This is a genomic window from Mesorhizobium norvegicum (genome assembly GCF_004919685.1).
Taxonomy (GTDB): Bacteria; Pseudomonadota; Alphaproteobacteria; order Rhizobiales; family Rhizobiaceae; genus Mesorhizobium; species Mesorhizobium norvegicum.
The window spans coordinates 1-53,920 of record NZ_SMYZ01000039.1 but is presented as its reverse complement, the minus strand read 5'-3'; the positions used below and the strand labels follow the sequence as shown (position 1 = coordinate 53,920).

The following is a 53,920-nucleotide window of genomic DNA, read 5'->3' as shown; positions in this document are numbered from 1 at the left end:
GTCGGAACGCGGACAACTCGAACTGTTCCGTGCGCGCGGCAGCGATCTCGCACCCCGAGACACGCAGGATCTCATGGCCTATCCTTTCTTCAGCCTCTCCAAAACCCATCAGATACAGCCCATCGACTTCTCCGCCGGGGACGTTGTCATCCGCGTCGAAGCCGTGCCCGAACATGGTATGGCGACCATATGGGACGCGGATATCCTGATCTGGGCCGCAAGCCAGATCGTCGAGGCGCGCGACGCCGGACTGCGCACGTCGCGCCTCATGGCGGCCACGCCCTACGAAATTCTCACCTTCATCGGACGCGGCGTCGGCGCTCGCGACTACCAGCGCCTGAAGGCGGCGCTCGATCGCCTCCAATCGACAACGGTGGCGACGACGATCCGCCAGCCCGCGCAGGGTCGTCGGCACCGCTTCTCCTGGATCAACGAGTGGGTCGAGCGCACGGATCAGCGCGGGCGTCCCGCCGGCATCGAGTTGATCGTCCCCGACTGGTTCTATCAGGCGGTCCTCGACGAGGCCCTCGTGCTCACCATCGACCGCGACTACTTTTCGCTGACGGGCGGGCTTGACCGCTGGCTCTATCGGCTCGTGCGCAAGCATGGCGGCCGACAGCGCGCCGGCTGGCGCTTCGACTTCCGCCATCTCTACCTGAAGTCCGGTAGCCGCTCACCCTTCAAGCGGTTTGCCTTCGAGCTGCGCGACATCGTCAGACGCCAGCCGCTGCCCGGGTACACTCTGTTCATCGAGGTCGAAATCAGCGGTCGGGTGCTGCTCTCCTTTGAGCCGTCTCCTCAAAGAAGACCTGTGGACGGCCTCGTGCTATCGGGAACCCGCACTATCGTGCCATCGGGAACCCGAGGCTCGTGCTATCGGGAACCCAAACCGGGGTTAACCGACTGCACGGCAAGCGAAAATCGCGCCCTTAACTTAGACTCTAACACAGAATCTAACTCTTATAGCGCGCGCGGCTTCGTCGAAAGCTCTGCAGACGGCGGCAATCGCGACGAAACACAGACGCTTCAGCCCCCGATCCCCCCGCATACGTCTTTCAGCAAATCCGGCGTTCCGACACCTGAACTTCCCCTCGAACCGAAGCCGCGAGGGGCAAAATGATCGTAGCGCTCCTCAATCAGAAAGGCGGCGTCGGCAAGACGACGCTGGCGCTGCATCTCGCCGGGCAATGGGCCAGGACGGGAAAGCGCATCACGCTGATCGATGCCGACCCGCAGGGCTCGGCTCTCGATTGGTCGCAGCAGCGCGCCCGGGAACGTCTGCCACGGCTGTTCGGGGTTGTCGGCCTGGCGCGCGATACACTGCATCGCGAGGCGCCCGAACTGGCCCGTGGTGCCGATCATATCGTCATCGATGGGCCGCCCCGTGTCGCCGCGCTGATGCGCTCGGCGCTGCTCGCGGCCGATCTTGCGCTTGTCCCGGTTCAGCCGTCTCCCTTCGATGGCTGGGCGTCGGCCGAGATGCTGGCACTAATCCGAGAGGCGCGGATCTACCGCCCCCAACTTGTCGCTCGGTTCGTACTCAATCGTTGCGCCACACGTACCGTCATCGCCCGCGAAACGGCCGAGACCCTGGCCGATCACGATCCGCCGGTGCTCGCCGCGACCATCGGCCAGCGCGTAGCCTTTGCCGATGCCGCGCAATCGGGTCGCCTCGTCTTTGAGACAGACGAGGTTAGCCGGGCTTCACGCGAGATTGCGGCCTTCGCCGCCGAAGTTGGAAGGATCGCGCCATGAATGGGCGATCCCCGAAGCGCGGCTTCATCGCCCGTCCCGGCACCGCCGAGGACTGGATCAAGGAATCCGGGATAGCGCCGGGTCGAAGCAATGACGGCTCCGCTTTCACCGCCCGGCTGACGATCGACGTCACACCCGAGCTGCGCGGTCGCATCAAGATCGTCGCCTTCCAGCGCGGCCAGACCGTCGCCGACATGCTGCGCGACCTGCTCGCCCGCGAATTTCCCGAGAGCCAAGGAGACGTTCCATGATCAGAAACCAGACGCCTCGTATGCGCGGCGGCCAACGGCCCGACGTCGCCACACCATCCACGACCCTCGTTGAGCTGACCTGGATCGAGAAGCGGATCGAGCACTGGATCAGGTTCGGCCACAAGGTCCACGAGCAGGTTCTCGACCAGCGCCACCGCGTCGTCGGGTTCGCGCCCAACACGACCTTCGCCTTCGTCCGCTGGGCGGCAAACGATTTCGGCACGATCATCTCGCGCATCGATGTCCTTCGCACGGTTCGTGACGGCGAACCGTTCCAGACGCTGCCCTTCGTCAGACCCGGTGGCGACATCCTGCTGAAAGTCGACCGCTGGCCGAAGGTCGAGCGCGTGCTGCAGGCCATCGACGCCATTGAAGCCCTCGGCATCGACCCCGCCGATGTCGCGCCCGACCATTGGCGCCATGTCCACAACCGTCTGAAGGCCGACCAAGAGCCACGCGCCTATACCCGCGAGCGCCATGACGCCTGGCTCCAGCGTCGCAGGGCCGAGCCATGACCCGGTTTGGCTACGTCATGACGACATATTTCGCGGTGCTCACGATCGGTGGGCTATCCCTCTTCCATGTCACTCCAAAGCTGATCTGGAACGCATCAGCCAGCACGCCGATCGGTCTCTACCGCATCCACCCTGCAGAGCGGCTCGAAGTCAACGATCTGGTCGCCGTCGATCCGCCGAAGTCGCTGACGAGCTTCCTTGCCGACAACGGTTACCTACCGCGCGGTGTGCCGCTGATGAAGCGCGTCGCCGGCCTTCCCGGACAGGAAGTCTGTCGCAATGGCCTCGCCATCACCGTCGATGGAATCGAGATTGGCAAGGCGCTCGAACACGATCGCCTCGGCCGCCCACTGCCGGCCTGGCAGGGCTGCCGGCGCATTGTCAGCGGCGAAGTCTTCCTCATGAATGCGCAAGTCCGCGACAGTCTCGATGGTCGCTACTTCGGGCCGATTGCAACCAGCTTGATCATCGGCCGCGCCACCCCGCTGTGGACCCAGCAGGGCAGGACTGGCGGCTACGAATGGCGCGCTCCAAGCCACTGATCGCGCCCGAACCTTCAAACTCCCATCGCAGAAAGGAACAAAGAAATGTCACAGATCGGAGAGTTCATTCGCACGAAGTCAGGATATTCCGGCCGCGCCCGCACGCTCACCCTCGACGTGCAACTCGCCCTCGTTCCAGCCGAGCCCTCGGACGCCGAAAAGGCGCCGGATTATCGAATCCATATGGGTGAGGATGGTGACGGACCAGAGGTCGGTGCAGGCTGGAAGCGAACCGGAGACAAGGCCGGCGAATACGTCTCGCTGCTGATCGACGATCCCGTCTTCGCGCAGCCGATTCGGGCAAACCTCTTCCGGTCCGATGCCGACAATGCGTCATGGTCGCTGCACTGGAATCGCCCGCCCAAACGCAGCGAACGGGTGTGAGGCCATGCCGATCTCCCGCCATCGCTTTGCCAATGGACGTCTAGACATTCTCAGCCGCAGCGCATTCATTGTCCTTTCCGGCCTTATCTCGATCGTCGCTTTGTCGCCGGCCACAGTCGCCCAGGATACAGCGATCGATCGAAGGTCTGCCGGCGACCCATACGCCGCGATTGTTGCCGAGGCCTCGCAGCGCTTCGGCATTCCGAAGAGCTGGATCCGCGCCGTCATGCGCGCCGAAAGCACAGGTGACGCTCGAGCGATCTCCCCTGTGGGCGCCATCGGGCTGATGCAGATCATGCCCGGCACATGGGCTGATCTTCGCCTTCGCCACCGGCTCGGTAGCGATCCCTTCAGCCCACGCGACAACATTTTGGCGGGCGCTGCCTATTTGCGCGAGATGCATGACCGCTATGGCTCTCCGGGCTTCCTGGCCGCCTACAACGCTGGGCCCGGCCGCTACGAGGAATACCTCGCGGGCCGTCGGGCACTGCCAGCCGAAACGCGCGCCTACGTCGCCGCCCTCGCTCCAATTGTCGGAGGCGGAAAGATCGATCGCCCTTTCGTCGTAGCCGGGGCCGTCGAGCGCAATAACTGGACGCGCGCACCGCTGTTCGCCGCCCAGTCCGAGCACACGCCGGCAGTCGATCCTGCACCGCGCGATGGCCAGCCCGGTGACGCCCCGGCGGCAACTCCCGTTCACGATCTCTCCGCCATCTCGCCCGTTTCCGATGGCCTGTTCATCGCCCGTCCCGGCTCTGGCGGCCCACGATGACGAGTTTCGCGGGATCGCGCTGCCCGGCGTGGAGAGGCGAAGGAAGGACGGCATTGCGGGAGTGGCAGGGAAACACGACCTTAGGACGGCAAGATAAAAGGCCGCGAGGTGCGGCGTCGATCGGTTGTGTTGTTTCAAGAGGTTATGTGGCATTTCCGCGAGGTGCTAACAGGCGGTGCACCGCGCCAGAACTCCGATTTACCTGTGATTTCCGTGCCTTGGTACGATGTGCGGGGCCTTCGCGATGACCAGCGAGGATGGTTTCCGCATCCGGCTTGGCCGTATCCGATCGTCCGGCGCCCAGCGCGTCAGGCCCTTCATCGCGCAGGCGCTTGCCGCCGCCCAGAAGGCCGGCGCCTGCATCTCTAGCTCCGGCCGGATCAGTCAGGGCAATCGCTCCACGTTCGGGCGTGGCCGCTCGGCGAGCGTGCGCGCCAATCGTCTCCTCGCCGGCCGCTCGCGCACCGTGATCATCAATACAAGGCTGGTGCGCCATCACGTGCGCGCCGCGCCGCTTGCCGCCCATCTCACCTATCTGCGCCGCGAGGGCGTCACCCGTGACGGGGAGAAGGCAAGGCTGTTCGGGCCGGAGACCGGTGAGCTGGATGGCGGTGCTTTCGCCGAGCGGTGCGGCGGTGATCGGCACCACTTCCGCTTCATCGTCTCGCCTGAAGATGCCGTCGATATGGCGGACCTCAAATCCTTCGCCCGCGATCTGATGCGCCAGATGGAAAAGGATCTCGGGACGAAGCTCGATTGGGCGGGCGTCGATCACTGGAACACCGACAATCCGCACCTTCATATCATCCTGCGCGGCCACACTGATGACGGGCAGGATCTTGTGATCTCCCGCGATTACATCAAGGAGGGGATGCGCGCCCGCGCCGCCGATCTTGTTACCCAGGAGCTCGGCCCGCGCACCGATCTCGACATCCGCCGCAATCTGCAGCGCCAGGTCGAAGCCGAGCGCTGGACCCAGCTTGACCGGCAGCTTGTTCGCGATGGCCGCGACCGAGGCGTCATTGACCTTGCCTCCGCCCCGAACGCCCAGCCTGACGAGTATCACGCGCTGAAGGTCGGGCGGGTGCGCAAGCTCGAAACACTTGGCCTTGCCGAACAGGTCGGCCCGGGCCAATGGATGATCGACGACAAGGCCGAGGCGACGCTGCGCGAGCTTGGCGAACGCGGTGACATCATCAAGCGGATGCACCGCGCCCTGACAGAACAGGGCATCGAGCGCGGCTCGGCGAATTATGTGCTGGCGGCGGAGCGCCTCGACACGCCGATCGTCGGTCGGCTGGTCGACCGCGGTCTCGATGATGAGCTGAAGGGCACCGCCTACGCCTTGGTCGATGGCATCGACGGCCGCACACATCACATCAAGCTGTCCGACCTCGACGCCGCAGGCGACAGCGCTCCGGGTTCGATCGTCGAACTGCGCAAGTTCCATGACGCGCTGGGACATGGGCGCGTGGCGCTCGCTGTCCGTTCCGATCTCGATATTGAGCAGCAGGTTACCGCCGCCGGCGCGACCTGGCTTGACCGTCAAAACATCGCCCGCGAACCGTTTGCGTTGTCGCAAGGCGGCTTTGGCGCCGAGGTACGGCAAGCGATGCAGCACCGCGCCGACCATCTCGTCGAACAGGGCCTCGGCGAGCGGCATGGCCAACGCACAACCTTCACCCGCAACCTGATCGACACGCTGCGTCGCCGCGAGTTGGAGGCGCTCGGCGAAAAGCTCTCGGCCGAAACCGGCCAGCCCTTCAACCGCGCCCGCAGCGGCGAGTTCGTCGCCGGTTCTTACCGGCAACGTTTCCTGCTTGCCTCCGGCCGCTTCGCCATGATCGATGACGGCCTCGGTTTCCAACTGGTGCCTTGGACGCCGTCCCTGGAAAAACATCTTGGTCGCCACGTCTCTGGCGTCGCTCGCAATGACGACGGCATCGACTGGAGTTTTGGCCGCAAGCGAGGCCTCGGCCTCTAATCTCATGTTGAAGAAAGGACCGCTTCTATGTCCGCCACCAAGATACTCTGGGGCCAGATCCTCGCGGTCGTCGCGATCGTACTGTTCACGACCTGGGGCGCGACGGAGTGGGTGGCCTGGCGCCTGGCGTTCCAGCCCGAGCTCGGCAGGCCGTGGTTCCGTATCCTGGGCTTTCCATTTTACCTTCCGCCGTCCTTCTTCTGGTGGTGGTATGGCTTCGATGCCTACGCGCCGTCGATCTTCGTGGAGGGAGCCTTTATCGCGGCTTCCGGCGGTTTCGCCTGCGTCGCCGTCGCCATCGGCATGTCGGTCTGGCGGGCTCGCGAGGCCAAGAAGGTCGAGACCTACGGCTCCGCCCGCTGGGCCGACAAGCAGGAGGTCAAGGCAACTGGCCTTCTCGACCCCGATGGTGTGGTGCTTGGGCGATATGACAGCGCCTATCTGCGCCACGACGGGCCGGAGCATGTGCTGTGCTTTGCGCCCACGCGTTCGGGCAAGGGCGTCGGCCTTGTCGTCCCGTCGCTGCTCACCTGGCCGAGTTCAGCCGTCGTCCATGACATTAAGGGCGAAAACTGGCAGCTCACCGCAGGCTTCCGCGCCAGGCATGGCCGGGTCCTGCTCTTCGATCCCACCAATCCGAAATCCTCATCCTACAATCCACTGCTCGAGGTGCGCCGCGGCGAATGGGAAGTCCGCGACGTGCAAAACATCGCTGACATCCTGGTCGATCCCGAAGGCTCGCTCGAGCGGCGAAACCATTGGGAGAAAACCAGCCATGCCCTTCTGGTCGGCGCGATCTTGCATGTCCTCTACGCCGAGCAGGACAAGACGCTTGCCGGCGTCGCCGGTTTCCTCTCCGATCCAAAGCGTCCGATCGAATCGACGCTGTCCGCGATGATGAAAACAGCGCATCTGGGTGAGGGCGGTCCGCACCCGGTCATCGCCAGCGCCGCGCGGGAGCTCTTGAACAAATCCGACAACGAGCGCTCTGGCGTGCTCTCCACCGCCATGTCGTTCCTTGGCCTCTATCGCGATCCTGTCGTGGCCGAGGTCACGCGCCGCTGCGACTGGCGCATCACCGATCTTGTCGACGACAAGCATCCGACGACACTCTACCTCGTCGTGCCGCCGTCCGACATCAACCGGACCAAGCCGCTCATTCGCCTGATCCTTAATCAGATCGGTCGCCGCCTGACCGAAGATCTCCAGGTGAGGGCGAAAGGGCACCGGCTGCTTCTGATGCTTGACGAGTTCCCGGCGCTTGGCCGCCTCGACTTCTTCGAGTCGGCGCTCGCCTTCATGGCCGGATACGGGCTGAAAAGCTTCCTGATCGCTCAATCCCTCAATCAGATCGAGAGGGCGTACGGCGCAAACAACTCAATCCTCGACAACTGCCACGTCCGGGTAAGCTTTGCCACCAATGATGAGCGCACCGCCAAGCGCGTGTCCGACGCGCTGGGAACAGCGACTGAGATGAGGGCCATGAGGAACTATGCCGGCCACCGGCTGTCGCCGTGGCTCGGTCATCTCATGGTCTCCCGCTCCGAGACGGCTCGCCCGCTGCTCACGCCTGGTGAAGTGATGCAACTGCCGGCCACCGACGAGATTGTCATGGTCTCGGGTGCGCCGCCGATCCGCGCCAAAAAGGCGCGCTATCATGAGGATGCTCGCTTCCGGGAACGTATCCTGCCGCCTCCGGCGTTGGTGGCGGCAGTGGAGGGGAGACATGACGACTGGACCAGCCTGCCTCTGCCTTCCCGTCCCCGGATTGCCGAAGCCACGTCGTCGCCTGCGGCCGCGGATGAGGACCAAACTGATTCCGAACGTCGTAGGCAACCTGAGCTCAGTCGCGTCGAGTTGGCCGTGAAGCCGCCGACCGAGAACGAATTCGAGATCGATCACCAGGACGACGTGGAAGACAGTGTTGCCCGCAACCGTCGACTGACGCGCCTCATGCAAGGCATTGCGCGGCAGGCGTCGCTCGACCCCGGCGACGGTGTGGATATGTGAGGCTCCGATGGCAAAGGCACCGCGCAAAAAACGCCTGTCCGTCTATCTCGATCCGAGGGTGATGAGCAGGCTTGCCGAACATGCGGCGCGACGAGATCTTTCACGGTCGCTCGTCGCCGAGGCGGCCATCGAGTCGTTCCTCTCACCCGATGCCGCCGAGCGACAGGAGGCGGCGATCACCAAGCGGCTCGACCAGATCGATCGGCGCATGGCACGCCAGGAGCGCGATGTAGGAATTGCGGTGGAGACGCTCGCCGTTTTCGTACGCTTCTGGCTGGCGACAACACCAGCGTTGCCCGAGCCCGCGGCGCAGGCTGCCCATGCCAAGGCGGGCGAGCGCTATGATGGCTTCGTCACCGCGCTCGGTCGGCGCCTGGCGAAAGGTCCAAAGCTTCGGCAGGAAATCTCCGAGGACATCGATGGCGGCCTGGACACAGTGCAGCCCAGCAGGCCCGTGGGCTAAATGGCCTTAAGCGGTGTCAGGATTTTTCGTTGAAAATTATAGTCTGTATGCTATAAGGCAAGTGAGAATGAAAAACCAAAAGCCCGCAGTATGGATGGGATCGTCGAAGGGCGACCTGCGCGAGTTTCCGGTCGATGTTCGCCGATTGATGGGTGTCGCAATCAACGACGCCCAGAATGGTGAGGAGCACCCGGCTGTCAAAGCCCTGAAAGGCTTTGGGGGCCGCAGCATCCTCGAGGTGGTCGACGACTTCGACGGAGATACCTACCGGGCCGTCTATGCGGTGCGCTTTGCCGGGGTGATCTACGTGCTTCATTGCTTCCAGAAGAAGTCGAAGAAGGGCAGGGAGACACCCAAGCACGAAATCGATGTCGTGACAGTGCGATTGAAGGCAGCCGAGGCGCACTACCGCGAAAACTATGGGAAAGGAACAAAGTCATGACAGAAGACATCACCGCCGAAGTGAGCAGCGGCAACGTGTTTGCGGACCTCGGCTTTGACAATCCCGAAGAGGAATTGCTCAAGGCCAAGCTGGCCCGCGAGATCCGCGCCATTATCAAGCGCCGGCGCCTGACCCAGGCGAAGTCGGCTGAACTGCTCGGAATGAAACAGCCCGACGTCTCCGCGATCGCCACCGGGCGCACGGGTAAGTTTTCAATAGACAGGCTGGTTCGCTGTCTGGACCGGCTCGACTACAAGGTTGACGTGGTGGTTCGCCACAAGCCTCGACGGTCGACTCGTGCTGAAGCCGCTTGATCAGACGGCTTTGCCCACGAGCGCACAATTGACGGCGAGCGCCGCCCTTGCCTGAAGATCGCCGGCCTTGATTACAGGTCCGCACCGCCAATCTCCTGTATTTGCACGCTACGCCACTACGCCTCGATATAGGTGTTGAAACCACTCGAGATGCGGTTCTCTTAATCATCCCCGTCCAGGGGCCGCCCATGTTCCCCCCGGATCGAAACGGGGACAGGATGGCAGCTTCGCATCACAGTTCAGAAGGTCTGGCGCGCGGCGCACGTATGTTGCGCACAGCGCTCGGACCCGCGATCGCGAGCTATCTCGACGATGCGAGCATCGTCGAGGTGATGCTCAATCCCGATGGCCGTTTGTGGATTGACCGGTTGTCCGAGGGGTTGTCCGACACAGGAGAGCGTCTGTCGGCTGCGGACGGCGAACGCATCGTTCGCCTCGTCGCTCATCATGTCGGTGCCGAAGTCCATGCCGGCGCCCCACGCGTCTCGGCCGAACTGCCCGAGACGGGGGAGCGGTTTGAGGGGCTTCTTCCTCCCGTCGTCGCAGCACCCGCCTTCGCGATCCGCAAGCCTGCCGTCGCCATCTTCACCCTCGAAGATTATGTCGCGACCGGGATCATGTCGGCGCGCCAGGCGGAGACGCTGCGCCAGGGCGTTATCACCCGCGCCAATATTCTGGTCGCTGGCGGCACATCCACGGGCAAGACCACGCTGATCAACGCGCTGTTGGCCGAAGTGGCCAAAACCGCCGATCGCGTCGTCATCATCGAGGATACGCGCGAGCTGCAATGCGCCGCGCGCAATCTCGTTGCGATGCGAACGAAAGACGGCGTCGCGTCGCTCTCCGATCTCGTTCGTTCATCGCTGCGCCTGCGCCCCGACCGCATTCCGGTCGGCGAAGTGCGCGGAGCCGAGGCGCTCGAACTGCTCAAGGCCTGGGGCACCGGCCACCCCGGCGGCCTCGGCACGATCCACGCCGGCAGCGCCATTGGCGCGCTGCGACGGATGGAACAGCTCATCCAGGAAGCCGTCGTCACGGTTCCACGCGCGCTGATCGCCGAAACGATCGACCTGGTTGCCGTCCTTTCCGGCCGCGGCTCCGCGCGCCGGCTGTCCGAACTTGCCCGTGTCGATGGCCTTCGCCCGGACGGTGATTACCGCGTCGCGCCAGCCGTCATCGAGGGCGACGAAAGTTCGCCCCTGCTCATCCAAAGCCCTGAAGGAGAAAATCCGTGATCCAACGCCTGCGCCTCGCGCGCCATCGTCTCGCCATGACCGTTTCCGTTCCCACGCTCATCCTGGTGATGGCCGCGCCTGCTTTTGCCTCCGGCTCGTCGATGCCGTGGGAACAGCCGCTGCAACAGATCCTCCAGTCGATCGAAGGCCCGGTCGCCAAGATCATGGCGGTGATCATCATCATCGTCACCGGCCTGACGCTCGCCTTCGGCGACACGTCGGGCGGCTTCCGCCGGCTCATCCAGATCGTGTTCGGCCTGTCGATCGCTTTCGCGGCGTCGAGCTTCTTCCTGTCGTTCTTCTCGTTCGGCGGCGGAGCGCTGATCTGATGGCGGGTTTGGTCGAACAGAGCGGGTCAATGCCGGACTACGCGGTGCCGGGTTATTCGGTCCTCGTGCACCGGGCGCTGACCGAGCCGATCCTGCTCGGCGGCGCCCCGCGCGCCATTGCGATCATGAACGGGACGCTCGCCGGCGCCGTCGGGCTGGGGCTGCGTCTGTGGCTCGTCGGCCTCGCAATCTGGGCGATCGGCCACGTTGCCGCCGTCTGGGCCGCCAAGCGCGATCCGCTTTTCGCCGACGTCGTTCGCCGGCATCTGCGCATCCCGGCGCATCTCACGGTCTGAGGGGGCCATCGGATGATGAATCTTGCCGAATATCGCAATCGTAGCAGCCGGCTCGCCGACTTCCTGCCATGGGTGGCATTGGTCGGCGCCGGCATCGTCCTCAACAAAGACGGCAGCTTCCAGCGCACCGCGCGTTTCCGCGGCCCCGATCTCGACAGCGCCGTTCCGGCCGAACTTGTTGCCGTCGCCGGCCGGCTCAACAATGCCTTCCGCCGTCTCGGCTCCGGCTGGGCGATCTTCGTCGAGGCGCAGCGCCATGCCTCGACCCGTTATCCCGACAGCCACTTTCCGGATGCGGCCTCCACGCTGGTCGATGCGGAGCGAAAGGCGGGCTTCGAGGAGGCCGGCGCGCATTTCGAGTCCAGCTGCTTCCTGACGCTCACCTATCTTGCGCCCGCCGAAGACACCGCGCGAGCGGAAAGCTGGCTCTACGAAGGCCGCGACAAGAAGGGCCTCGACCCCAACGCGGTGCTGACCGGGTTCGCCGATCGCAGCGACCGCGTCCTGCGCCTTGTCGAAGCCTTTATGCCGGAGTGCCGCTGGCTCGATGACGCCGAGACACTGACTTACTTGCATGGCTGCGTCTCGACCAATCGTCACCGTGTCCGCGTTCCCGAAACGCCGATGTATCTCGACGCCATGCTGGCCGACCAGCCGCTGACCGGCGGGCTCGAGCCGCGGCTTGGCGCGTCGCACCTGCGCATTCTCACGGTCACGGGTTTCCCGACCGCGACCACGCCGGGTCTGCTCGACGAACTGAACCGGCTGGCGTTTCCGTATCGCTGGTCGACACGCGCGATCCTGCTCGACAAGGCCGATGCGACCAGGCTGCTGACAAAGATCCGGCGTCAATGGTTCGCCAAGCGCAAATCGGTCGCCGCCATCCTCAAGGAGGTGATGACCAACGAGGCGTCCGTCCTCGTGGACACCGACGCCGCAAACAAGGCGGCCGACGCCGACATGGCGCTGCAGGAACTCGGCGCCGACTATGCGGGCATGGCCTATGTCACCGCGACGGTAACGGTTTGGGACGATGATCCCGGCATCGCCGACGAAAAACTGCGCCGGATCGAAAAGGTCATCCAGGGCCGCGATTTCACGGCGATCATCGAAACCATCAACGCCGTCGACGCCTGGCTCGGCAGCCTGCCGGGTCATGTTTACGCCAACGTCCGTCAGCCTCCCGTCTCCACGCTCAATCTCGCCCACATCATTCCGCTTTCCGCGGTGTGGGCGGGCGAGGTGCGGGACGAGCATTTTGCAGCGCCCCCTCTGCTCTTCGGCAAGACCGAAGGCTCGACCCCGTTCCGGCTTTCGCTTCACGTCGGCGACGTCGGCCATACGCTGATCGTCGGCCCGACCGGCGCGGGCAAGTCCGTGCTGCTGGCGCTGATGGCGCTGCAGTTCCGCCGCTATGCGGGGTCACAGGTCTTCGCCTTCGATTTCGGTGGCTCGATCCGCGCGGCGGCACTCGCCATGGGCGGCGACTGGCACGATCTCGGCGGCGATCTCAGTGATGGGGCGATCGACAGCGTCAGCCTTCAGCCGTTCGCCCGCATTCCTGATGTCCCCGAGCGCGCCTGGGCCGCCGACTGGATCGTGGCGATCCTGACGCGCGAGAATGTGACGATCACGCCTGAGGTCAAGGAGCATATCTGGACGGCGTTGAGCTCGCTGGCGTCCGCGCCTGCCGAGGAACGCACCATCACCGGTCTTGTCGTGCTGCTGCAATCAAACGATCTCAAGCAGGCACTGCGTCCCTATTGCGTCGGTGGTCCCTACGGGCGGTTGCTCGATGCCGAGCGCGAACATCTCGGATCGGCGTCGGTCCAGGCGTTCGAAACCGAAGGTCTGATCGGAACGGGTGCTGCGCCCGCGGTCCTGTCCTATCTCTTCCATCGCATCGAAGACCGGCTCGATGGCTCGCCAACCCTACTCATCATCGACGAAGGCTGGCTTGCGTTGGACGATGACGGTTTTGCCGGCCAGCTCCGCGAATGGCTGAAGACGCTGCGCAAGAAGAACGCCAGCGTCATCTTCGCCACGCAGTCGCTCAGCGACATCGATGGTTCGACAATCGCGCCCGCGATTATCGAGAGCTGCCAGACCCGGCTTCTCCTGCCGAACGAGCGCGCCATCGAGCCGCAGATCACGGCGATCTATCGCCGCTTCGGCCTCAATGATCGGCAGATCGAGATCATCGCGCGGGCAATGCCGAAGCGCGATTACTACTGCCAGTCCCGTCGCGGCAACCGGCTGTTCGAGCTCGGCTTGTCGGATGTGGCCCTCGCGCTTTGCGCTGTATCCGCGAAGACCGACCAGACCGCGATCGCCCACATCGTCGCCGAGCATGGCCGCGACGGTTTCCTCGCAGCCTGGCTGACCCACCGAGGCGTCGGCTGGGCCGCCGAACTCGTTCCCGCCCTGACCAACAAGGAGAAGTCCCCATGAATCTGCGCCGTTCCCTTGCCATGCGGCTCGCTGCCGCTCTGCTCGTCGCTCCCGTCACCTTCGCGCCCATGCTGCCGACGCCGGCAAACGCCTTCATCGTTTTCGATCCGTCGAACTATTCGCAAAACGTCCTGACGGCGGCGCGCTCGCTCGAGCAGATCACCAACCAGATCACCTCGCTTCAGAACCAAGCGCAGATGCTCATCAACCAGGCGCGCAATCTCGCAAGCCTGCCGTTCTCCTCGCTGCAACAGCTCCAGCAGTCCGTGCAGCGCACGCAGCAATTGCTCGGTCAAGCGCAGAACGTTGCCTATGACGTCCAGCAGATCGATCAGGCCTTCCAGCAGAAATACGGCAACGTCTCGCTGTCGGCTTCAGATCAGCAACTCGTCACTGAGGCGCGCTCGCGCTGGGGCAACACGGTTGGTGGCCTTCAGGATGCCATGCGTGTGCAGGCGGGCGTCGTCGGCAACATCGATACCAATCGCACTGAGATGTCGGCGCTGGTCGGCCAGAGCCAGGGTGCGACCGGAGCGCTTCAGGCAACACAGGCCGGCAACCAGCTCCTCGCGCTTCAGGCGCAGCAGCTCGCCGATCTCACCGCTGTCGTTGCCGCCAATGGTCGGGCGCAGGCGTTGCAATCGGCCGAACAGGCCACCGCCGCCGAGCAGGGCAGGGAGCAGCGCCGCCGCTTCCTGACGCAGGGCTCAGGCTACCAGCCCGGCAGTGCGCAGATGTTCCATGGCAAGAACTGAGGTCGGCGCGATGGACGGGAAGATCCTCGCTCGCATCGGCGCAGTCGTCTTCATCGCGATCGCTTTGACAGTGACCGCGATCGAGATGAGTAGCAAGGACGATGAGCCTGACGCCCTTGCGACACGGGACCGTTCCGTCGCGTCACAAGACCCGCTCGCGTCCGAATTGCGCCGCTGTTCCGGGATCGGTGAGGCCGGCCCTCGCGATCCCGGCTGCCTGAAAGCGTGGGCAGAAAGCCGGCGCCGGTTTCTCGGTGAACGTGACTCGGCAACCGCGCCTGCTCCGGTAGCGCCGACAACGCTGTTTCCGAACGTAGCGGCGTCAGCCGACCGGAAAGAAGGAGAGCGGCCGGATGTTACCGCTCCTGCGATGCAGGTCGAGCCGCCTCGGCCGGAGATTCGTTGACATGGGCGGCATGGGCGTCATCGACCATTTCCTCGAAGTCTTCACGCGCTACATCGACAGCGGCTTCGGCCTGCTCGGCGGCGAGGTCGGCTTCATCGCCACAACCCTGATCGTTATTGACGTGACGTTGGCTGCGCTCTTCTGGTCCTGGGGGGCGGACGACGACATCATGGCGCGCCTCGTCAAGAAGACCCTGTTCGTCGGCGTTTTTGCCTATCTCATCTCCAACTGGAACAATCTCGCCCGCATCGTCTTCAAAAGCTTCGCTGGGCTTGGCCTGAAGGCCTCGGGTACGGGTTTTACCGTCAACGATCTCATGCGCCCGGGCAAGGTGGCGCAGACCGGGCTCGACGCCGGCCGGCCGTTGCTGGACTCGATCTCGAACTTGATGGGCTATTGGTCCTTCTTCGAGAACTTCATCCAGATCGCCTGCATGTTCTTCGCCTGGGCGCTGGTGCTGCTGGCCTTCTTCATCCTCGCGATCCAGCTCTTCGTCACGCTGATCGAGTTCAAGCTGACGACGCTTGCCGGTTTCGTGCTGATCCCCTTCGGTCTGTTCGGCAAATCCGCCTTCATGGCCGAGCGCGTGCTTGGCAACGTCATCTCATCCGGCATCAAGGTGCTGGTGCTCGCCGTCATCATCGGCATCGGCTCGACCCTCTTTTCCGAGTTCACCTCGGGCTTCAGCGGCAACACGCCGTCGATCGACGACGCCATGGCGATCGTGCTGGCCGCGCTGTCGCTGCTCGGCCTTGGCATCTTTGGACCGGGCATTGCCAACGGTCTCGTCTCCGGCGGCCCGCAGCTCGGCGCGGGCGCGGCCGTCGGCACCGGGCTCGCCGCCGGCGGCATGGGAGCAGTGGGCGCCGCGGCCGGCGGTGCCGTCGTGTCCGGGGGTGTGGCTGCCAGCGGCGGTGCTGCAGCGGCGGCCCGTGGCGGGGCCGCGACCGCGGGCAGGGCATCCAGAGCCTACGGCCTCGGCGCGGCCGGACAGTCTGGTTTTTCCGGGGTTGCATCCGGGCTCGGCGGTGTCATCGGCGCTGGCGCCCAGGGCGCCATCTCACCGCTGAAGCGCGCGGCCAAGAATGCGGCAGGCAGCATGAAGCACAGCTACCAGTCCGGCGCTCGCGCTGCCTTCGAGACGACGGGCGGATCATCCACCGCCGGCACAGTCGGCGCGAACGCCGCCGAAGCCGGCTCCGATCCCGCCGCGTCCTCCGCCACCCAGAGTCAGCCCGCCTGGGCGAAGCGCATGAAGCGCTCGCAACAGATGACCCACGGCGTCCAGGCCGCCGCCCACGCCGTTCGCAGTGGTGACAGCCATGGCGGCGGCTCCTCGATCAACCTCTCTGAAAGAGACTAAGCATGTTCAAACGACCGTCCACGCACTACGGCAAATCCCCACAACCTGAAACGCCCTACCAGCGCGCTGCCCAGGTCTGGGACGAGCGCATCGGTTCTGCTCGCGTGCAGGCGCGCAATTGGCGTTACATGGCCTTCGGTTCCCTGGCGCTCGCCGCCGGGTTCTCCGCCGCGCTCGTCTGGCAATCCGCCAACGGCTCGATCGTGCCCTGGGTGGTGCAGGTCGATCGTCTCGGCCAGGCGCAGGCTGTCGCCCCCGCGGTCGGCGACTATCAGCCGAACGATCCGCAGATCGCCTTCTACCTGGCGCACTTCATCGAACAGGTGAGGTCGATCCCCGCCGATCCGGTCATCGTGCGGCAGAACTGGCTGCGCGCCTATGACTTCGCGACGCAGGGCGGGGCGCTGGCTCTCAACGACTATGCGCGCGCCAATGACCCGTTCACCAAGGTCGGCAAACAACAGGTCGCCGTCGACGTGTCGTCGGTCATCCGCGCATCGCCGGTGAGCTTCCGCATCGCCTGGGTCGAACGCCGCTATCAGGACGGTTCCCTCGCTTCCACGGAGCGCTGGTCCGCGATCCTCACAATTGTCGTCCAGCCCCCGCGCGACGCCGACGCGCTGAGGAGGAATCCGCTTGGCATCTACATCAACGCTATCAACTGGTCGAAGGAGCTTGGACAATGACGCCCGCACTCTTCAAGGCCGCCCACTGGGGGTGTCCAACTTTCCTCATCCACGCAGTGCCGGCTTTCCGCAAGGTTGCCTTTCCAGCACTTCTGCTTTGCACTTCGGCGCTTGCAGGCTGTGCCACCACGCAGAAGCCGCCGGAGATTTCCTATGACGATCCTGTCCCGGCCGTGCAGGCCGTCGATCCGCCCCCGCCCGTCAAGGTGGTCGAGCTTTCAAAGCCACTGCCGCTTCCCGGTCAGTTGAAGCCGATCGGCAAGGACGCAAAGCCCGAGCCGGAACCGACCGATCCGACCGCGCGCGTGAACCTGGCCAACGCCGCAGCGCGCGTCCAGCCTGTTCGCAACGGCTTCATCAACTCGATGCAGGTCTATCCGTTCGTCGATGGCGCGCTCTATCAGGTCTATGCATCGCCGGGGCAGATCACCGACATCGCGCTCCAGCCCGGCGAGCAGCTCGTCGGCTCCGGTCCCGTCGCCGCTGGCGACACGGTGCGCTGGATCATCGGCGATACCGAGAGCGGTACGGGCGGGGCCAAGCAAGTCCACATCCTCGTCAAGCCCACGCGCGCCGAACTCATAACCAATCTCGTCATCAATACCGATCGGCGTACCTATCACATGGAACTGCGCTCGACGCCGTCGACCTATATGGCATCGGTTTCCTGGCAGTACCCGCAGGACCAACTCGTTGCCTTGCGCCGTCAGAACCAAGAGGCCGAAGCTGCACAGCCGGTCTCGACCGGCATCGATGTCTCTCGTGTGAATTTCCGCTACGACGTGACGGGCGATCGCGCACCGTGGCGGCCATTGCGCGCCTTCGACGATGGCAAGCAGGTCTTCATCGAGTTCCCGCGAGGCATCGGCCAGGGCGAGATGCCGCCACTCTTCGTGGTCGGGCCGGAAGGCGACACGTCCGAGCTGGTGAACTATCGCGTGCGCGGCAACTACATCATCGTCGACCGGCTGTTTGCCGCCGCCGAGTTGCGCTTCGGCGCCGGCAAGAACCAGAAGCGCGTCCGCGTCTCCCGCACCGATGGGGTGAAGAGCAGTCGATTTTCATGGATGCGAGGCCCTGGTGAGCCTTCGCAAGCAACGAGCGTCCGAAGAGACAGCGGAGGGCCGGCATCGTGAGCAACACATTCGATCCGGGGAAGGAAGAAGGCCGGGGGCCGGTGAATGACGCCGGGCCGGAGGCATCCGCTGCGGATGAGGCCCGGCCGTTGACAGGGGAGCCGGCCGCGGCCATGCGGCTGCGCGCCGAGCCGCCGCGCGTGACGCGTCTGTCCCGCAAGGCGCTGGCCGGATTGGGGCTCGCCGCAAGCCTGACTGTCGGCGGTGCGTTGATCTACGCGCTTCAGAACCGTCAACAAGGCCAGGGTCAGGAGCTGTATTCAACCGACAATCGTTCGACCCCCGATGGGCTTGCCGGCCTGCCAAGGGACTATGCGGGCGTTCCAAAGCTTGGCCCACCGCTTCCCGGCGATCTCGGCCGCCCGATCCTCGCCGCACAGAATGGCGGCCCCCCGCTCTCTACAGGGCCCATTGGACCGGACCCGGAGGTGCAGCGCCGGGAGCAGGAACTGGAAGCGGCGAGAACCGCGCGCCTGTTCGCGTCCACGCAAACGCGGCCCGCAAGTGACGCGACGGTCGCTCAAGCCACGACAGAGACTATGCCAAGGACCGATCTCGCCAGCCTCGGCCTTGCGCCGCAGCCAGCGACGCCCTCGGCGCAGGACCGCCAACTCGCGTTCCTCGATCAGCCGCCTGACAAGCGCACCGTCTCGTCGGATCGTGTTGCGGCGCCGGCGTCGAAGAACGTTCTGCAGGCGGGCGCCGTCATCGCAGCCGCCCTCATCACCGGCATTCGTTCCGACCTGCCGGGTCAGATCACCGCGCAGGTGACGGAGAATGTCTATGACAGCCCCACCGGACAAATCCGTCTCATTCCTCAGGGGACGCGCCTCGTCGGCCAGTATGACAATGGTGTCGGCTTTGGCCAGCGTCGCGTATTGCTGGTATGGACCAGACTGATTTTTCCAGACGGCCGCTCCATCGTTCTGGAACGAGAGCCTGGCGCGGACGCCGAGGGCTACGCTGGCCTCGAGGACGGCGTCGACTATCACTGGGGCGAGTTGTTCAAGGCTGCAGCACTTTCCACGGTTCTGAGCATCGGGGCGCAAGCAGGCTCATCGGGCCAGGAGAGCGACATCATGCGCGCTCTTCGCCAGGGTGCCTCGGACAGCATCAGCCAGACAGGCCAGCAGATCGTCCAGCGGCAGCTGAACATAGTGCCGACGCTCACCATCCGACCGGGATTCCCCGTCCGTGTGATCGTCACCCGCGATCTCGTCCTCGAACCCTATGGGGAGTGATCCATGGCGAAGCTGAAACTTGGGGCCATCGCCGACGACAAGCCGGTCAAGATCTCGATCGAACTGCCGGCCACTCTGCATCGCGACCTCATCGCCTACGCCGAGGCTCTGGGTCGAGAGACTGGCCAGCCTGTTGGCGAACCGGTCAGGCTGATCGCGCCGATGATTGAGCGCTTCATGGCGACTGATCGGGCGTTCTCGAAGGCGCGGCGGATTCGGCAGTTCTAGTCGACAGCGAAGGATAGCGCTCCTCCAACAGCTTGAGGAAGTTCGCCAGCGCAGGGTTGTCGTTGTGCCTCTGCCAATAAGCGGTGTAGCTGATCCGGCTCGGACCGTTGCCGTCCTGCACATCGCGATAGAGAACGCCGGCGTAATTGGCGCCGATCCCAGACTCGCAGAACATGCTGACGCCGAAGCCCGCGCTCACCAAACTCATTATGCCTTCGTGGCTGACGTCCTCGCTGACAATTTTGGGCTGGACGCCGGGTGAGGCGAGTTTTGCCAGGAGAATGTCTCGGAGTTCCGGTCCAGGATCGCGCTGGCTCAGCAGCAAGGTCTCGCTTCTGAGGTCGGTCCAATACACGACCTCGTTCGCTGTCAGGGGATGGCTCTCCGGGACTGCGACCATGATGCGTTCGCCCCATAAGGCCATTAATCCTCCTTCGCGAACGGGCGGCTCTCCGGTGACGATGGCAACGTCGAGCGTGCCATGCTCAAGACCTACGAAAAGACGTGCCCGCTCGCCCTCGACCGTGCGGATTTCCACTTCGGGAAACCGTCGCGCATGTTCCATCAAGCTCGCGCGCAAATTCCCTGCCGACAACGACGTATAGAACCCGATGGCCAGCCGGCCGGTTTCTCCCCGGCCTGCGGCCTTGGCGGACGCCACTAGGTGGTCCAACCCATAGACCAGGTGCCGGGAAGTGCGCAGAATTTCGGTTCCGGCGATTGTGAGCCGCACGCCGCTGCTGGATCGCTCGAACACCGCGACTCCTAGGCGATCCTCCATCTGGCGAATGCGGCGGCTGAGCGACGACTGCTTGACGCCAAGCGCCTCAGCTGCACGGCGGAAGCTGCCATATTGTTCGGCGGCGACAGCGTAACGAAGATGGCGCAGTTCGATGGCCATTACCGACTTGCAGCATCCATGATCACGCCGCCGCCTGATGGGTGAAGCGAGCCGCGAGCACCGACCCTCGGATCTGTCCCATCTCACGGACGTTCATCAGCGCCGGTTCAGAGATTGGCAGATGACCGGCCAACGCCTTTGTGTCGTCAATCTGCAGGGGCGGAGCAAAGCGCTCCAACGGCCATCCAGCGCGTCTTAAAATGCGCTCGAATCGAACATCGGTTACAGTGACCACTGCCTCTTGACGGTGTAATAATCCCCACTCGAGAATCCCCGCGAGGAGACTGAACGTGACGTCACGTAGGCCCGTTGCGGACACAATGTCAGCCGAGTTTGTATCAACGCAGAAGCGCGAACTTTCGAACATTTTCTCGCTTCGCGGAGGTGGATTTGGTCCAAGCAACGCCGGGAAGGTATTCGTCAGCATTGTTGGCCCCGTTGTCGGCAGCAGCCTCGCACAACCGATGACCGAGCTGCCTTCGTCGACAGCAATGATGTATGTCGGCTTGAGCGCGTCGTAAGCGTCGATCTCCATATCGCGCGAAACAGAGACGTTCCAATTCAGCCGGTTCCGAAAAATGCGATAGCGCAAACGGTGCATGCCCAAGATCAGGTCAGGAAATTCACAGTAGTCAGAGTGAGCAATTGAAATTACACGCATGGCAGGAGGCTCCTTTGTTTGTGGCAAACAAAGAACACGGTGAGCCGATTGACGTAGCTGTAGAGTTTTACAGGGCGTTTTGGCGAGTAAGTTCTAGCGCAAAATTCTCCTATATAGCAGTTATTGCTACTGTAGCAGTGGCTGCTAAATCAATGGGATGTCGGTCAGAAAGCAGATCGCGACGTCAGGGCGCCTGTGGCGGTCTTAGGCGAAGTAGCATGGCGCCCTAGTCAGAATAAGATGACGCCGCGCTGCGCTGCCTCGGCGACGGCCTGTGTCACAGTGGACGCGCTCAACTTCGACCGGGCATTCTCAAGATGGAAGACCACTGTTCGCGGAGCTATGCCGAGGATTTTGGCAGTTTCTGGCATCTTCTTGCCGCGGGCCGCCCAGAAAAGGCACTGCCGCTCTCGTTGGGTTAGTGGTGCGTCGGCAAGACGAGTCAGGCCGAGTTGGAGTTTCGCGTGGACGTGAGCATGAAAGTAGAGCCCGGCAAGTTGCAGGGTATCCATCATTTCCGTTGGACGAGCCTCAAGACTTACGTCCCCATTGCCCGCGACTGTGAAGGCGGCGAAGCGGCCAAAGCCTCCACATATCGGAACGGTCGCGCCACTGTGAATCCCAAATTTGGCCGCCTCCGCGAAAAAGCGCTGCTGAGATGCTGATGGCAATCGCACGGTCCGGCGATCCCATTGAAACAATCGTTGCGATGTTCGGGCCAGCCCGACGATTGGGTCGATATCCTTATACCTTTGCGCAATGTATTGCTGCGCCCACGAATTTGGATAGGAAGAAAGCACCTTGAGCGCTGGTTCCGAAAACCCGAGATAGGCAAACCATCGGTAACCCAGCCGCTTGGCAAAGCGATCAGCGGCTCCTCTGAAACCAAGCTCATCGTGGGCGGTTTCAAGTGCGTCAACGAAATCTCTGAAGATAAGGTCATAGAGCGACATGAGACTATCCTGAAGATCTTGGATCATCTTCGGCGGTGAGGTGTCAGCGCCGTCGCGACTGACAACCTCAGCGCCTTGGGAGGAGCGGCGGCCACGCGAAAGTAACCACGCCCCAGTGGGCTCAACTAACAAGCTGCGGGGACCTTTCTGCAATCGCCGCCGCCCACGTACGTGAACCGGGCGGCCCTTTACACCCGATGCCACTTCTCCTGTTAGTCGGCGGGGCCGCCCACGCGACGGCGACAACTTTAAATCAGGACCCTTCCCGAAAAGCCCTCTGGTTCGATCTTCGTGCCATAAGACGCCGATCGCCGGGCAAGATCCGCGATGATTGAGCGGCCCATCTCGCTCCTGGCTAGCACCGGCACGCGCCTCGTGTGAGGTAGCCCCGTCTCAAGCGATTTCTCTCCGCCCAGGATGATCGGTTCCAGTGACATGGCACAGAGCGCGCCGCCCTCATTGAAGCAGCAACGGGCGACAACGCTTTTCCAGACGTCGGCCGAGTTCCACTCAGCCTCGTGCTCTGGAACGTGAAAGATGAAATTGCCGAGCCCAAAAAATAGTGGGGCAGATTTGTAAATCTCCACCGGCTGCAGCACAGGCGCGCCGTGGCAGGCAAATATCCGCGCACCGGCGTCGACGCACCTTCTGGCGAATACTCTCACCCAGTCGGGAACTTCGCGCCAGTCGGGCTCCCAATGGTGATGGTGAAGATAGGCTATGACGAACTCACCACGGTGGGCGGCGTCGCTTATGGCGGCAAGCTGGTTGGACGCACTGGTTTGGTCCATGAGAATGTGCCGTCGGTTCTGGGCCGACCGTCGGAACACCGTCCCATAGAAGTCAATATCGCGAGGGTCGCTCACGACTGGCGGATCGTCTGGTTGGTAATAGTTTGCCCTCTCTAACTCGCCGCTCTTGAATGTCGACTGTATGGCGGTCAGCATGTCGAACTTTTCAGGATCGACCCCGAAGAGCCGACGCACCTCCAGCCTGTTGACGCCTGGCCGAGCGGGCCTGTCGGAAGCTGCGTCGTCGGCATACATCGTCGCCGGTCCGGGTCCGGCATCCATGGCAGCCAAGGTAACCGTCTTGGCTCCCAACCTCTTCGATCGGGGTGTCATCGCGGTGGCACGGTCAGCGCCTGTGCCGGCATGGAGAAACCCGCGCGCGCCCACCTCCTCGATAGTGGACAGCACCCCACCTGGACCCAGGTCAAAAGCGTGGTTGTTCGCCAAGGAGAGAGTGTTGATGCCCATATCTTCCAGAACGTCGAGGACCAACGGTTCGGAGCAACCGAAAAACGATCCCTTCATCGGCCAGCCAGGGTGGCGTCCCGTTATGGTCGTCTCGAGATTGGTGAAGGCGACGTCGGCGGTCTTCAACATCTGCACAATGTCATGAAAACTGCTGTCCGATGACGCGCGGATATCGTGATGGATCAGGGATTGGCCAGTCATTGCGACGGTGAAGGGTGTCATTGTTGGACAGTATCTTTTCCAAAGGACGAACTTCAGGGGAGGGCATGGCGGATCCTGTTGCTCCGCCATGCCGCAATTTGGAGAACTTGAGCGATGGCGCTCAGGGCGTCTCGGGTGGAGAGATGTCGAAGCCGAACCATTGCAGGCTGAGTTTCTTCAACGTGCCGTCGGTGACCGCGCCGGCAATCGCCTTGTTGAACGCCTCCACCAGGTCGCCATCGTCCTTCCTGATGCCGATGCCAATGCCGGGTCCCCACGTTCCGCCAAAGAGTTGCGGACCATAGAAAGCTGCGTTTCGTCCGTCCGGACTGTCCAGAAACAGCTTCCAGTTGGAGTAATCGGCTAATCCGCCGTCGATCCGGTCGGCGGCGAGGTCAAGCTTCAGGTTCTCCAGAGAGTCGTAGCTCCTGATCGTCGCCACTTTGCCGAACAGGTCGGTCAAGACTGCCTCGGAATTGGAGGAGCGCAGCACGCCGAGATTTTTCCCAGTCAGGGCCGCCTTGAGCTGGTCGAGGATCGCCTGTTTGCCGGCGTCGATTCCGGTGAGGTCCAGCTTCAGCTTTATGTCGGTTGGCGGCAAGTTCAGATCCCGGCGCATGACGATCTGGTTGGTGCCGATCGCGTAGGGCGCAGAGAAAGATATGGTCTTCTTGCGCTTCTCGGTGATGGACATCCCAGAGATAATCGCGTCGTATTTTCCAACGGTGAGTGCAGGGATGATCCCGTCCCAATCCTGCGCTACGAACTTGCATTCGATGGCCATGCGGCGGCACAATTCCTTGCCGACGTCGATGTCGTAGCCGACGAGTTGGCCGTTGGAATCGATCGAGTCCCATGGCGGAGATGCACCCTCGGAGGCGATGGTGATCGCGGTTCGAGTGCCGGCGTGAGCGCCCATCGCCCATAACATGGCTGCGAAGGCGATCGGCAAAAGATGTTTAGGCATGATTTGATTCCCCTTTTTTGGTTGCGATGTCCGTTCGTGGGTTCAGAGCGTGTAGACCCGCGCCAGATCCGGCTGCAGCCCGCAGCAGATGCCGACGCTGTCGGTGCGCCAATGCCTGGCCAGTTCGGCCAGATCGATGTGTTCGCCATCGGCTGATCCGAGCAGGATCGCTTCGTCGCCGAGGGCAGCATCCGGGACGCAGGTCAGGTCGACACGCACATGCTCCAGGTGCAGGGGAGCAAGCAGCGGGATCCGCTTCCCACGGATGATCGCGCTGGCGCCAAATGGCAAATCCCTCGGCAGGCCGTGTCCCCAGCCTATGCCAAGCACGCCGATTTGCATGTCGGAGCTATAACCGGGCAGATCAGGTACAGGGCCTATGCTGGCATCGGCCCGTTTGACCGAAACGAGCCGAGCCTTGATCGCGTGAAGCGCTGGTTTGAGGGTGAGTGGGCGTGCCGCCCTCGCCGTGTCCGCGATGCCGAACAGCATTGCCCCAGGGTCGACCGCATCCAAATCCATCTCGGGATGGCGCAGCACTCCGTCGCTGCTGGACAACATGATGATAGCGGGTCGTCGACTGATAGTTGCCAAAAGGTCTTTCAGGCGGCTCCACTGCTCACTGGCTGTCGGCCCGGTGCCTGGAAGTTCGTTCAAATGCGCGTACAAGCCCTTGACGTCGATATTGGGTGTAGCGGCGGCCCTATCGAGCAATCCTTCGATCTCGGACGGAAGTGCGCCGGCGCGCCAGAAACCGAGGTCGACCTTGACGAAGGCGGCCAGCCTTTCCGAGGTCGCCGCCCAGGCGTCCAACTCGGATACATTCGAAAGGGTGATTGTGAGGTCCTGCTTCGATACATCCCTGGCCCATTGGGGACTTATGCCGGGATAGAGCAGAATTGGCGTTCGGGGAGCTCGCGAGCGGACGCGATAGGCGTCTCGAGCTGAGGCAACGCCGAACCCGTCCACCCCCTCGGCCGCCAGTACAGCTGCGACCTCTGCGGCGCCACAGCCATAGGCATCGTTTTTGAGGCAGGCAAAGATCTTGACGGCGGGCCCCACGGCAACCCTGACAGCGCGATAGTTGTGGATGATCGCCGAAAGGCTGATCTCGCGCCAACAGGACGCTGCGGCTGGGGACGCTAACAGGGACAGCGCATCCGTCATGGCGAAATCCGCCGCAACGAGAGCATCGCCGTCTCTCGCGCTACTTTCGGCTCAGCGCCTGCGAGGTGCCTCTCCAGAAGCCGGAAGACCGACGTTACGAGGTATGTGAGAGCGAGATAGATGACGCCTGCGGCGAGGAATATTTCATAGGGCGCGAAAGTCTCGGAAACGAGCCGTCGCGCTACGCCGGTGATTTCGAGAAGCGTCACCGTGCTGGCCAAGGAACTGGCTTTCAGCAGCCCGATGACCTCGTTGGTGTAGGACGGCAATGCCGCGCGGAACGCGATGGGAAATGTGATGAGCCTTGCCTGCTGCAAACGTGACATGCCGACGGCTTCCGCGGCTTCGACCAATCCGCGCGGCACCGCCTGGATTGCACCCCGGAAGAGTTCCGTCGTGTAGGCGGCGCTGTTCAGCGAGAAGGCGAGCAGCGCGCACCAGAAGGGGTCGCGCAACAATACCCAGAGGGGGCTGTGGCGGATCACGTCGATCTGGCCGAGGCCGTAGTAGATAAGGAAGAGTTGCACCAGCAACGGCGTGCCGCGAACCACGTAGGTGTAGGCCAGTATGGCCGACGAAAGATATCGGCTGTCCGATGCCCGCATGAATGCCAAGGGCACGGAGATGACGAAGCCGATCACCAGCGACGGGACCGTCAGCGCTATCGTCAGGAACGCTGCGTTCGCCAGTGTCACGATACTTTGGAGGAAGATGTCGATCTGCATCTATCTTCCTCCCTCAGCGCAGCTGGCCTGGCACAGCGATGTATTGCTCGAGCCTTCTGAACGCCAACAGCGAGACGCTGGTGAGCAGCAGGTAGAGCGCGGAGGCGGCCAGATAGAACGTCAGCGGCGCCCTCATGGAGCCCGCGCCGACGAAGGCGACACGCATAATATCTGTCAGGCCGACCACCGAAATCAGCGCTGTGTCCTTGAGGAGCGAGATCCAGAGGTTGCAGAAGGCCGGCAACGCCACGCGCACCATCTGCGGCAAGATCACGAGCAACCAGATCTGCCAGGATTTCAGGCCGATCGATGATGCTGCTTCCCATTGCCCACGCGGGATGCTCAAGATCGCGCCGCGGAATATCTCGGTGGAATAGGCGCCAAAAATGACGGTCAGCGCGATGACCCCTGCCGAGAGGGCGCTGATCTCGACATATCGGCCGATCGCGAATGTGATCGCGGCCGTTCCCCCGAAATAGATGAGGAGGATCACAAGCAGCTCGGGCACGCCCCTGATCACGGTCGTGTAGACCTCGGCCAGCCACATCGGAATCCGATACGCTGACAGCTTCGACGCGGCGCCGGCGAGGCCGACGGCGGTCCCCAGCACACCGCTGATGGCCGCGACCAGCACTGTCATGCAGAGTCCGTGCAGGAATTGTATGGCGAAGCCGTTCATGACGCAGGTCGCCCCATCAATAATGCGATTGAAGGAATCGGCGGAGCCGTTCGGAAGCCGGCTCAAGGAATAGCTGCCGCGATGGCCCCTCTTCTTCGATTTTGCCGTCGTGCATGAACGCAGCGCGCGTAGAGACCTCTCTGGCGAAGGCGAGCTCATGGGTTACCAGAAGCATAGTGCGCCCCTCCTCGGCCAGTGACCGGATGACCTTGAGCACCTCGCCGGTCAACTCGGGATCAAGCGCCGACGTCGGCTCATCGAACAACAGAACGGCGGGCTCCATGGCGAGAGCCCGGGCGATGCCCGCACGTTGCTGCTGCCCGCCCGAAAGGTGGTGCGGATAGTGATGGCGCCTGTCCGCAAGGCCGACCTGCGCGAGATAGTGCTCCGCGACCCCGATCGCTTCCCGCCGTGACTGTCGCAGGACGTGCGTTGGGCCTTCCGCGACATTCTCAAGGATCGTTCTGTGCGGCCACAAGTTGAAGCTCTGAAAGACCATCCCCAGGGAGGCCCTCACCCTTTGAATCTGGCGCCGGTCTAGAATGGCGCCGCCACGGCCGTTTACCGCCTCGCGAAGCTTCAACCGCTCACCCAAGACCCACATGCGCCCGCGGTTCGGCAGCTCAAGCAGGTTGAGGCAGCGCAACAGCGTGCTCTTGCCCGAGCCGCTGCTTCCCAGAATGCCGATCACCTCGTGCCGGTGGGCAGTGAGCGTAACGCCGCGTAGAACGGGATAATTGCCGAACGATTTTTCAAGTCCTTCTACCCTGAGGGCCGCCACATCATCGCAGCCTGGCCTATCGAGATCGGAGGGTGTCAACGAAACGGCTCCCGCCGTACATGCGGTGCGCGCCAACCGCTTTGGCAATCGAGCCTTCCCGGAACTGGGACAAAAGCTCCGCACTGCTGCCGACCAAGGTCGCATCATCCGTCATTCCCATTCTGCGTTGAAACCCGGCAGCGGCTGGGCGACGCCCGAGAGTTAATCTCAGCGGGCGACGAAGCTTGACCGTGATCTGGCACAACAATCGGCCAAGAGAAGTGGACCGGTCAATTTATAAGCCAGATTCTTTTCATATAAGCTGAGCTAATATAGCCAATCGTGCGCTAGTGCCGAAAACGCGCGTTTTCTGCCCAATAATCGTGCTTGCTCAACAGGTCACGCTGCCGCATGATAAGTTGTTGTCGTGTGCTCCGGTCAACGACTGCGGGCGTAAAAGCGCCGGGCACGACCGACGGGAGCAAACTTGGTCGAGATTGCGAACACAGGGGTAACACTCCGCCAGCTGCAGATTTTCCGAGAGGTCGTGCGACTTGGGTCTGAACGTCAGGCCGCCAAGGTCCTTCGCGTCACCCAGTCGGCGGTAAGCCAACAGGTCGCGCAATTGGAGACGGCGCTTACCGTGCCGCTGTTTAGGCGCGAGGGAAACCGGCTCGTCGCAACGGCGCAGGCCTGGGAACTGCTTCGCGAGATCGATGGGACGTTCTTGAGCCTTGACAGGGTTGGAAAGTCGATCGCGGCGCTGAAGGGAATTGAGGGTCATGCAATCGGCATCGCGGCGCCAGACATCTTTTGCTTCACCCTTGTCCCGCGGGCTGTCAAGCAGATCCGTGTCGATGACCGCTCATGTGTCTTCCACGTCAAGTCAGGCAGCTACCAGGACGTCGCAGAGCATGTTCTCAACGGGCGTGCTGATCTGGGCCTATCGCGTCTACCACTCGACGAAAGACTCTTTGATTGGATGCCGGTCGCGACTGCGACCAATGTCTGTCTCTTTCCGGCGGGGCATCGGCTGGGCGAGAAGGACCTGATAACGCCGGAAGATTTGCGCGACGAGCCAATGATAGATATAGAGCCGCGCCAAAATACTCACCAGATGGACTTGAACGCCCTGCGCTACATGGGCGTGGAGCCGAATATTGCCGTCGAGGTTGACGCCAACGGGCATGAGGCTGCATTCATTGCGGCTGGTATCGGGATCTCGGTGACCAACAGTATCGTTGCGAAAGAGTGTGCGTTCTTTGGCCTCCAGTTTCGGCCCTTTGAACCAAGCGCAATTTATCACTACGTCGTGTTCTGGCAGCGGGGACGCAAGTTAAGCGGCCAACTGCAACTGGCAAGGGAACGGCTCGCCGATGCGCTGCGGGATCCCGCATGACGGAATTGGGGTTGAACCGGCAGCATCTCCGGGCAAACCATCTAACGGAAAAGCTGGCGGCCAGTTGCAGGCACCAATGACTTGGTTGCCGCGCAAGCCTTGAGCGATGCTTCGGAAGCCTCGACTTGGTTCGCACCCGGGTCGCACCGGCAGGGCTTGGTAACGATGCCGGCGCAACAGGCATCCTAGTCGTCATCGTCGAGTTGATATGCTGGACGCCGCAGGATGATGTCCTTGTGCAGCGCTGAGTTGGCGACAATTGCTTTAACTGCGGACAGCGCCCTGCGCGGTACAACGACCACTTCATGATCAAGTGCGCGCGCATGCTCAACCAAGCTCGAAAGCCGGAGGTCGGTTGCCCCGCTCTCGATCTTGGAGATATGGCTTTGCGGCACTCCGATCCGTGTGCTGAGCTTGCGCTGGCTTAGCCCTTTGTCTTTGCGGGCACCACGCAGAGTTTGAATGATGTCGTCGGTCGCATGGCGCATCGATATGTCTCTGTATATCAGGTTCAGCGTCTGATATGCTTTGACATATCATTCTTCGCAAGACGAGTGCGAGTCAATGTGCGTCTCCGCCTCGATCGGGTCAGGTGCTCTCTCGTTCCGGGGCTTTGACGCATCGCATTGCCGCCGCTGTTCAAAACGTAACCTGACCCTCTTCCGCTTCGCCAATTGGGCATCGGCGTAAGTAGTTGGGAATCCCGCCAACGCATAGGCGCGGATCACCGAGCCAAATCGCAACGAGAACACACGAGACACAGGAAGGTCCGGGTCAGCATTGATCAGCTTGGATGTTACATGTCCAAAAGTGGCGTGTAGCCGCCGGATACCGTCGAGAAGATACTCATCCGTATATCTGAGACCTGGCGGCCACGGGCAGTCGTAGCCGACCCTTGCGTAAGCGGCCACGAGGCTCCCAAAATGGTTGACATATGAACTTGCAGAAGCTGTGTACGGACAAGCGTCGATTATGCCCTGAGAGAGCGTCCCCCTCTCCCTGTAGAGCCTTTTAAGCCTTTCGGTAAGGTCCGTCTCTGTATATGCGTTCCCGCTTTTGCGTCGCCTCTCGTGTTGAGCCTTTGCGAATTGTTTTACGTCCACTATCGGATCCATTACACGTATTCTGATCCACAGGTCTGGAGGATTTGGCTTGCATGGCCCCTTCAGTCGCCGTGTCTTTTGGTTGTAGACATAGTATCCCACCATCAACTCGCTTGTGAGCACGGTTCTGACACGCCTCGCGGTCCACTTACGACCGTTGGCTGAAGGCACACCCTCTTTGTTCAATTTCCCCGCGATGGCGGTCATTCTTCGATGTTGACTGACGAACATTCGGAAAATGCGTCGCACGGTTCCGATTTCCTGCGGTGATCCGGGCACGAAGATAACACGGTCGGTACTCAGGCCCTTTTGTTCCCCCGCACCGAGGATAAATCGCGGTTCCCCGTCTTCGCTGACCAACAGTCGCCGTATGCCATAAGGCATCCCGCCACCTTGCTTAAACCCGAGACGCGCTTGTTGTGTCTGCGCCCTTGAGACTTTAGCAGACAGTTCGCGGCTATATTCGCCGGCCATTACCCGCTTCAGGTTCTTGACGATCATCGAAACCATACTGCCGTCGTTCTCGAACGGCTCGCCGCAATACTCCACCGCGACCCCGGCGTCCCGACAGATAAATTCATAGTGGGCGGATTGGTCCGTATCCTGAAACCGCCCCCACCGGCTAACGTCCAGAACCAGAATCGCAGAATAGGTGTGTTGGCCAGTCACGACATCGGCCAGTAATTGCTGGAGACCGGCTCTTCCCTTCAGGCTTAGCCCGCTTTTGCCCGCATCGGCATAGGTCTGGACGATAGCGAACCCTCGTTTTGCGGCATACTCCGCAATGCCAGCGATTTGGTTTTCCAGAGAATAGCGCTGATGCTCGGTTGACATGCGAATGTACTGCGCCGCCGGAACACGAGGCTCGGATATCAGTTCAGTCACTATAGCACCTCCTCGCGTGGATTTATTTCGAATGCAACGGAAACGATGCTGATTGCGAATAGAGTATTTTACATCCTCTATGGGCTTAATCAAATAGTACTGGCAGCATATTTCACGGGCGCTTACCGTTCGCCAAGCGTGCTGGCGGCTCCGCCCTATCGGGCGAGGCTCTTCGCCGGGGTGTCCGTGAGAATCCGTGGGCGGCTCTGGTTGCGTGAACCTCGGCGGAGGATCGTGAAGCGGAGCGTGCCGCAAATCTTGCTCGGCGCGCAAGTGCTTCGCGCGGCCGATGATGCTCGGCTCGACATTGGCGAGGGTACGCGTGCATCTGCTTATGCTAGTCCGACGCGTCTCTAGACCTTCCATCACTGGTGAGCGCGTTTCGCGAACCCACACGCGCCTCGTGCCATGAGCGTTACCGAGATTCGCCTTGCGCGCTTACAAGGAGCTTACATTGCCAGTTTAGAAGGCCGTGTAAGCAAAAGGCGCCCCGAAAGGCGCCTCTTAATCGCTTGATTCCCCTTGAGGAAATTGGAGCGGGTGAAGCGATTCGAACGCTCGACCCCAACCTTGGCAAGGTTGTGCTCTACCCCTGAGCTACACCCGCTCGCACGGCGTCTTGGCCGCAAGCCGGGCCTATATGGCTGAAGAGCGCGGCGATTGCAACAGGGAAATCGCAGGCTTTTTTGCGACGCGGCAAGCGATGCCGGCAAGCCGCCGCCACTATGCGGGCGGGCGCGTGGCGGGCGGCGGGGGCGCCACCGCGAAGGGCGGGCCCATTCACCGCGATGTCGCATGACGGTCTTGTGTCGGCCGCCCTATTGGCCGTAAACGGCTTGGGCTTGAGAAACGGGACGAAGACAAACCGATGCCGAAGACCGAAGCCGAATTGATGGCCTTTCTTGCCGAACTCGGGATTGTCGCCTCGACGAAACGCCATCCGCCTCTCTATACGGTCGCCGATTCGCAGGCATTGCGCGGCGAAATCGCCGGCGGGCACACGAAAAACCTGTTCCTGAAGGACAAGAAGGACAATTTCTTCCTGGTCACCGTCGGCGAGGACGCGGTCGTCGACCTGAAGCAGATCCACCAGGTCATCGGCGCCGCCAGCCGCGTTTCCTTCGGCAAGCCGGAGATGCTGATGGAGCTGCTCGGCGTCACGCCGGGCGCGGTCACGGTCTTTGGCGTCATCAACGATACGGCAAACAGGGTCAAGCTCGTGCTCGACAAGGATTTGATGGAGCATGCGGTGATCAATGGGCATCCGCTGACCAATGAGGCGACGACATCGATCGCGGCGAGCGACCTGATCAGATTCGTCGAGGCAACCGGGCACGATGCTGCTATCTTGAAAGTCTCCGCGTGATCGCCACATGGATGGCTTGAAACCGATGGTCTGAAGCATGTGGCGCCTGGCTGCCGGCCGGGCGCGTCATGGAAGGGTAAAGAGATGAGCGACAACAATCCGTTTGGCGGCCCCTTTGGCGGCAATGGCGGCCAGTACACCACGTCCGTGCAGTATGGTGGAACCGCGCCGGCGCCGGCGAAAGTCGCGCTTGGCGATGCGCCCGCCGCCTCGGCTGCCGATGTCATCAAGGATACGACGACCATCCCTCGATCGCCGGTCAGCTCGGCATCCAGTCGATCCCCGCGGTCATCGCCTTCAAGGACGGCCAGCCGGTTGACGGCTTCATGGGCGCGATCCCCGAGAGCCAGATCAACGAATTCATCACCAAGGTCGGCGGCAAGGGCGATGGCGCGCCGCCGGTGGCCGAGGCGCTCGCTGCAGCGGCCGAGGCGCGCGACGCCGGCGACATGCAGACCGCGGCCGACATCTATGACGCCGTCCTGGCGCAGGCGCCGGAGACGATCGAGGCGATCGCCGGGCTTGGCGAGCTGCTGTTCGAGGCCGGCGACACGCAAGGCGCCGAGGCGCTCCTGGCAACAGCCCCGGAAGCCAAGAAGGATGCGCCGCCGCTGGCCGCCCTGCGCGCCAAGATGGCGCTGGCCGCGCAAGCGGCAGCCCTCGGCAACCCGGCCGAGTTCGAGCGCCGCCTGGCGGAAAATTCCAAAGACCATCAGGCGCGCTTCGATCTGGCCATGATCCAGAACGCCAACGGCGACCGCACGGCGGCCGCCGACAATCTGCTGGCCATCATCAAGGCCGACCGGGCCTGGAACGAGGACGGCGCCAGGACGCAATTGCTGCAGCTGTTCGAGGCCTGGGGCATGACCGACGAGGCGACGCTTGGCGCGCGCCGCAAATTGTCGGCATTGCTGTTTTCCTGAGCGGTTGTTTTGCCGCACGGGCTTGGCGTCGGCGATGACTGCGCCAGATTAATGCATGTCGCCCAGAAGTGGGCCCCGGTTTTGGGAAAACGACATGCATAAAAACAAAGAGATAGAGCGTTTCCGTGAAACGGTGAACCGCTCCAGGACAGGGAATTGACGCGCTTCTTGATGGCGCGATCGGAGGAATGAGGTGCAAGCGGGAAACGCGCATTACCGGCTCGCCAAGGATTTGCCGTCGACGATCCCGATCTTTCCGCTCGAGGGTGCGCTTTTGTTGCCGGGAGGCCGCATGCCGCTCAACATCTTCGAGCCGCGCTATCTGCAGATGGTGGACGAGGCGATTGCCGGCTCGCGGCTCATCGGCGTCATCCAGCCCAGTCTCGACGGCGCCTTGCGCGACGACGGCGAGCCGGAGCTCTGCAATGTCGGCTGTGCCGGGCGCATTATCGCCTTTTCCGAGACCGGCGACGGCCGCTATCTGATTTCGCTGCAGGGCGTGTGCCGGTTCCGCATCGCCCACGAACTGACGGTCAAGACGCCGTTTCGCCAGTGCAAGCCGGCGCCTTTCCTTGCCGACCTCGATGAGGACCAGGCGGCCAACGAGATCGACCGGCCATCGCTGCTCAAGGCATTTCGCGCCTATCTGCAGGCCAACGACCTGGAGGCCGATTGGGAAAGCGTCAGCCGGGCCGAAAATGCCATGCTGGTCAACGCGCTGTCGATGATGGCGCCCTACGGGCCGGCCGAAAAACAGGCGCTGCTCGAAGCAGCCGACCTGAAGACCCGGGCGGAGACGCTGATCGCCATCACCGAAATGGCGCTGGCGCGCGAGAATGAGGACTTTGGCTCGAGCCTGCAGTAGGATGTGCGGATATTCAGGTGAGGCAGGCCTGCAAACGGAGGCTCCTTGCGCTTCCGGTGCTCACGTACCAAAAAGTACGCTCCGCTCCGGTTCTCGGAAGCCACCATTTTCGGCACGGCCTGACCTGAATCTCCACACATCCTGGGCCCGCAACTGGCTGAGAAGAGGACATAATGGCGGCGGACGGGCGTGACGGGAAGAAGGTCAATGTCGACCCCAAGCTGCTGGAGCTGCTGGCCTGCCCGCTGACCAAGGGGCCGCTGGCCTGGGATCCGGAGCGTGGTGAGCTGGTCTCTCGGGTCGCCAAGCTCGCCTATCCGGTGCGTGACGGCATCCCGATCATGCTGCCCTCGGAAGCGCGGACGCTTTCCGTGGAGGATGTGCTGGCGCCGCCGCCGCCGCGCCTGAGTGGGCCTTCGTGAATTCGAGTGCCGCTGGGGCGCAGAAATTGCCGAGGCTGGCGGGACAGCACCCCCCNNCCCGCAAGGGGGGAGATTACGCGCTCAGCGGCTTTCGCCAATCTTCAGCATTGCAGGAACTGGCAAGGCGCTGAAACTGCCAATCTCCCCCCTTGCGGGGGAGATGTCTGGCAAGACAGAGGGGGGTGCTGCCCCGCCAGCATCAAGGCTTGCTTCGCTCCTGCTCCGCCCGTGGATGACGAAGGTACGGTGCTGAAAGCGCGCATCGTAGCCCTACTGAAAATTCCGCCCCTTGGGCATGACCTGTTCCGCCTCTTCCGACAGCGTCGCGATGTCCTGCCGGATCGGCGCGTTCCCTATAGCGGGCCGATTGGAGCGATCTGGCCCCCTGGCAGCGCGTTCGGGAGGACCGGCGACCGCTGGTGCGGCCTCGCTGACCTTCTCCAGAAGCACGGTCAGCCAAGGCGTCAGGTCCTCGATCTTTTCGGCGACGATGTGGACCACACCCGATTCCGATTGCAATTTCCCGGTGACCCGGACGAACCGTGCTCCCATGACAATCGGCCGATAGCGGTCAAAGGTTCTTTGCCAGAAGATGACGTTGGCGACGGCCTTGTCGTCCTCCAGCGTCAGGAAGATCGCGTTGCCCTTGCCGGGGCGCTGCCGCACCAGCACGAGGCCGGCAACGGAGACCCGCCTGCCGTCGCGCACCGAAGGCAGGTTCGCATTGGGCGTGACGCCGGCCCGGTCGAGCCGCTCGCGCAGGAAGGCGACCGGATGCGCCTTCAGCGACAGGCCGAGTGAGCGATAATCATGGATGACATGCTCGCCGAGCGGCATTTTCGGCAGCCTCGTTTCGGGCTCCAGCTCGCGCAGGCGGAGTGCCGGCTGGTCGAACAGCGGCAGCCTTTCGGCGGCACTCTTGCCGTCGAGCGCGCGCACCGCCCACAGCGCCTCGCGGCGGTCGAGGCCGAGCGAACGGAAGGCGTCGGCCTGCGCCAGCCTCTCGATCTCGTCGACATCGAGGCCGGAGCGCAGCCAGACATCCCTGACGGTCGAGTAGCCTGAACCGCGCCGCTCGACGAAAGCGTCCATGCGTTCCTTCGACAGGCCCTTGATCTGCCGGAAGCCGAGCCGCAGCGCATGGTTCGTCTCGATGACGCCGCGCATGTCGGCATGGCGCGCGAGGATGCGGGCCGGATCGAAAGGGAATTCCTCCAGCGTGCAATCCCAGACGGAGAAATTGACGTCGACGTCGCGGATGTCGACGCCATGGTCGCGTGCGTCGCGGACGAGCTGGGCCGGCTGGTAAAACCCCATCGGCTGCGAATTCAGGATCGCGGCGCAGAACACGTCGGGGTAGAAGGTCTTGAACCAGCAGGAGGCATAGACGAGCAGGGCGAAGGAGGCGGCATGGCTTTCGGGAAAGCCGTATTCGCCAAAGCCCTCGATCTGCTTGAAGCAGCGCTCGGCGAAGTCCTTGGTGTAGCCCTTGCCGACCATGCCATTGATCATACGGTCGCGGTAATTGCCGATGGTGCCGGTGCGCTTGAAGGTGGCCATGGCGCGGCGCAGTTCGTCGGCTTCGCCCGGTTTGAAACCACCGGCAACGATGGCGATATTCATAGCCTGTTCCTGAAACAGCGGCACACCCAGCGTCTTGCTGAGAATCGCCTCCAGCTCCGGTTTCTGATATTCGGGTTTTTCCTTGCCTTGCCGGCGGCGCAGATAGGGATGGACCATGTCGCCCTGGATCGGGCCCGGCCGCACGATCGCCACCTCGATGACGAGATCATAAAAATTGTCTGGCTTGAGACGCGGCAGCATCGACATCTGGGCGCGCGATTCGATCTGGAAGACGCCGAGGGTGTCGGCGCGGCAGATCATCTTGTAGACCTGCTTATCCTCCGGCGGCAGGGTGGCCAGCACATAGGGCTGCCCATACGGGTCCCTCGCCTTCGGATAATGCTCAGTGAGCAAGGTGAAGGCGCGTTGCAGGCAGGTCAGCATGCCGAGCGCCAGCACGTCTACTTTCAGGATCTTCACCGCGTCGAGATCGTCCTTGTCCCACTCCACCATCTTGCGCTGGTCCATCGCCGTCTTGACGATGGGCACGATCTCGTCGAGCCGATCCCGGGTGATGACGAAGCCGCCGACATGCTGGGAGAGATGACGGGGGAAGCCCATGATCTCATTGGCGCGTTCCATCACATGCCGCGACACCGGATCGCTCCGGTCGAGTCCTCCGGCCCGGGCTTCCTTCTCGCCAAGCTCCGATGTCGACCAACCCCAGATCGAGCCAGAAAGCGATGCCCTGACATCCTCGGACAGGCCCATCGCCTTCGACACTTCGCGCAGCGCCGAGCGGCCGCGATAGCTGATGACGGCGGCTGCAAGTGCTGTGCGCTTGCCGCTGTATTTCTCGTAGATGTACTGGATTACGGTTTCGCGCTTCTCGTGCTCGAAATCGACGTCGATGTCTGGCGGTTCGTTCCTTTCCTCGGAAATGAAGCGCTCGAAAAGAGAATCGATTTTTTCCGGCCCCACTTCGGTGATGCCGATGCAGAAGCAGACGACCGAATTGGCGGCTGACCCACGTCCCTGGCAGAGAATATCCTTGCTGCGCGCGAACTTGACGATGTCGTAGACAGTCAGGAAATAGCGGGCGTAGTTGAGGCGCTCGATCAGAGCGAGCTCTTCCTGGATGCGCTCGATCACCGAAGCAGGCACTCCGGCCGGGTAGCGGTTGGCCGCCCCCTCCCGCGCCAGCCGTTCCAGCTCGGCCTGTGGCCCAAGACCCGATTCCGTCGGCTCGTCGGGGTAATTGTACTGGAGGTCGCTCAGCGAAAAAGTCAGCTCTTGCGCAAACCGCAAGGTCTCGGCCAGCGCCTGCGGATGCCGGCGGAACAGGCGTGCCATCTCCATCGGCGGCTTCAGATGGCGCTCGGCATTGGCGGCCAGTTGCAACCCGACCTCGGCGACGGGCGTGTTGAGGCGGATCGCGGTCAGCACGTCCTGCAGCGGGCGCCGTTCGGCCGTGTGGTAGAGAACGTCGTTAGTCGCCATCAGGGGAATACCGGCGCTCTCGGCCATCGCCGCTGCCTGCTCGATCCGGAAACGGTCATTGCCCGCATAGTCGGGCGAAACACCAAGCCGCAGGCTTTTGCCGAAGCGGTCCTTGAGCTCACCAAGCAGGGCAAGACTATCTTCCGCGCCCGCCGACAGATCGGGCAGGACCGCCAGCGACATCAGATCCCCCCATTCGAGGAGGTCGCTGCGCTGGAGAAGGGTGGCGCCTTTTTCGTTCTCGTCGCGCAGATTGGCTTGCGTCAGCATGCGGCACAGATGCCCCCAGCCCTTGCGGTCCTTGGGATAGGCGAGAATGTTCGGCGTGCCGTCGCCAAAAACCAGCCGGCAGCCGGGATGATAGGAGAGCTTTTCGACCTTGGCCTGCTGCCAGGCGCGCACCACGCCGGCCACCGTGTTGCGGTCGGCAAGCCCGATCGCCGAGAAGCCCAGGAGCTTGGCCGCGACCACCAGCTCCTCCGGCTTGGAGGCGCCGCGCAGGAAAGAGAAATTCGACTGGATGCCGAACTCGGCATAGGGAATGACGGTCAGCGCGTTCATGCGAAGACACCATGCAGGAACCAGCGCGGCGGTACCTGCGAGGCGCCGCCGTAAAGGCCTTGCCGGTAGAGCCAGTAGCGGCGGCCGTCGGCATCCTCGATGCGGAAATAGTCGCGCGTCGATGCCGCCTCGTCGCTTGGCACTTCCCGCCACCATTCGGCGGCGATGCGTTCCGGCCCTTCGGCCCGCGTGACCCGGTAGAGCGCGCGCCGCCAGCGGAAGTTCAACGGCGGGCCTTCAGGCATTTCGGTGGCCGGCACGTCGATGGGTTCGGGCGAGCGGAACAGCCGGATCGGCCGCTCCGGCGGGAAGATGGTTTTTGGCGCCTGCAGCCTGTCCGGCTTCTTCGGCGGCGTGGTCCGGCGCGGCGTCTCGGTGAAGGGGATGGTGACGACGGCACGCTCCGGCAGATGGCTTTCGACGACGACCGGTTGCAGCACCGCGCTCTCGCCGAGCCTGGCGCGGATGCGGTCGGCGAACAGCGCGATATCGGCGCCGTCGTCGATCACCTCGCCGGCAAGGTCGGCCTGCTGCATGTCGAAGGCGGCTGATGTCAGCACCGAGAGCCGCACCAGATCGAAGCCATAACCGGCATCGATATCCTGTTCGAGTGCGGCCAGCCGTTCATGGAACAAGCGCTGGATCAGCCGGGGTTCGCGCATCGGCCGCGAGGTGCCGATGGCGATGCGGCTGACGGCGCCGTCGACGCGAAAGAGCAGCAGCGCCAGCGTCCTGGCGCCCTCGCCGCGGCGCTCGAGGTCGGTTTTCAAGGTCACCGCCAGCATGCCCACCAGCCGTTCGATGTCCTCGGTCAAGGTGACGGGTTCGGCGAGGTGGCGTTCGACCGAAAGCGGCGCGACGGGAAGGCGCGGCGACACCGCTTCGTCGAGACGGCCAAGCGCCTGGTCGAGGCGCAGGAGCAGCAAGGCGCCGAAGCGGCGGGCAAGCGGCGCGCGCGGCGCCGCCATGACGGCACCCGCCGTGCGCAGGCCGACGCTTTCCAGGCTGGCGCGGGTTGCCGGCTCGATGCGCAGTGCGGCCAGCGGCAGGGGTGCGAGCAGCGCTTCCTCCTCGCCGCAAGGCACGATGCGGTCACCGGCAAACCGTGCCGCCGCCCAGGCAGCACCCGGTGTCGCGGCAAGCCCGGCGCGGACGTCAAAGCCCTGATGGAAGAAACGCGACAGGATGTCGTCCAGCATGGCGCGTTCACCGCCGAACAGATGGGTGCAGCCGGTGACGTCGAGAAACAGGCCGTCCGCCCCGTCCAACGCCACCAGCGGGGTGTAGCGGTCGCACCAGTCGGCAAGGCCTTCGAGCAGGCGGCGGTCGGCTTCCGGATCGGCCTCGACAACGTCGATCGACGGATGCATGGCGCGTGCATCGGCGATGCCCATGTCGCGCTTCAGGTGCAGCGCTTCAGCCCGCTCGTCGAGGGCCGAGATGCGCTGCGCGTTGCGGTCGCGATGGCTGATCACGAGCGGTGGGTGAGATGGCGGCAGATGATCCGATGGCCGGGAACGCCAGGACCGCCCCAGACGCTGCCGCAGGATCCTTTCCACGGCCAGATAGGGAAACCACAGGGACAGGATTCTTTGCCCGCTCTCTTCCCTCGCCCCTTCTTTCGTCGCTCGTTCTTTCGTCGAATGCGCGTTCATCGGGGTTCCACTCCAGTGTGAATTGTCCAGGCAGGGCCGTGCGGCTCTTGCCGATGGTGAGGGTGAAGGCCGGGCGGCCGATCGTGCCGGCGAGCGGCCCGGCGATGGTGTCGCGCGGCGCTGCCGGCGCCGAGGCGACGATGAGGCGGACGGGTGCCGCCGTCGGTTCGGGTTCGGCCGCCTGCCGCAGCAGGAACACCGGCCGGCCGGCACCTTGCGCCCTTGCATGCAGCCGGCGTGTCGCGGTCAGGTCCAGCCGCTGCGGATTGCCGCGGATTTCCAGGATGACCGCGGCGAGCGCCGTCATCCGGGCCGCCTCCTCGGCGACCCACAGCGCATCGACAAGCCTTGGCGCCTCGGAAAACAGCAATTGCTCCGGCTCGATGCCGAACGCGGCGTGAAGCCCCCTGGCATAGGGAAAGCCTGCCTCGCGAAAGATCTCCGTGGTGCCGATCCACAGCACCGGCAGCCCCGGCGTTTGCTTGAGGATCAGGCTGGTGAGCGACAGGGCGAAACCGGCGACGGCCCCGGCATCGCGGGTTTCACTGCCATGGATTTCGCTTAAGGCGGCCTTCGGCAGACCGCCACTCAAGGCGGCATCGAGGCGCTCGACGCCGATGGGCAGGAACGCATCCGGCAACGCCGCGGCAATGCCACGCCGGACGATGGTGAGATCGGTGTTGACGTCAGCATCGGAGGTCGCGGCAGCCGGCGCAGCCAAGCGCTCGGGCAGCGTTCCCTCGATTTTCGCGATCTGGCGGCGCAGGGCAAAAACAGTCTCCCGCGCCACGGCGGTCATCGCCATGACGGTCAGCTTCCACTCACAATTGTTCCTGTTATGTTCCTATAGATTCCAGAGGGGGCCGGAAGAGTCAAGCGGAGTTGTGGGGAATTTATTCCTCTCCGCCTGGATGGCGTAGGCGCATCAGCCCGTTCATTTGCCGATTCCGGTGTGAAAGCCTATATGCCGGGATCAAAGGACAAAGCATGGCCCGCATCTACAAGACCCGCACCTGGCACGACGAACTCTCGCCCTCGATGGACGAAATGGAGTTCCTGGCGCTGGAGGCGTACGCCCATCTGCCGGAGGATTTTCGCAAGCTGACCGGCGAGATCGTCATCCAGATCGCCGAGTTCCCGACCGACGAGATCATGGACGATCTGTCGCTGGAAACGCCGTTCGACCTGCTCGGCCTGTTCGAGGGGCGCGGCATCGCCGAACGCTGGAACCCGCAGACCGGCGAAGGCCCGAACCGCATCACGCTCTACCGCCGCGCCATCCTCGACTACTGGTCCGAGAACGAAGAGACGCTGGGCGACATCGTCACCCACGTGCTGATCCACGAGATCGGCCACCATTTCGGCCTGTCGGACGATGATATGGAGAAGATCGAAGAGGCTGCGGAGTGATCGGCGCCTGAGCGCTGCGCTGCAGCGGTCCGCCTTCCCGTGTGGTTACCGCCTTGCTCAATTATACAAGTTTTGATATAAGACTAGCCAATGCCAGTGACGAAGCGCTTAGAGTTTCTTGGAGATTCTCTTGCCCAGCTCCGGGATTTTCCAGAGGCGGCGCGCAAGGAAACAGGCGTTCAGTTGCATAAGGTGCAGCTCGGACTTGAACCAAGCGACTGGAAGCCGATGAAGGCGGTAGGCCTCGGCGTGCGGGAAATCCGCGTCCGTGACGACGCCGGGGCGTTCCGGGTGCTTATGTCGCGAGCATAGGTGACGCCGTCTATGTACTACATGCCTTCCAGAAGAAGACGCAGCAGACGGCGAAACGAGACTTGGATCTTGCCGCATCGCGGTTCAAGCAAGTGGAGGCGTGACGATGGAACGTCAGAGCTTTGAAAACGTGTGGGACGCGCTGGAAGATACTCCGGCCGAGGCCGCCAACATGACCATGCGCTCCAACTTGCTAATCGCGATCGAACAGCGGGTGCGGAGCTGGGACGTTACCCAAGCCGAAGCAGCCAGTCGCCTCGGGATTACTCAGCCGCGCCTTAACGACCTCCTGCGGGGCAGGATCGCGAATTTCAGTCTGGATACGTTGATCAACCTTGCGTCACAGGCCGGACTTACCGTGCGTCTTGATATTGCCGAGGCTGCCTAATTTCGCATGCAAAGCGACGGCGACTACCAATCGCTGAGCTTGGTATCCTCCCCGTATTCCTGACCGTCGATATCCTTCACCACGGCCTGGCCGCAGCGCATCGACTTGGCTTTCTTGTCGTAGGCATAGGTCGGCGAGCCGAACAGGTGCCAACCCTTGTTGAGTGCCGCCGTCACCTTGTGGCAAAAGCTGGCGTCGTCCGGGCCGGTCAGAAAGCGGTAGAGTTTCATGTCTCAAGTCCTGTCGTGAATAACCTTAGCCGATTTTTAGTTTAGCATGATCTTTTCCGAAAACCGGTTCCCACTTTTCGGGATCATGCTTGATCATGCGCCGATGGCAGCGGCCTTCGCCAGCAGTTTTTCAGCCTGCGTCAGATGCAGCCGCTCGACCATCTTGCCGTTCAGCGCGATCACGCCCTTGCCGGCGTTTTCCGGAAGCGCGAAGGTTTGCCTGACCAGGCGTGCCTCGGCCACCGCCTGAGCGGACGGCGCGAAGGCGCGGTTCGCGGCTTCGATCTGGGCCGGGTGGATGAGGCTCTTGCCGTCGAACCCCATGGCCGCGGCTTCCGTGCATTCCCGGGCGAAAGCGTCGAGGTCGCGAAAATCGTTGGAGACGCCGTCGAGCATGTCGATGCCGCCCGCGCGCGCGGCCAGCACCATCTGCATCAGCCATGGCACCAAATAGCGCCGGTCAGGCGTCGCCAACACGCCGGTATTCTTGACCAGATCATTCGTTCCGGCAACGAAACAAGCCAATCGAGAGGCCGGATCACGGCCAAGCTCGGCGATGGCGCCGATGTTGAGCAGCGCCTTGGGCGTCTCGATCATCGCCCATAGTTTCACGCTGTCGGGAGCGAAATTGTCGTCGAGCACGTCACCGGCCTCGAGCAGGTCGCGCGGCGTGTCAACCTTGGGCAACAGGATGCCGTCGGGCTCGCAGCCCGCGGCAGCCAGCAGATCGTCGGCGCCCCACTCGCTGGCCAGCGCATTGATGCGCACGACCATCTCGCAGCGACGGCCAAAGTGGTTGGCAACTGGGCGGTTGGCGAAAATGCCGGCCAGTTTTTCGCGCGCGGCAATCTTGTCGGCCGGGGTGACGGCGTCTTCCAGGTCGATGATGATTGCGTCGCAGGTGAGCTGCGCGATCTTGGCCAGCGCCTTGTCGTTGGAGGCCGGGACGTAGAGCACGGAGCGGCGCGGGCGGTAGGTTTCGGTCATCTCAAATCTATGCCGCGTGCGGTTGGTGGAGGCAAGCCTGCAAGACGGTTCGATCTCCCCCCTCGTGGGGNNGACAGAGGGGGGCGCTGTCCTGCCGACTTCTCAAGATCTGGGTTTCTCGCCCCCGCCAGGAGGTGGCCGCGAAGCGGCCGGAGAGGGGGCATTCGTAGGGCGCAGCCCCCCTCTCCGTCTCGGCTTCGCCGAGCCACCTCTCCTCCACTCTCGTGGGGGCGAGGAACCCAAGCTGATTGAAGCCGCGATCCTTCACGCCCCCCTCTGCCCTACCGGGCATCTCCCCCACAAGGGGGGAGATTGGCAGCTTTGGCCTCTGCACGAAAACTGCACAGGCTTGCGGAAAACCTCCTCGGATCCGCCCTGCGATCTCCCCGCCGGCCTGCGAGACAGGCGGCATGCAAAAGCGAGCAAAACCCCGTCTGCCTCACCGGCTGCGCAGCGAAGGCTGGTGGCTGGCCGATCCGCCGCGCGCGACGGCGATCCTCATCCCCCTTGTCCGCAAGAGCCTGCCGGCCATCCGACGGGACGCCATCAGGAAGATCAGGTCATGACAGCGTTGTTTTCCGCCGCGCCGAGCTATTGCAGCCGCTTCGGTGTCGCCATCTTGCTGGCGGCACTTGCGGATTTTCTCTTCTATGGCCAGCCCGCCGGCATCACGGTTTTCCTGTTCGCTCTCCTGATCGCCGCCGCGGTTGTCGCCGTGCACCCGGCGGCCTTCAGCGACGGCAGGGTCTGGCTCAAGCCCGCTGCCCTGCTTCTCGCGCTGCTGCCGCTGGCTGAAAATGTCAGCGCCCTGTCGGTGTCGATTGCGCTTGCGGCGCTGGTCGTCTTTGCGCTTTCGCTGAGCGGCCGGCTGCGGCTTAGCATCGCCCGCATTGCCGGCCAGATCACCTTGTTCGGGCTGGCGATGCCGTTCCGCTTTGCCAGTGATTTCATCCGCTGGCGCAAGACGGCGCGGCGCTTCGGCTGGCGCCGCGTCCGGCTGGCGGCGATCGCCGTCTGGGTGATGCCGCTGACACTGGGCGCGGTCTTCCTGGCGCTGTTCGGCGCCGCCAATCCGGTCATCGATTACTGGTTGTCGCTGATCGACCTTCTGAAATTGCTCGATCTCATCCAGCTGGCGCGGATTGCCTTCTGGCTGTTCGTGCTCGCCGGCGTCTGGGCCTTTTTGCGGCCACGCCTGCCGCGCCTGGTGCGCCGCATTCCGCGCGCCGCGCCGGCTGCAGCGGTCAGCGCTCAGGCCGAGAAAACCGCCATCACCATCGAAGACATCCTGCTCGGCAAGGCCGCCATCCTTCGCGCTCTTGTTGTCTTCAACATCCTGTTTGCGCTGCAGACCGGGCTCGACGCCACCTATCTGTGGGGCGGGGCAGCGCTTCCCGACGGGCTGGGCTACGCCGCCTACGCGCATCGCGGCGCCTATCCGCTTGTTGTCACCGCGCTGCTTGCCGCCGGCTTCGTGCTGGCGGCGCTGCGGCCGGGCAGCGAGACATCGGCCGATCCGCTCATCCGCCGGCTGGTCTATGCCTGGGTGGCGCAGAACATCATGCTGGTCATCTCGTCGATCCTGCGGCTCGACCTCTATATCGACATCTATGCGCTGACCTACTGGCGCATCGCCGCCTTCGTCTGGATGGGGCTGGTCGCGGCTGGTCTTACCCTCATCATCGCCCGCATCGCGCTGGGAAAATCCAACGAATGGCTGCTGTCCGCCAATCTTCTGACGTTATCTCTGACGCTTTATGCCGGCTGTTTCATCAATTTCGCCGCAACGATCGCCAATTACAATGTCGACCATTCCTTCGAAATGACCGACCAGGGCATTTCCCTCGATGCCTGGTATCTGCGCTCGCTCGGCCCGGGCGCGTTTCCGGCGCTCGACCGCTTCCTCGAGCATCAAAGCCGAACGCCTGCCGCCAACGATCCGGTCTTTCGGCAACTCGCCGGACTGCGCGGCAGCGACGAAGGCTGGTATCGCACCCTGCAGCAGAACTGGCGGGCCTGGAGCTTTCGCGACTGGCGGCTGCTCGGATATCTCGACACCAAGGGGCCGTTCGTGGTTCCTGACCGTACCGAACCTCACGTGCCGGGCCGCTGATCCATGCCGCATCACATCCTCGTCGCCGACGATGATCCGCACATCCGCGAAGTGATCTGCTTTGCGCTGGAGAAGGCCGGCATGAAAACGCTTGGGGTGGCCGATGGCGCCGCCGCCCTGCAAGCGATCGGACGGCGCACGCCTGACCTGGTCGTGCTCGACATCGGCATGCCGGAGATGGACGGGCTGGAGGTCTGCCGGCGGCTCAGGCACACATCCGATGTGCCGGTGCTGTTCCTGTCCGCGCGCGACGAGGAGATCGACCGCATCCTCGGGCTCGAAATGGGCGGCGACGACTATGTGACAAAACCGTTCAGCCCGCGCGAGCTGGTCGCCCGCGTCAACGTCATCCTGCGGCGCGCCCGCCCGGCGGCAGCAGAGTCGATCGACGACAGGCAGTTTTCGCACGGCAAACTGGCTCTGGCGCCGGCCAGCCATGCCGCCAGCTTCGACGGCAAGCCGCTTGCCCTGACGGGGATAGAGTTCTCGATCCTGAAGGGGTTTCTGGCGCGGCCGACGCATGTGCTCGACCGCGACGCGGTGATGGCCAGCGCCTATGCCGGCAAGATCCATGTCGCCGACCGCACCGTCGACAGCCATATACGCAACATCCGCGCCAAGCTGACGGCGGCTGGTTGCCCGGATGCCATCGAGACCGTGCATGGCGTCGGCTTCCGGCTTGGCCGATGCGGCTGACGGCCTCCAGCAAATGGATCGGCCGCAAATGGCGGCCTCGCCTGGCCACGGTCGTCGTTGCCATCCTGATCCTGGTCATGGCCTTGCCGCTGGTCGGCTTGTTCTTCTTCCGCCTCTACGAGAACCAGCTGATCCGCCAGACCGAAGCGGAGCTGATCGCGCAAGGTGCGGCCATCGCCGCCATCTATGCGCAGGATGTGCGCGACGCCGGCATTGCCCCGGAAAAACTCGGCGCGCCGATACCGGAGCCAAGCAGGGATTCGAGCCGAAGCGTCAATCCGGATCCGCTGTACCGGCCGATCGAGCCGCAACTCGATCTCGCCTCCGACTATGTCCTGCCGACCCGGCCGGCGGCGATATCAGCCGCCGCCGATCCCGCCTTCGCGGCGATCGGCACGCGCCTGTCCGGCATTCTCGATGCCACGCAGAAAACCACGCTGGCCGGTTTCCGGTTGCTCGATCCCCGGGGCGTCGTCATTGCCGGACGTGGCGAGGTCGGACAGTCACTCGCCGGCATTGAAGAGGTGCGTGAGGCGCTTGATGGCCGCTATGCCAGTGCGCTCAGGCTGCGCATCCCCGACCAGCCGGCGCCGCCGCTCTATTCGGTCAGCCGCGGCACCAAGGTGCGTGTCTTCGTCGCCCTGCCGGTGGCCGTCGATGGCAGGGTTGCCGGCGTGGTCTATGTGTCGCGGACGCCCAACAACATCATCAAGCATCTCTATGGCGAACGCGGCAAGGTGACGTTGGCGGCCATCGCCATAATCGGCGGCACGCTGCTCATCGGCCTGGTCTTCCTGCGCACCGTCAGCCGGCCGATCTATGCGCTGATCGACCGCACGGAGCGCATCGCCGCCGGTGATCGCGACGCGATCCGGCCGCTCGACCACCATGGCACATACGAGATGGCGGCGCTTTCCGCCGCCTTCCTCGACATGGCCGAAAAACTGCAGGCGCGATCGGACTCGATCCAGACCTTTGCCACCCATGTCTCGCACGAGCTCAAATCGCCGTTGACGGCGATCCAGGGGGCGGCCGAGCTGCTGCGCGATTCAGGCAGCGCGATGGACGATACGGAGCGGCGGCGTTTCTCCAACAACATCGTCACCGATGCCGGGCGACTCAATCTGCTGGTGCGGCGCCTGCTCGACCTGGCGCGCGCCGAAAACCTGGCGCCGAGCGGCGAAAGCACCTCGATCGGTGCGGCACTGGCGCTGCTGCCCGTCGACACCAGGCTGGCGGTCCGCGTCGAGGCCGGCGGCGATCTGGCCTTGCGCATATCGGCGGAGAACGCCGCAATCGTGCTTGCCAATCTCATCGACAATTCGGCCAGGCACGGCGCGACGCTGGTTTCAATCACCGCCGCAAGTGCCAGCGGCAAGGCGACGGTGCTGGTGAGCGACGACGGTGCCGGCATTTCGCCGAGCAACCGAGCGCGCATTTTCCAGCCGTTCTTCACCACGCGGCGCTCTACCGGCGGCACCGGCATGGGCCTTGGCATCGTTCTGGCCCTCCTGAAAGCGCATGATGGTATGATCGCGCTGGTTGACTCCGAACGCGGCACGCGCTTCGAGATCATTTTGCCGGCCGCGTGACTCCCGATCAGCGGCTCGAATCGGAAAGGGCATAAAAGCGTGCGCTACGACATCGTCATCATCGGCGGGGCCATCGTTGGTTCCTCGGTCGCCTATTATCTGCGCGAGGAAGGGTTTTCCGGTTCGATCGCGCTGATCGAGCGCGATCCGCAGTTCGCGCATGCGGCAACGACGCTGTCCTTGGCCTCGATCCGCCAGCAATTCTCGATCCCGGAAAACATCCGCCTGTCGCAGTTCACGCTAAAGCTGTTCCGGCGGCTGAAGGAAGAGTTCGGCGCGGATGCCGATATCGGCTTTCGCGAAGGCGGCTATCTCATCCTGGCCGGCGAGAACGGCTTGCCGATCCTCAAGAGCAATCACGACGCGCAGATGGCCGAGGGCGCCGACATCGTGCTGGAGGACGCGGATCAGCTGGTGCGCCGGTTCCCGTGGCTGTCGGCCGAGGGCATCACCGCCGGCGCCTATGGCCGCAGCGGCGAGGGTTGGTTCGACGCGCATGCAATGCTGATGCTGTTCCGCAAGGCGCTGCGCGACAAGAAGATCGATTTCATCACCGCCGATGTCACCGGCATCGAGCGGCAAGGCGACCGTGTCACCGGCGTCAGCCTCGACAATGGCGACAGACTGGAAGCCGGCATCGTCGTCAATGCCGCCGGGCCGAATGCCGGCAAGGTGGCGGCTCTTGCAGGGCTGGCGCTGCCGGTCGAGCCGCGCAAGCGCAACGTCTTCGTCTTCGAGGCGCGCGAGAAATATGCCGACATGCCGCTGCTGGTCGATCCCTCCGGCATTTATGTCAGGCCGGAAGGCTCGGTCTACCTCACCGGCGGCGCTGAGCCGGAAGAGGGCGACGGTCCCGCCGATCCCGGGGATTTCGAGGTCGATTGGCCGCTGTTCGAAGAGGTGATCTGGCCGGCGCTGGCGACCCGCATTCCGGCCTTCGAGGCGATCAAGCCGACCCGCGCCTGGGCCGGCCACTACGATTACAACACGTTGGATCAGAACGCGGTGATCGGCCCGCATCCCGAAGTCGGCAATTTCATCTTCGCCAACGGTTTTTCCGGCCACGGCCTGCAGCAGGCGCCGGCGGTCGGCAAGGCGCTGGCCGAGCTGATCGTCCACGGCGGCTACCGCACGGTGGACTGTTCGGCGTTCGGGTATGGCCGGGTCGCGGAGGGAAGGGCGTTTCGGGAATTGAATGTGATTTGAGGGGAGCGGCTCCCGTCCTTCGAAGTCGGCGCCGCCCCTCACCTGCCTGCCGGCATCCTCTCCCCGTAAACGGGGCGAGGGACGCTGGGGTCGCCGGCTTCGCCAATTATTGACAGCTAGAAGGGCGCCAGCGTCGCGGCCACCTTCTTTCTCCCCGTTTACGGGGAGAAATGCCCGGCAGGGCAATGAGGGGCGGCGCCGAGGTCTGCAATTGCCTGTGCTACCCCGTAGGCCAGCCGAATTTGAACAGCCTCTAAGCAGCTGCCAGTCTTCCAGCCTCGACATAGGCCTGCAACCAGGCCAGCACCCGTCCCCAACCCTCGGCATGCTCGGTGGCCGCTTCACTCAGCCCGCCAAAGCCGCCATGGCAGATGGTGAGGCGCGTGCCGGTGGCGATCGGCTCCAGCAGCCAGGCGACCGTGGTTTGCCGTCGGCCAAGTGTTGGATGGTCCCATTCATAGGCCCGCGTCTGTACGATCCTGCGCGGTGCCTCGATCTCGAGGAATTCGCCACTGGCCGGCAGGTCCTTGCCGCCAGCCGTCCGGACAACAACCGTCCAATGGCCGCCGACGCGAAGGTCCGCCGACCAGTCGACCATCCGGTAGGTAGCTGCAGACCCCCACCATTGCTCGACTTCCTTACCTACCAGCGCCCTGAAGATGCGTTCCGGGGGCGCTTCGATCTCGGCGGATGCCATGACGGTTTCGCCATTGGTCATGCTCTGCGTCATAGGGCTGTGCATCATGACTGCCTCCAAACAGGGATCGTTTCGATGCCGAAACAAGACCTTCACCCCTTGGATGCCGGGCGCGACAGGCCCTTGCCGGTTTCGAGCAGGCTCTTCAGGCTCGACAGGATCAGCGGCCAGCCATTGGAGACATGCTCCAGCAGTTTGTGCGGACCGTCCGCCCCGTGGGTGACGGCAAGCTTCATCATGTCGCCTTCCTGCTCGATAACGAAGGTGCAGCGCGTGTAGCCGTCGGCCTTCACCTCCGGCATGAACTCGTTGCGCCATTTGATGACGATCCGCCTGGGCGGATCGATCTCGAGGATCTCGCCACTGTCGGTGACGCGGCCATCGGCGTAGACCATCTTCCACGTCGAACCTTGCTTCCAGTCGCTCTGCATCTGGGCGCCGAGGAAATACTGCTGGTGGAACTCCGGCTCGGTCAGCGCTTCCCAGAGTTTTTCGGGCGTGGTGCGGATGTAGGTCACGTAAACAAAGGCGTTGCTCATCAGTCTTCCCTTTCGAGGCGTTTCTTCAAATCGCCAAGCGCATTCAGCCGCCCCCGTTCGAATTTGCCGATCCAGCGGTCGGCGATCTCGTTGATGGGCACGGGGTTGAGGTAGTGCTCCTTCTCACGCCCCTTGCGGATGGTGGTGACAAGGTTGGCTTCCTCCAGGATCGCCAGGTGCTTGGTCACCGCCTGACGCGTCATGTCCATCTCTGCGCAGAGCGCGTTCAGCGTCTGCCCGTTCCGGATATGGAGGCTGTCCAGCAATTGCCGGCGGGTCGGGTCGGCCAGGGCGCGAAAGACGGCATCCATGCTCATGGCTTTAATATGCAACCATTTGGTTGCATGTCAAGGCAGCTTGCAGATCACGAAAAGTTGCCTGTCCCGCCAAGGCGATTGTGGGTGGAAAGCGTCAGCGCTTGCGGGAGAACCAGAAGGCGTCGGGCATGTGCTTCATGCCGATGCGTTCGTAGAAGCCGACGGCGTCGGGCATGGAGATCAGGCTGATGGCGACCGATGGCCCGAGTTGCCGGCGCGCCTCGTCCATCAGGCCCTTGCCGATGCCGAGCCCCTGCGCCGATTGGGAAACGGCAAGTTCGGAGATGTAGCAGACCCAGGAAAAGTCGGTCATCGCCCTGATAACGCCGATCAGCGGCTTGCCCTCCACGTCGAGACGGGCGGTCAGCACCAGATTGGCGCCCGACAGCATCGCCTGCAACCGCGTAGCGTCATCGACGGGGCGTGTCTCGCCGAGGCCGGATTCGATCAGAACGCGGCGGAATTCGGCGATGTCGAGCGCGGCTTCGCGTGCATAGAGGACGTGTGAGTTTTCTGCCATGGTCGCCAGACTGCACCATCGGGCTGGCTTGTGCCACTGTGCACAAACAGTTGCCTTTTATTTGCCGCCGGCTTTGTGTAAACCGGGCCTCAGCAAATTCCCCGCAACGAAAACACGGGCAAAAGCCATGGAAAAATTCACCAAGCTCACCGGCGTCGCCGCTCCGATGCCGATCGTCAATGTCGACACCGACATGATCATCCCCAAGGATTATCTGAAGACGATCAAGCGCACCGGGCTCGGCACCGGCCTGTTCGCCGAAATGCGCTACAAGGACGACGGTTCGGAGAATCCGGATTTCGTGCTCAACAAGCCGGCCTATCGCAAGGCGCAGATCCTGGTTGCCGGCGATAATTTCGGCTGCGGCTCGAGCAGAGAGCACGCGCCGTGGGCGCTGCTCGACTTCGGCATCCGCTGCGTCATCTCGACCTCGTTCGCCGACATTTTCTACAACAACTGCTTCAAGAACGGCATCCTGCCGATCACCGTCAGCCCTGAAGATCTCGAGAAGCTGATGGACGACGCCTCGCGCGGCTCCAATGCCACGGTGTCGGTCGACCTCGAGGCCAAGGAAATCCGCGGGCCGGATGGCGGCGTGGTCACCTTCGACCTCGACGATTTCAAGCGGCATTGCCTGCTCAATGGTCTCGACGACATCGGCCTGACCATGGAGAAAGCCGGCGCCATCGCCTCGTTCGAGAAGCGCAACGCCGAACAGCGCCCCTGGGCCTGAGCGGCACGCTCCGGGCGGATGGGTCCCGGCCGCTTTCAGGCCGGGTTCGTTGCGACTGAGTGGAGGGACAGTCATGACACGTTCGCTTCTTGCCGGCGCCTGCGGGCTGGCCCTTTTGCTGGTGCCGGTGGCGAGCGCTTATGCGCAAACACAGACGCCCGCCGCGCAGCCGGCGCCGGCGGCCGAAAAGCCGGCCACGGATCAGGGGACAGACGCCGCCGACGCTTCCGATGACGACAAGCAGGCGCCTGTACCCTTCGAGGGCGGCACGCTGACCATCACCCAACCGGAACAGGACGGTGAGAAGGTGCTTGCCTATGACGGCAAGCAGCTGGCCACCAATTATGACGTCTTCTTCGACAGAATAGTCGAGGTCGGCGGCGTCAAGGTGGCGCTGTTCGATGTCGGCGATGGCGGCAATCAATGCGGGCCGGCAACGGTGATCGTCTGGAAGCCGGAAGGCGGCACTATCCAGAGCACCACCGTCGAGCAGGACGATTGCGGCGCGCCGCCCTCGGCGGTGTCCGACAACGCCATCTATTTCGTGCCCTATCTGTTGCCGGGGGATCAGAAACCGGCTTTGCAGTGGTCGCCGACCGACGGGCTGACGATTTCGGGCAATCTGAGCTACATGCCGGAACCCGGCACGGACTGGAAAGACATCGATCCGGAAAAGTACCAGAACATCATCGACGCCTTCCACAATGAGGCTGTCTACAAGGAAGCCGAAAAGCTGCTCGGCAAGGACATGCCCGACATGGCGACCAGCCTGCTGGTCGGCGGCGGCACCGAAAAGACCGCTTCAGGCGCCTTCTACGCCAGCGGCTGCGTGCCGCATGACTGCGGCGGCAATGACGGGTTCATGGCGGTCGACCCGGCCCAGCACAAGCTCTACTTCGCCCGCCGCGGCGACAAGCCCGAGCCAGATGCCTGGCCGGCGGTCACGACATGGCCGGCCGATGTGAAGGAGGCGCTGGACAAGGCGCTGGGGGCGGGGAATTAGATCCTGAGAATGCATGCCGCGATCTCGGCCGAGGGCACGGCGGCTGGAAACAAAACCGTTCTGTCGCGATCCTTCGCACCCCCCTCTGTCCTGCCGGACATCTCCCCCGCAAGGGGGGAGATTGGCGGCTTCGGCGTTCCGCCCATCTCTGCAACATTGGCAATTGGCGAAAGCATTCGTGACATCCGATCTCCCTCCTTGCGGGGGTGCTGTCCCGCCGGCATCGAAGGTTTGCACCGCCAACCCATCCGCGTTGGCCCATGGCCGGATCAGCGTCTTCCCTGCAAGATGACCACCACTCTGCGAGGACACCCATGCGAAAACTGATCTCCACCGGCTCGCCCTTCGAAAAGACCGCCGGCTATTCGCGCGCCGTGGTGCAGGGCGACTGGTGTTTCGTGTCGGGGACGACCGGCTACGACTATGCGACGATGACGATGCCGGAGACGGTCGAGGCACAGACGCGCAATTGCCTGGCGACGATCGGCAAGGCGCTTCATGACGGCGGCTTCGAGATGGCTGACGTGGTGCGGGCGCATTACAACATCACCGACCAGGCCTTCGTGGACATCGTCTTCCCGATCCTCGGCGAGACGTTCGGCGACATCAGGCCGGCGGCGACGATGATCGTCTGCCAGCTCAACAGACCGGAAATGAAGATCGAGATCGAAGTCACGGCGTTGCGGCGCACGGCATGAAAGGCGGGCCGACGATGAAAGTCCGGCGTATCGTTGCCAACATCGAGACATCGGATGTCGCTGCGGCAAAGCGCTTCTACCAGGACGTGCTCGGCCTCGATGTGCTGATGGATCTTGGCTGGATCGCCACGTACGGCTCGCAAGCAAAGATGGATGTCCAGGTCAGCTTCATGGCGCAAGGCGGCTCCGGCACGCCGGTGCCGGATCTCTCGATCGAGGTCGACGATGTCGATGCGGCGCTCGATGCCATGAAGACGGCCGGCTTCGCCATCGAATACGGACCGGCCGACGAGCCCTGGGGCGTGCGGCGCTTCTATGTCCGCGATCCGTTCGGCAGGCTGGTCAACATTCTCTCGCATCGGTAGGCGGGAGAGCTCTTCCGACGCCGGCGGGACAGCACCCCCCT

General features: G+C 63.2%; 58 protein-coding genes, 1 tRNA gene and 2 pseudogenes (1 of these 61 cut by a window edge). 40 read left to right on the top strand and 21 right to left on the bottom strand.

Annotated elements, in window-relative coordinates; translation table 11 throughout:
* From FCU66_RS15945 to FCU66_RS15835, 23 genes are all read left to right on the top strand, one after another.
* Positions 1-1,120, top strand: the 3' portion of a protein-coding gene (locus tag FCU66_RS15945; protein ID WP_136616144.1) for a replication initiator protein A. It extends 23 nt beyond the left edge of the window; 1,120 of the gene's 1,143 nt are visible here — the last part of the coding sequence; its start codon lies off the left edge, out of view; its stop codon occupies positions 1,118-1,120.
* A complete protein-coding gene (gene parA / locus FCU66_RS15940; protein ID WP_136616143.1) occupies positions 1,117-1,755 on the top strand; it encodes a ParA family partition ATPase in 639 nt (212 codons plus the stop codon). Before FCU66_RS15945 ends, parA begins: the two co-directional genes overlap by 4 nt.
* A complete protein-coding gene (locus FCU66_RS15935; RefSeq protein ID WP_136616142.1) occupies positions 1,752-2,006 on the top strand; it encodes a hypothetical protein in 255 nt (84 codons plus the stop codon). The genes parA and FCU66_RS15935 overlap by 4 nt, the downstream gene beginning before the upstream one ends.
* A complete protein-coding gene (locus FCU66_RS15930) occupies positions 2,003-2,521 on the top strand; it encodes a DUF2840 domain-containing protein (RefSeq protein WP_136616141.1) in 519 nt (172 codons plus the stop codon). Before FCU66_RS15935 ends, FCU66_RS15930 begins: the two co-directional genes overlap by 4 nt.
* Complete coding sequence (locus FCU66_RS15925) at positions 2,518-3,063, top strand: S26 family signal peptidase (RefSeq protein ID WP_136616140.1); 546 nt, start codon at positions 2,518-2,520, stop codon at positions 3,061-3,063. The genes FCU66_RS15930 and FCU66_RS15925 overlap by 4 nt, the downstream gene beginning before the upstream one ends.
* Before the next feature lie 45 nt (positions 3,064-3,108).
* Positions 3,109-3,447, top strand: coding sequence for a DUF736 domain-containing protein (locus FCU66_RS15920; RefSeq protein ID WP_136616139.1), 339 nt, complete (start codon positions 3,109-3,111; stop codon positions 3,445-3,447).
* Positions 3,448-3,451: 4 nt separating this feature from the next.
* Positions 3,452-4,219, top strand: a complete 768-nt coding sequence (locus tag FCU66_RS15915; protein ID WP_136616138.1) for a lytic transglycosylase domain-containing protein — start codon at positions 3,452-3,454, stop codon at positions 4,217-4,219.
* 244 nt (positions 4,220-4,463) lie between these two features.
* Entirely contained in the window at positions 4,464-6,203 is a 1,740-nt protein-coding gene (locus FCU66_RS15910) for a relaxase/mobilization nuclease domain-containing protein (RefSeq protein WP_136616137.1), read from the top strand.
* A 27-nt stretch (positions 6,204-6,230) separates the two neighbouring features.
* Positions 6,231-8,213: a conjugal transfer protein TraG gene (locus tag FCU66_RS15905; protein WP_136616136.1), complete on the top strand. Its 1,983-nt coding sequence runs from the start codon at positions 6,231-6,233 to the stop codon at positions 8,211-8,213.
* 7 nt (positions 8,214-8,220) lie between these two features.
* Positions 8,221-8,676: a ribbon-helix-helix domain-containing protein gene (locus FCU66_RS15900; protein ID WP_136616135.1), complete on the top strand. Its 456-nt coding sequence runs from the start codon at positions 8,221-8,223 to the stop codon at positions 8,674-8,676.
* Between the two features lie 94 nt (positions 8,677-8,770).
* Entirely contained in the window at positions 8,771-9,118 is a 348-nt protein-coding gene (locus FCU66_RS15895; protein WP_136616198.1) for a type II toxin-antitoxin system RelE/ParE family toxin, read from the top strand.
* Positions 9,115-9,432: a helix-turn-helix domain-containing protein gene (locus FCU66_RS15890; RefSeq protein ID WP_006338687.1), complete on the top strand. Its 318-nt coding sequence runs from the start codon at positions 9,115-9,117 to the stop codon at positions 9,430-9,432. The genes FCU66_RS15895 and FCU66_RS15890 overlap by 4 nt, the downstream gene beginning before the upstream one ends.
* 218 nt (positions 9,433-9,650) lie before the next feature.
* Positions 9,651-10,667: a P-type conjugative transfer ATPase TrbB gene (gene trbB, locus FCU66_RS15885; RefSeq protein ID WP_136616134.1), complete on the top strand. Its 1,017-nt coding sequence runs from the start codon at positions 9,651-9,653 to the stop codon at positions 10,665-10,667.
* Positions 10,668-10,702: 35 nt separating this feature from the next.
* Positions 10,703-10,996 (top strand): TrbC/VirB2 family type IV secretion system protein, encoded by a 294-nt coding sequence (locus tag FCU66_RS15880; RefSeq protein ID WP_245331107.1) that lies wholly within the window; start codon positions 10,703-10,705, stop codon positions 10,994-10,996.
* A complete protein-coding gene (locus FCU66_RS15875) occupies positions 10,996-11,292 on the top strand; it encodes a VirB3 family type IV secretion system protein (protein WP_136616132.1) in 297 nt (98 codons plus the stop codon). Before FCU66_RS15880 ends, FCU66_RS15875 begins: the two co-directional genes overlap by 1 nt.
* A gap of 12 nt (positions 11,293-11,304) precedes the next feature.
* Positions 11,305-13,743: a conjugal transfer protein TrbE gene (trbE, locus tag FCU66_RS15870; RefSeq protein WP_136616131.1), complete on the top strand. Its 2,439-nt coding sequence runs from the start codon at positions 11,305-11,307 to the stop codon at positions 13,741-13,743.
* A complete protein-coding gene (gene trbJ, locus FCU66_RS15865) occupies positions 13,740-14,498 on the top strand; it encodes a P-type conjugative transfer protein TrbJ (RefSeq protein WP_136616130.1) in 759 nt (252 codons plus the stop codon). The genes trbE and trbJ overlap by 4 nt, the downstream gene beginning before the upstream one ends.
* A 10-nt stretch (positions 14,499-14,508) precedes the next feature.
* Positions 14,509-14,904 (top strand): putative entry exclusion protein TrbK-alt, encoded by a 396-nt coding sequence (gene trbK-alt, locus FCU66_RS15860; RefSeq protein WP_136616129.1) that lies wholly within the window; start codon positions 14,509-14,511, stop codon positions 14,902-14,904.
* A 1-nt stretch (position 14,905) separates the two neighbouring features.
* Entirely contained in the window at positions 14,906-16,267 is a 1,362-nt protein-coding gene (gene trbL, locus FCU66_RS15855; protein ID WP_136616128.1) for a P-type conjugative transfer protein TrbL, read from the top strand.
* A 2-nt stretch (positions 16,268-16,269) separates the two neighbouring features.
* Complete coding sequence (trbF, locus tag FCU66_RS15850; RefSeq protein WP_136616127.1) at positions 16,270-16,953, top strand: conjugal transfer protein TrbF; 684 nt, start codon at positions 16,270-16,272, stop codon at positions 16,951-16,953.
* Positions 16,950-18,089 (top strand): P-type conjugative transfer protein TrbG, encoded by a 1,140-nt coding sequence (trbG, locus tag FCU66_RS15845; RefSeq protein WP_168991719.1) that lies wholly within the window; start codon positions 16,950-16,952, stop codon positions 18,087-18,089. The genes trbF and trbG overlap by 4 nt, the downstream gene beginning before the upstream one ends.
* A 113-nt stretch (positions 18,090-18,202) precedes the next feature.
* Entirely contained in the window at positions 18,203-19,330 is a 1,128-nt protein-coding gene (locus tag FCU66_RS15840; protein WP_342778167.1) for a TraB/TrbI/VirB10 family type IV secretion system protein, read from the top strand.
* 3 nt (positions 19,331-19,333) lie between these two features.
* Complete coding sequence (locus tag FCU66_RS15835; RefSeq protein ID WP_136616125.1) at positions 19,334-19,558, top strand: DUF2274 domain-containing protein; 225 nt, start codon at positions 19,334-19,336, stop codon at positions 19,556-19,558.
* Here the strand turns inward: FCU66_RS15835 and FCU66_RS15830 are convergent.
* The 9 genes from FCU66_RS15830 to FCU66_RS15790 all read right to left on the bottom strand — a co-directional run bounded on the left by FCU66_RS15830 (position 19,506) and on the right by FCU66_RS15790 (position 27,891).
* Positions 19,506-20,459 carry a LysR family transcriptional regulator gene (locus tag FCU66_RS15830; RefSeq protein ID WP_136616124.1) on the bottom strand — a complete coding sequence of 318 codons (954 nt, stop codon included), beginning with the start codon at positions 20,457-20,459 and terminating at the stop codon, positions 19,506-19,508. The two genes, FCU66_RS15835 and FCU66_RS15830, sit on opposite strands and share 53 nt — an antisense overlap.
* A gap of 22 nt (positions 20,460-20,481) precedes the next feature.
* Positions 20,482-21,120 carry an acyl-homoserine-lactone synthase gene (locus FCU66_RS15825; RefSeq protein WP_136616123.1) on the bottom strand — a complete coding sequence of 213 codons (639 nt, stop codon included), beginning with the start codon at positions 21,118-21,120 and terminating at the stop codon, positions 20,482-20,484.
* Positions 21,121-21,350: 230 nt separating this feature from the next.
* Positions 21,351-22,073, bottom strand: coding sequence for a LuxR family transcriptional regulator (locus tag FCU66_RS15820; RefSeq protein ID WP_168991718.1), 723 nt, complete (start codon positions 22,071-22,073; stop codon positions 21,351-21,353).
* A gap of 248 nt (positions 22,074-22,321) precedes the next feature.
* Positions 22,322-23,554 carry a CapA family protein gene (locus FCU66_RS15815; protein ID WP_136616121.1) on the bottom strand — a complete coding sequence of 411 codons (1,233 nt, stop codon included), beginning with the start codon at positions 23,552-23,554 and terminating at the stop codon, positions 22,322-22,324.
* A 100-nt stretch (positions 23,555-23,654) separates the two neighbouring features.
* On the bottom strand, positions 23,655-24,500 hold the full coding sequence (locus FCU66_RS15810; RefSeq protein ID WP_136616120.1) for a transporter substrate-binding domain-containing protein: 846 nt from the start codon (positions 24,498-24,500) through the stop codon (positions 23,655-23,657).
* A 42-nt stretch (positions 24,501-24,542) separates the two neighbouring features.
* Positions 24,543-25,667: an alanine racemase gene (gene alr / locus FCU66_RS15805; RefSeq protein ID WP_136616119.1), complete on the bottom strand. Its 1,125-nt coding sequence runs from the start codon at positions 25,665-25,667 to the stop codon at positions 24,543-24,545.
* Positions 25,664-26,392 carry an ABC transporter permease gene (locus FCU66_RS15800; protein ID WP_136616118.1) on the bottom strand — a complete coding sequence of 243 codons (729 nt, stop codon included), beginning with the start codon at positions 26,390-26,392 and terminating at the stop codon, positions 25,664-25,666. Before FCU66_RS15800 ends, alr begins: the two co-directional genes overlap by 4 nt.
* A 13-nt stretch (positions 26,393-26,405) precedes the next feature.
* Entirely contained in the window at positions 26,406-27,071 is a 666-nt protein-coding gene (locus FCU66_RS15795; RefSeq protein ID WP_136616117.1) for an ABC transporter permease, read from the bottom strand.
* A 16-nt stretch (positions 27,072-27,087) separates the two neighbouring features.
* On the bottom strand, positions 27,088-27,891 hold the full coding sequence (locus FCU66_RS15790; RefSeq protein ID WP_281285528.1) for an ATP-binding cassette domain-containing protein: 804 nt from the start codon (positions 27,889-27,891) through the stop codon (positions 27,088-27,090).
* A 427-nt stretch (positions 27,892-28,318) separates the two neighbouring features.
* Between FCU66_RS15790 and FCU66_RS15785 the strand changes: the two genes are divergently transcribed.
* Positions 28,319-29,230, top strand: coding sequence for a LysR family transcriptional regulator (locus tag FCU66_RS15785; RefSeq protein WP_136616116.1), 912 nt, complete (start codon positions 28,319-28,321; stop codon positions 29,228-29,230).
* 185 nt (positions 29,231-29,415) lie between these two features.
* Here FCU66_RS15785 and FCU66_RS15780 read toward each other — a convergent pair whose 3' ends face one another.
* The 3 genes from FCU66_RS15780 to FCU66_RS15770 form a co-directional block, all read right to left on the bottom strand.
* Positions 29,416-29,718, bottom strand: coding sequence for a helix-turn-helix domain-containing protein (locus tag FCU66_RS15780; protein ID WP_136616115.1), 303 nt, complete (start codon positions 29,716-29,718; stop codon positions 29,416-29,418).
* Between the two features lie 48 nt (positions 29,719-29,766).
* Complete coding sequence (locus FCU66_RS15775) at positions 29,767-31,218, bottom strand: recombinase family protein (RefSeq protein ID WP_168991717.1); 1,452 nt, start codon at positions 31,216-31,218, stop codon at positions 29,767-29,769.
* A gap of 532 nt (positions 31,219-31,750) precedes the next feature.
* Positions 31,751-31,825 (bottom strand) — tRNA-Gly (locus FCU66_RS15770).
* 261 nt (positions 31,826-32,086) lie between these two features.
* Here FCU66_RS15770 and FCU66_RS15765 point away from each other — a divergent pair.
* The 4 genes and pseudogenes from FCU66_RS15765 (at position 32,087) to FCU66_RS15750 (ending at position 34,794) form a co-directional block, all read left to right on the top strand.
* Positions 32,087-32,584, top strand: coding sequence for a prolyl-tRNA synthetase associated domain-containing protein (locus FCU66_RS15765; RefSeq protein ID WP_136616113.1), 498 nt, complete (start codon positions 32,087-32,089; stop codon positions 32,582-32,584).
* 84 nt (positions 32,585-32,668) lie between these two features.
* Positions 32,669-33,507 (top strand): annotated as a pseudogene (locus tag FCU66_RS15760) (tetratricopeptide repeat protein).
* A 193-nt stretch (positions 33,508-33,700) separates the two neighbouring features.
* Entirely contained in the window at positions 33,701-34,372 is a 672-nt protein-coding gene (locus tag FCU66_RS15755) for an LON peptidase substrate-binding domain-containing protein (RefSeq protein WP_136616111.1), read from the top strand.
* Between the two features lie 173 nt (positions 34,373-34,545).
* Positions 34,546-34,794 (top strand): Trm112 family protein, encoded by a 249-nt coding sequence (locus FCU66_RS15750; protein ID WP_136616110.1) that lies wholly within the window; start codon positions 34,546-34,548, stop codon positions 34,792-34,794.
* A gap of 270 nt (positions 34,795-35,064) precedes the next feature.
* Here the strand turns inward: FCU66_RS15750 and FCU66_RS15740 are convergent, their stop codons facing one another.
* The 3 genes from FCU66_RS15740 to FCU66_RS15730 are packed head-to-tail and all read right to left on the bottom strand — an operon-like array spanning position 35,065 to position 40,878.
* On the bottom strand, positions 35,065-38,418 hold the full coding sequence (locus tag FCU66_RS15740) for an error-prone DNA polymerase (protein ID WP_136616109.1): 3,354 nt from the start codon (positions 38,416-38,418) through the stop codon (positions 35,065-35,067).
* Positions 38,415-39,893, bottom strand: a complete 1,479-nt coding sequence (locus tag FCU66_RS15735) for a DUF6504 family protein (RefSeq protein ID WP_136616108.1) — start codon at positions 39,891-39,893, stop codon at positions 38,415-38,417. Before FCU66_RS15735 ends, FCU66_RS15740 begins: the two co-directional genes overlap by 4 nt.
* Entirely contained in the window at positions 39,835-40,878 is a 1,044-nt protein-coding gene (locus FCU66_RS15730) for an ImuA family protein (protein WP_136616107.1), read from the bottom strand. The genes FCU66_RS15735 and FCU66_RS15730 overlap by 59 nt, the downstream gene beginning before the upstream one ends.
* Before the next feature lie 182 nt (positions 40,879-41,060).
* On the opposite strand from FCU66_RS15730, the gene FCU66_RS15725 reads away from it, so the two are divergent.
* From FCU66_RS15725 to FCU66_RS15715, 3 genes and pseudogenes are all read left to right on the top strand, one after another.
* Entirely contained in the window at positions 41,061-41,483 is a 423-nt protein-coding gene (locus tag FCU66_RS15725; protein ID WP_023763026.1) for a metallopeptidase family protein, read from the top strand.
* 90 nt (positions 41,484-41,573) lie between these two features.
* Positions 41,574-41,899 (top strand): annotated as a pseudogene (locus FCU66_RS15720) (type II toxin-antitoxin system RelE/ParE family toxin).
* Positions 41,900-41,901: 2 nt separating this feature from the next.
* On the top strand, positions 41,902-42,183 hold the full coding sequence (locus FCU66_RS15715; protein ID WP_136616106.1) for a helix-turn-helix domain-containing protein: 282 nt from the start codon (positions 41,902-41,904) through the stop codon (positions 42,181-42,183).
* 23 nt (positions 42,184-42,206) lie between these two features.
* On the opposite strand, the gene FCU66_RS15710 is transcribed toward FCU66_RS15715, so the two are convergent.
* Together FCU66_RS15710 and FCU66_RS15705 are read right to left on the bottom strand one after the other, a co-directional pair.
* Positions 42,207-42,413, bottom strand: a complete 207-nt coding sequence (locus tag FCU66_RS15710; protein ID WP_136616105.1) for a DUF1737 domain-containing protein — start codon at positions 42,411-42,413, stop codon at positions 42,207-42,209.
* A 93-nt stretch (positions 42,414-42,506) separates the two neighbouring features.
* The gene (locus tag FCU66_RS15705) at positions 42,507-43,400 is read right to left on the bottom strand and encodes an HpcH/HpaI aldolase/citrate lyase family protein (protein ID WP_136616104.1); all 894 of its coding nucleotides are present in this window, start codon (positions 43,398-43,400) and stop codon (positions 42,507-42,509) included.
* Between the two features lie 410 nt (positions 43,401-43,810).
* Here FCU66_RS15705 and FCU66_RS41145 point away from each other — a divergent pair, with 410 nt between their 5' ends.
* Genes FCU66_RS41145 through FCU66_RS15685 form a run of 5 tightly spaced genes read left to right on the top strand, consistent with a single transcriptional unit; the run spans position 43,811 to position 49,007 of the window.
* On the top strand, positions 43,811-43,966 hold the full coding sequence (locus FCU66_RS41145; RefSeq protein ID WP_168991716.1) for a hypothetical protein: 156 nt from the start codon (positions 43,811-43,813) through the stop codon (positions 43,964-43,966).
* The gene (locus FCU66_RS15700) at positions 43,963-45,513 is read left to right on the top strand and encodes a DUF4153 domain-containing protein (RefSeq protein WP_136616103.1); all 1,551 of its coding nucleotides are present in this window, start codon (positions 43,963-43,965) and stop codon (positions 45,511-45,513) included. The genes FCU66_RS41145 and FCU66_RS15700 overlap by 4 nt, the downstream gene beginning before the upstream one ends.
* Before the next feature lie 3 nt (positions 45,514-45,516).
* Positions 45,517-46,209, top strand: a complete 693-nt coding sequence (locus tag FCU66_RS15695) for a response regulator transcription factor (RefSeq protein ID WP_136616102.1) — start codon at positions 45,517-45,519, stop codon at positions 46,207-46,209.
* On the top strand, positions 46,200-47,801 hold the full coding sequence (locus tag FCU66_RS15690; protein WP_136616101.1) for a sensor histidine kinase: 1,602 nt from the start codon (positions 46,200-46,202) through the stop codon (positions 47,799-47,801). Before FCU66_RS15695 ends, FCU66_RS15690 begins: the two co-directional genes overlap by 10 nt.
* Positions 47,802-47,840: 39 nt before the next feature.
* Complete coding sequence (locus FCU66_RS15685) at positions 47,841-49,007, top strand: NAD(P)/FAD-dependent oxidoreductase (protein ID WP_136616100.1); 1,167 nt, start codon at positions 47,841-47,843, stop codon at positions 49,005-49,007.
* 253 nt (positions 49,008-49,260) lie between these two features.
* Here the strand turns inward: FCU66_RS15685 and FCU66_RS15680 are convergent, their stop codons facing one another.
* From FCU66_RS15680 to FCU66_RS15665, 4 genes are all read right to left on the bottom strand, one after another.
* On the bottom strand, positions 49,261-49,752 hold the full coding sequence (locus FCU66_RS15680) for an SRPBCC family protein (RefSeq protein ID WP_136622022.1): 492 nt from the start codon (positions 49,750-49,752) through the stop codon (positions 49,261-49,263).
* A 44-nt stretch (positions 49,753-49,796) separates the two neighbouring features.
* Complete coding sequence (locus FCU66_RS15675) at positions 49,797-50,243, bottom strand: SRPBCC family protein (protein WP_111544076.1); 447 nt, start codon at positions 50,241-50,243, stop codon at positions 49,797-49,799.
* Positions 50,243-50,554, bottom strand: a complete 312-nt coding sequence (locus FCU66_RS15670; protein WP_168992177.1) for an ArsR/SmtB family transcription factor — start codon at positions 50,552-50,554, stop codon at positions 50,243-50,245. The genes FCU66_RS15675 and FCU66_RS15670 overlap by 1 nt, the downstream gene beginning before the upstream one ends.
* A 100-nt stretch (positions 50,555-50,654) precedes the next feature.
* Positions 50,655-51,080, bottom strand: coding sequence for a GNAT family N-acetyltransferase (locus FCU66_RS15665; protein WP_136622024.1), 426 nt, complete (start codon positions 51,078-51,080; stop codon positions 50,655-50,657).
* 127 nt (positions 51,081-51,207) lie between these two features.
* On the opposite strand from FCU66_RS15665, the gene leuD reads away from it, so the two are divergent.
* The 4 genes from leuD to FCU66_RS15640 all read left to right on the top strand — a co-directional run bounded on the left by leuD (position 51,208) and on the right by FCU66_RS15640 (position 53,879).
* On the top strand, positions 51,208-51,813 hold the full coding sequence (gene leuD / locus FCU66_RS15660) for a 3-isopropylmalate dehydratase small subunit (protein ID WP_023810900.1): 606 nt from the start codon (positions 51,208-51,210) through the stop codon (positions 51,811-51,813).
* A gap of 73 nt (positions 51,814-51,886) precedes the next feature.
* Positions 51,887-52,816: a hypothetical protein gene (locus FCU66_RS15655; RefSeq protein ID WP_136622025.1), complete on the top strand. Its 930-nt coding sequence runs from the start codon at positions 51,887-51,889 to the stop codon at positions 52,814-52,816.
* Positions 52,817-53,130: 314 nt separating this feature from the next.
* Complete coding sequence (locus FCU66_RS15645; protein WP_136622026.1) at positions 53,131-53,514, top strand: RidA family protein; 384 nt, start codon at positions 53,131-53,133, stop codon at positions 53,512-53,514.
* 14 nt (positions 53,515-53,528) lie between these two features.
* Positions 53,529-53,879, top strand: a complete 351-nt coding sequence (locus FCU66_RS15640; protein WP_136622027.1) for a VOC family protein — start codon at positions 53,529-53,531, stop codon at positions 53,877-53,879.
* The last annotated feature ends 41 nt before the right edge of the window (positions 53,880-53,920 follow it).

Bases quoted from the DNA above. Each gene is read 5' to 3' on its own strand.
- parA (WP_136616143.1), top strand. From the start codon at position 1,117: ATGATCGTAGCGCTCCTCAATCAGAAAGGCGGCGTCGGCAAGACGACG.
- FCU66_RS15935 (WP_136616142.1), top strand. From the start codon at position 1,752: ATGAATGGGCGATCCCCGAAGCGCGGCTTCATCGCCCGTCCCGGCACC.
- FCU66_RS15930 (WP_136616141.1), top strand. From the start codon at position 2,003: ATGATCAGAAACCAGACGCCTCGTATGCGCGGCGGCCAACGGCCCGAC.
- FCU66_RS15925 (WP_136616140.1), top strand. From the start codon at position 2,518: ATGACCCGGTTTGGCTACGTCATGACGACATATTTCGCGGTGCTCACG.
- FCU66_RS15920 (WP_136616139.1), top strand. From the start codon at position 3,109: ATGTCACAGATCGGAGAGTTCATTCGCACGAAGTCAGGATATTCCGGC.
- FCU66_RS15915 (WP_136616138.1), top strand. From the start codon at position 3,452: ATGCCGATCTCCCGCCATCGCTTTGCCAATGGACGTCTAGACATTCTC.
- FCU66_RS15910 (WP_136616137.1), top strand. From the start codon at position 4,464: ATGACCAGCGAGGATGGTTTCCGCATCCGGCTTGGCCGTATCCGATCG.
- FCU66_RS15905 (WP_136616136.1), top strand. From the start codon at position 6,231: ATGTCCGCCACCAAGATACTCTGGGGCCAGATCCTCGCGGTCGTCGCG.
- FCU66_RS15900 (WP_136616135.1), top strand. From the start codon at position 8,221: ATGGCAAAGGCACCGCGCAAAAAACGCCTGTCCGTCTATCTCGATCCG.
- FCU66_RS15895 (WP_136616198.1), top strand. From the start codon at position 8,771: ATGGGATCGTCGAAGGGCGACCTGCGCGAGTTTCCGGTCGATGTTCGC.
- FCU66_RS15890 (WP_006338687.1), top strand. From the start codon at position 9,115: ATGACAGAAGACATCACCGCCGAAGTGAGCAGCGGCAACGTGTTTGCG.
- trbB (WP_136616134.1), top strand. From the start codon at position 9,651: ATGGCAGCTTCGCATCACAGTTCAGAAGGTCTGGCGCGCGGCGCACGT.
- FCU66_RS15880 (WP_245331107.1), top strand. From the start codon at position 10,703: ATGACCGTTTCCGTTCCCACGCTCATCCTGGTGATGGCCGCGCCTGCT.
- FCU66_RS15875 (WP_136616132.1), top strand. From the start codon at position 10,996: ATGGCGGGTTTGGTCGAACAGAGCGGGTCAATGCCGGACTACGCGGTG.
- trbE (WP_136616131.1), top strand. From the start codon at position 11,305: ATGATGAATCTTGCCGAATATCGCAATCGTAGCAGCCGGCTCGCCGAC.
- trbJ (WP_136616130.1), top strand. From the start codon at position 13,740: ATGAATCTGCGCCGTTCCCTTGCCATGCGGCTCGCTGCCGCTCTGCTC.
- trbK-alt (WP_136616129.1), top strand. From the start codon at position 14,509: ATGGACGGGAAGATCCTCGCTCGCATCGGCGCAGTCGTCTTCATCGCG.
- trbL (WP_136616128.1), top strand. From the start codon at position 14,906: ATGGGCGGCATGGGCGTCATCGACCATTTCCTCGAAGTCTTCACGCGC.
- trbF (WP_136616127.1), top strand. From the start codon at position 16,270: ATGTTCAAACGACCGTCCACGCACTACGGCAAATCCCCACAACCTGAA.
- trbG (WP_168991719.1), top strand. From the start codon at position 16,950: ATGACGCCCGCACTCTTCAAGGCCGCCCACTGGGGGTGTCCAACTTTC.
- FCU66_RS15840 (WP_342778167.1), top strand. From the start codon at position 18,203: ATGCGGCTGCGCGCCGAGCCGCCGCGCGTGACGCGTCTGTCCCGCAAG.
- FCU66_RS15835 (WP_136616125.1), top strand. From the start codon at position 19,334: ATGGCGAAGCTGAAACTTGGGGCCATCGCCGACGACAAGCCGGTCAAG.
- FCU66_RS15830 (WP_136616124.1), bottom strand. From the start codon at position 20,459: ATGGCCATCGAACTGCGCCATCTTCGTTACGCTGTCGCCGCCGAACAA.
- FCU66_RS15825 (WP_136616123.1), bottom strand. From the start codon at position 21,120: ATGCGTGTAATTTCAATTGCTCACTCTGACTACTGTGAATTTCCTGAC.
- FCU66_RS15820 (WP_168991718.1), bottom strand. From the start codon at position 22,073: ATGTCGCTCTATGACCTTATCTTCAGAGATTTCGTTGACGCACTTGAA.
- FCU66_RS15815 (WP_136616121.1), bottom strand. From the start codon at position 23,554: ATGACACCCTTCACCGTCGCAATGACTGGCCAATCCCTGATCCATCAC.
- FCU66_RS15810 (WP_136616120.1), bottom strand. From the start codon at position 24,500: ATGCCTAAACATCTTTTGCCGATCGCCTTCGCAGCCATGTTATGGGCG.
- alr (WP_136616119.1), bottom strand. From the start codon at position 25,667: ATGACGGATGCGCTGTCCCTGTTAGCGTCCCCAGCCGCAGCGTCCTGT.
- FCU66_RS15800 (WP_136616118.1), bottom strand. From the start codon at position 26,392: ATGCAGATCGACATCTTCCTCCAAAGTATCGTGACACTGGCGAACGCA.
- FCU66_RS15795 (WP_136616117.1), bottom strand. From the start codon at position 27,071: ATGAACGGCTTCGCCATACAATTCCTGCACGGACTCTGCATGACAGTG.
- FCU66_RS15780 (WP_136616115.1), bottom strand. From the start codon at position 29,718: ATGCGCCATGCGACCGACGACATCATTCAAACTCTGCGTGGTGCCCGC.
- FCU66_RS15765 (WP_136616113.1), top strand. From the start codon at position 32,087: ATGCCGAAGACCGAAGCCGAATTGATGGCCTTTCTTGCCGAACTCGGG.
- FCU66_RS15750 (WP_136616110.1), top strand. From the start codon at position 34,546: ATGGCGGCGGACGGGCGTGACGGGAAGAAGGTCAATGTCGACCCCAAG.
- FCU66_RS15740 (WP_136616109.1), bottom strand. From the start codon at position 38,418: ATGAACGCGCTGACCGTCATTCCCTATGCCGAGTTCGGCATCCAGTCG.
- FCU66_RS15730 (WP_136616107.1), bottom strand. From the start codon at position 40,878: ATGGCGATGACCGCCGTGGCGCGGGAGACTGTTTTTGCCCTGCGCCGC.
- FCU66_RS15725 (WP_023763026.1), top strand. From the start codon at position 41,061: ATGGCCCGCATCTACAAGACCCGCACCTGGCACGACGAACTCTCGCCC.
- FCU66_RS15715 (WP_136616106.1), top strand. From the start codon at position 41,902: ATGGAACGTCAGAGCTTTGAAAACGTGTGGGACGCGCTGGAAGATACT.
- FCU66_RS15710 (WP_136616105.1), bottom strand. From the start codon at position 42,413: ATGAAACTCTACCGCTTTCTGACCGGCCCGGACGACGCCAGCTTTTGC.
- FCU66_RS15705 (WP_136616104.1), bottom strand. From the start codon at position 43,400: ATGACCGAAACCTACCGCCCGCGCCGCTCCGTGCTCTACGTCCCGGCC.
- FCU66_RS41145 (WP_168991716.1), top strand. From the start codon at position 43,811: ATGCAAAAGCGAGCAAAACCCCGTCTGCCTCACCGGCTGCGCAGCGAA.
- FCU66_RS15700 (WP_136616103.1), top strand. From the start codon at position 43,963: ATGACAGCGTTGTTTTCCGCCGCGCCGAGCTATTGCAGCCGCTTCGGT.
- FCU66_RS15695 (WP_136616102.1), top strand. From the start codon at position 45,517: ATGCCGCATCACATCCTCGTCGCCGACGATGATCCGCACATCCGCGAA.
- FCU66_RS15690 (WP_136616101.1), top strand. From the start codon at position 46,200: ATGCGGCTGACGGCCTCCAGCAAATGGATCGGCCGCAAATGGCGGCCT.
- FCU66_RS15680 (WP_136622022.1), bottom strand. From the start codon at position 49,752: ATGATGCACAGCCCTATGACGCAGAGCATGACCAATGGCGAAACCGTC.
- FCU66_RS15675 (WP_111544076.1), bottom strand. From the start codon at position 50,243: ATGAGCAACGCCTTTGTTTACGTGACCTACATCCGCACCACGCCCGAA.
- FCU66_RS15670 (WP_168992177.1), bottom strand. From the start codon at position 50,554: ATGGATGCCGTCTTTCGCGCCCTGGCCGACCCGACCCGCCGGCAATTG.
- FCU66_RS15665 (WP_136622024.1), bottom strand. From the start codon at position 51,080: ATGGCAGAAAACTCACACGTCCTCTATGCACGCGAAGCCGCGCTCGAC.
- leuD (WP_023810900.1), top strand. From the start codon at position 51,208: ATGGAAAAATTCACCAAGCTCACCGGCGTCGCCGCTCCGATGCCGATC.
- FCU66_RS15655 (WP_136622025.1), top strand. From the start codon at position 51,887: ATGACACGTTCGCTTCTTGCCGGCGCCTGCGGGCTGGCCCTTTTGCTG.
- FCU66_RS15645 (WP_136622026.1), top strand. From the start codon at position 53,131: ATGCGAAAACTGATCTCCACCGGCTCGCCCTTCGAAAAGACCGCCGGC.
- FCU66_RS15640 (WP_136622027.1), top strand. From the start codon at position 53,529: ATGAAAGTCCGGCGTATCGTTGCCAACATCGAGACATCGGATGTCGCT.